The organism is Brevibacillus sp. RS1.1 (assembly GCF_013284365.1).
In the GTDB taxonomy this organism is placed as follows: domain Bacteria; phylum Bacillota; class Bacilli; order Brevibacillales; family Brevibacillaceae; genus Brevibacillus; species Brevibacillus brevis_D.
In genome coordinates, this window is sequence record NZ_JABSVA010000006.1 from 230685 (window position 1) to 288355 (window position 57671).

General features: G+C 46.0%; 52 protein-coding genes and 1 pseudogene. 35 read left to right on the forward strand and 18 right to left on the reverse strand.

Translation table 11 applies throughout. The features are described 5' to 3' along the window. The first annotated feature begins 95 nt into the window (after positions 1-95). Together HP570_RS20510 and HP570_RS20515 are read left to right on the forward strand one after the other, a co-directional pair. Positions 96-671: a GNAT family N-acetyltransferase gene (locus tag HP570_RS20510; protein ID WP_173605861.1), complete on the forward strand. Its 576-nt coding sequence runs from the start codon at positions 96-98 to the stop codon at positions 669-671. Between the two features lie 103 nt (positions 672-774). Continuing rightward, on the forward strand, positions 775-1650 hold the full coding sequence (locus HP570_RS20515) for a radical SAM/SPASM domain-containing protein (protein ID WP_142498716.1): 876 nt from the start codon (positions 775-777) through the stop codon (positions 1648-1650). Positions 1651-2179: 529 nt separating this feature from the next. Here HP570_RS20515 and HP570_RS20520 read toward each other — a convergent pair. The 4 genes from HP570_RS20520 to HP570_RS20535 all read right to left on the reverse strand — a co-directional run bounded on the left by HP570_RS20520 (position 2180) and on the right by HP570_RS20535 (position 6006). Beyond that, positions 2180-3040, reverse strand: a complete 861-nt coding sequence (locus tag HP570_RS20520) for a copper amine oxidase N-terminal domain-containing protein (protein WP_173626948.1) — start codon at positions 3038-3040, stop codon at positions 2180-2182. Between the two features lie 95 nt (positions 3041-3135). Then, positions 3136-4440, reverse strand: coding sequence for an MFS transporter (locus tag HP570_RS20525; protein WP_173626949.1), 1305 nt, complete (start codon positions 4438-4440; stop codon positions 3136-3138). A gap of 22 nt (positions 4441-4462) precedes the next feature. Next, on the reverse strand, positions 4463-5074 hold the full coding sequence (locus HP570_RS20530) for a TetR/AcrR family transcriptional regulator (protein ID WP_173626950.1): 612 nt from the start codon (positions 5072-5074) through the stop codon (positions 4463-4465). A 149-nt stretch (positions 5075-5223) separates the two neighbouring features. After that, a complete protein-coding gene (locus HP570_RS20535; RefSeq protein ID WP_173626951.1) occupies positions 5224-6006 on the reverse strand; it encodes a class I SAM-dependent methyltransferase in 783 nt (260 codons plus the stop codon). Positions 6007-6272: 266 nt separating this feature from the next. Between HP570_RS20535 and HP570_RS20540 the strand changes: the two genes are divergently transcribed. The 8 genes from HP570_RS20540 (at position 6273) to HP570_RS20575 (ending at position 16371) form a co-directional block, all read left to right on the forward strand. Then, a complete protein-coding gene (locus HP570_RS20540) occupies positions 6273-6974 on the forward strand; it encodes a response regulator transcription factor (RefSeq protein WP_012684491.1) in 702 nt (233 codons plus the stop codon). Positions 6975-6990: 16 nt separating this feature from the next. Beyond that, entirely contained in the window at positions 6991-8106 is a 1116-nt protein-coding gene (locus HP570_RS20545; RefSeq protein ID WP_173626952.1) for a sensor histidine kinase, read from the forward strand. A gap of 118 nt (positions 8107-8224) precedes the next feature. Further along, positions 8225-9163, forward strand: coding sequence for an ABC transporter ATP-binding protein (locus HP570_RS20550; protein ID WP_048031181.1), 939 nt, complete (start codon positions 8225-8227; stop codon positions 9161-9163). A 15-nt stretch (positions 9164-9178) separates the two neighbouring features. Then, a complete protein-coding gene (locus tag HP570_RS20555) occupies positions 9179-10309 on the forward strand; it encodes an ABC transporter permease (RefSeq protein WP_173626953.1) in 1131 nt (376 codons plus the stop codon). Next, positions 10306-11454 carry an ABC transporter permease gene (locus HP570_RS20560; protein ID WP_173626954.1) on the forward strand — a complete coding sequence of 383 codons (1149 nt, stop codon included), beginning with the start codon at positions 10306-10308 and terminating at the stop codon, positions 11452-11454. Before HP570_RS20555 ends, HP570_RS20560 begins: the two co-directional genes overlap by 4 nt. A gap of 70 nt (positions 11455-11524) precedes the next feature. Further along, positions 11525-14680, forward strand: coding sequence for a hybrid sensor histidine kinase/response regulator (locus HP570_RS20565; protein WP_217364742.1), 3156 nt, complete (start codon positions 11525-11527; stop codon positions 14678-14680). Positions 14681-15207: 527 nt separating this feature from the next. Then, entirely contained in the window at positions 15208-15825 is a 618-nt protein-coding gene (locus HP570_RS20570) for a TetR/AcrR family transcriptional regulator (RefSeq protein ID WP_173626956.1), read from the forward strand. 12 nt (positions 15826-15837) lie between these two features. Beyond that, on the forward strand, positions 15838-16371 hold the full coding sequence (locus HP570_RS20575) for a GNAT family N-acetyltransferase (RefSeq protein WP_173626957.1): 534 nt from the start codon (positions 15838-15840) through the stop codon (positions 16369-16371). Positions 16372-16427: 56 nt separating this feature from the next. Here the strand turns inward: HP570_RS20575 and HP570_RS20580 are convergent, their stop codons facing one another. Next, positions 16428-18173, reverse strand: coding sequence for a DUF4179 domain-containing protein (locus HP570_RS20580; RefSeq protein ID WP_173626958.1), 1746 nt, complete (start codon positions 18171-18173; stop codon positions 16428-16430). Then, positions 18170-18727 carry an RNA polymerase sigma factor gene (locus HP570_RS20585; RefSeq protein ID WP_173626959.1) on the reverse strand — a complete coding sequence of 186 codons (558 nt, stop codon included), beginning with the start codon at positions 18725-18727 and terminating at the stop codon, positions 18170-18172. The genes HP570_RS20580 and HP570_RS20585 overlap by 4 nt, the downstream gene beginning before the upstream one ends. A 322-nt stretch (positions 18728-19049) precedes the next feature. Between HP570_RS20585 and HP570_RS20590 the strand changes: the two genes are divergently transcribed. Continuing rightward, the gene (locus HP570_RS20590) at positions 19050-19805 is read left to right on the forward strand and encodes a metallophosphoesterase family protein (RefSeq protein ID WP_173626960.1); all 756 of its coding nucleotides are present in this window, start codon (positions 19050-19052) and stop codon (positions 19803-19805) included. A 72-nt stretch (positions 19806-19877) separates the two neighbouring features. Here the strand turns inward: HP570_RS20590 and HP570_RS20595 are convergent, their stop codons facing one another. Together HP570_RS20595 and HP570_RS20600 are read right to left on the reverse strand one after the other, a co-directional pair. After that, on the reverse strand, positions 19878-21494 hold the full coding sequence (locus HP570_RS20595; RefSeq protein WP_173626961.1) for a DHA2 family efflux MFS transporter permease subunit: 1617 nt from the start codon (positions 21492-21494) through the stop codon (positions 19878-19880). Beyond that, entirely contained in the window at positions 21482-21931 is a 450-nt protein-coding gene (locus HP570_RS20600; RefSeq protein ID WP_254495389.1) for a MarR family winged helix-turn-helix transcriptional regulator, read from the reverse strand. The genes HP570_RS20595 and HP570_RS20600 overlap by 13 nt, the downstream gene beginning before the upstream one ends. Positions 21932-22205: 274 nt before the next feature. On the opposite strand from HP570_RS20600, the gene HP570_RS20605 reads away from it, so the two are divergent. From HP570_RS20605 to HP570_RS20620, 4 genes are all read left to right on the forward strand, one after another. Beyond that, the gene (locus HP570_RS20605) at positions 22206-23933 is read left to right on the forward strand and encodes an amidohydrolase (protein WP_173626963.1); all 1728 of its coding nucleotides are present in this window, start codon (positions 22206-22208) and stop codon (positions 23931-23933) included. Positions 23934-24204: 271 nt separating this feature from the next. Beyond that, positions 24205-24660, forward strand: coding sequence for an SMI1/KNR4 family protein (locus HP570_RS20610; protein WP_173626964.1), 456 nt, complete (start codon positions 24205-24207; stop codon positions 24658-24660). Positions 24661-24763: 103 nt separating this feature from the next. After that, positions 24764-25474 carry an MBL fold metallo-hydrolase gene (locus HP570_RS20615; RefSeq protein WP_309139205.1) on the forward strand — a complete coding sequence of 237 codons (711 nt, stop codon included), beginning with the start codon at positions 24764-24766 and terminating at the stop codon, positions 25472-25474. Further along, the gene (locus tag HP570_RS20620; protein ID WP_173626966.1) at positions 25455-25931 is read left to right on the forward strand and encodes a GNAT family N-acetyltransferase; all 477 of its coding nucleotides are present in this window, start codon (positions 25455-25457) and stop codon (positions 25929-25931) included. Before HP570_RS20615 ends, HP570_RS20620 begins: the two co-directional genes overlap by 20 nt. A 69-nt stretch (positions 25932-26000) precedes the next feature. On the opposite strand, the gene HP570_RS20625 is transcribed toward HP570_RS20620, so the two are convergent. Together HP570_RS20625 and HP570_RS20630 are read right to left on the reverse strand one after the other, a co-directional pair. Then, positions 26001-26708: a response regulator transcription factor gene (locus HP570_RS20625; protein WP_173626967.1), complete on the reverse strand. Its 708-nt coding sequence runs from the start codon at positions 26706-26708 to the stop codon at positions 26001-26003. A gap of 34 nt (positions 26709-26742) precedes the next feature. Next, positions 26743-27906 (reverse strand): sensor histidine kinase, encoded by a 1164-nt coding sequence (locus HP570_RS20630; protein WP_173626968.1) that lies wholly within the window; start codon positions 27904-27906, stop codon positions 26743-26745. 228 nt (positions 27907-28134) lie between these two features. Here HP570_RS20630 and HP570_RS20635 point away from each other — a divergent pair, with 228 nt between their 5' ends. The 9 genes and pseudogenes from HP570_RS20635 to HP570_RS29690 all read left to right on the forward strand — a co-directional run. Continuing rightward, positions 28135-28518, forward strand: coding sequence for a MarR family winged helix-turn-helix transcriptional regulator (locus HP570_RS20635; RefSeq protein WP_087350750.1), 384 nt, complete (start codon positions 28135-28137; stop codon positions 28516-28518). Between the two features lie 38 nt (positions 28519-28556). Beyond that, the gene (locus HP570_RS20640; RefSeq protein WP_173626969.1) at positions 28557-31688 is read left to right on the forward strand and encodes an efflux RND transporter permease subunit; all 3132 of its coding nucleotides are present in this window, start codon (positions 28557-28559) and stop codon (positions 31686-31688) included. 20 nt (positions 31689-31708) lie between these two features. Next, positions 31709-32938 carry an efflux RND transporter periplasmic adaptor subunit gene (locus tag HP570_RS20645; protein ID WP_173626970.1) on the forward strand — a complete coding sequence of 410 codons (1230 nt, stop codon included), beginning with the start codon at positions 31709-31711 and terminating at the stop codon, positions 32936-32938. Between the two features lie 143 nt (positions 32939-33081). Next, positions 33082-34533 carry a polysaccharide deacetylase family protein gene (locus HP570_RS20650; protein ID WP_173626971.1) on the forward strand — a complete coding sequence of 484 codons (1452 nt, stop codon included), beginning with the start codon at positions 33082-33084 and terminating at the stop codon, positions 34531-34533. A 159-nt stretch (positions 34534-34692) separates the two neighbouring features. Beyond that, positions 34693-35700, forward strand: a complete 1008-nt coding sequence (locus tag HP570_RS20655) for an ABC transporter substrate-binding protein (protein WP_173626972.1) — start codon at positions 34693-34695, stop codon at positions 35698-35700. Between the two features lie 176 nt (positions 35701-35876). Next, entirely contained in the window at positions 35877-36644 is a 768-nt protein-coding gene (locus HP570_RS20660; protein ID WP_106652361.1) for an ABC transporter ATP-binding protein, read from the forward strand. A gap of 13 nt (positions 36645-36657) precedes the next feature. Further along, complete coding sequence (locus HP570_RS20665) at positions 36658-38535, forward strand: FtsX-like permease family protein (protein ID WP_173626973.1); 1878 nt, start codon at positions 36658-36660, stop codon at positions 38533-38535. 190 nt (positions 38536-38725) lie between these two features. Next, a complete protein-coding gene (locus HP570_RS20670) occupies positions 38726-39349 on the forward strand; it encodes a hypothetical protein (RefSeq protein ID WP_173626974.1) in 624 nt (207 codons plus the stop codon). A gap of 75 nt (positions 39350-39424) precedes the next feature. Continuing rightward, positions 39425-39640, forward strand: a pseudogene (locus HP570_RS29690) (hypothetical protein); the annotation flags it as partial. Here the strand turns inward: HP570_RS29690 and HP570_RS20680 are convergent. Further along, positions 39630-40445 (reverse strand): DUF4097 family beta strand repeat-containing protein, encoded by an 816-nt coding sequence (locus HP570_RS20680; protein WP_173626975.1) that lies wholly within the window; start codon positions 40443-40445, stop codon positions 39630-39632. The pseudogene HP570_RS29690 and the gene HP570_RS20680 sit on opposite strands and share 11 nt — an antisense overlap. 431 nt (positions 40446-40876) lie before the next feature. Between HP570_RS20680 and HP570_RS20685 the strand changes: the two genes are divergently transcribed. The 10 genes from HP570_RS20685 to HP570_RS20730 all read left to right on the forward strand — a co-directional run bounded on the left by HP570_RS20685 (position 40877) and on the right by HP570_RS20730 (position 52697). Then, positions 40877-41896 carry an ABC transporter substrate-binding protein gene (locus tag HP570_RS20685; RefSeq protein ID WP_173626976.1) on the forward strand — a complete coding sequence of 340 codons (1020 nt, stop codon included), beginning with the start codon at positions 40877-40879 and terminating at the stop codon, positions 41894-41896. A gap of 20 nt (positions 41897-41916) precedes the next feature. Continuing rightward, the gene (gene fhuB / locus HP570_RS20690; protein ID WP_256436270.1) at positions 41917-43977 is read left to right on the forward strand and encodes a Fe(3+)-hydroxamate ABC transporter permease FhuB; all 2061 of its coding nucleotides are present in this window, start codon (positions 41917-41919) and stop codon (positions 43975-43977) included. Between the two features lie 113 nt (positions 43978-44090). Continuing rightward, entirely contained in the window at positions 44091-45680 is a 1590-nt protein-coding gene (locus tag HP570_RS20695; protein WP_309139206.1) for an AraC family transcriptional regulator, read from the forward strand. A 113-nt stretch (positions 45681-45793) separates the two neighbouring features. After that, complete coding sequence (locus HP570_RS20700; protein ID WP_173626978.1) at positions 45794-46819, forward strand: ABC transporter substrate-binding protein; 1026 nt, start codon at positions 45794-45796, stop codon at positions 46817-46819. 252 nt (positions 46820-47071) lie between these two features. Beyond that, positions 47072-48130, forward strand: a complete 1059-nt coding sequence (desA, locus tag HP570_RS20705; protein WP_012684532.1) for a Delta(5) desaturase DesA — start codon at positions 47072-47074, stop codon at positions 48128-48130. Between the two features lie 63 nt (positions 48131-48193). Continuing rightward, a complete protein-coding gene (locus HP570_RS20710) occupies positions 48194-49336 on the forward strand; it encodes a sensor histidine kinase (RefSeq protein ID WP_041749242.1) in 1143 nt (380 codons plus the stop codon). Then, a complete protein-coding gene (locus tag HP570_RS20715) occupies positions 49333-49932 on the forward strand; it encodes a response regulator transcription factor (RefSeq protein ID WP_012684534.1) in 600 nt (199 codons plus the stop codon). The genes HP570_RS20710 and HP570_RS20715 overlap by 4 nt, the downstream gene beginning before the upstream one ends. An 84-nt stretch (positions 49933-50016) precedes the next feature. After that, positions 50017-50484 carry a hypothetical protein gene (locus HP570_RS20720; protein ID WP_173626979.1) on the forward strand — a complete coding sequence of 156 codons (468 nt, stop codon included), beginning with the start codon at positions 50017-50019 and terminating at the stop codon, positions 50482-50484. A gap of 206 nt (positions 50485-50690) precedes the next feature. Next, complete coding sequence (locus HP570_RS20725; RefSeq protein WP_012684536.1) at positions 50691-51260, forward strand: helix-turn-helix domain-containing protein; 570 nt, start codon at positions 50691-50693, stop codon at positions 51258-51260. Positions 51261-51443: 183 nt separating this feature from the next. After that, positions 51444-52697 carry a CynX/NimT family MFS transporter gene (locus HP570_RS20730; protein ID WP_173626980.1) on the forward strand — a complete coding sequence of 418 codons (1254 nt, stop codon included), beginning with the start codon at positions 51444-51446 and terminating at the stop codon, positions 52695-52697. 149 nt (positions 52698-52846) lie between these two features. Here HP570_RS20730 and HP570_RS20735 read toward each other — a convergent pair whose 3' ends face one another. The 7 genes from HP570_RS20735 to HP570_RS20765 form a co-directional block, all read right to left on the reverse strand. After that, on the reverse strand, positions 52847-53413 hold the full coding sequence (locus HP570_RS20735; protein WP_041749778.1) for a hypothetical protein: 567 nt from the start codon (positions 53411-53413) through the stop codon (positions 52847-52849). A gap of 195 nt (positions 53414-53608) precedes the next feature. Then, positions 53609-53902: a spore coat protein gene (locus HP570_RS20740; protein WP_012684539.1), complete on the reverse strand. Its 294-nt coding sequence runs from the start codon at positions 53900-53902 to the stop codon at positions 53609-53611. A 12-nt stretch (positions 53903-53914) separates the two neighbouring features. Beyond that, positions 53915-54109, reverse strand: a complete 195-nt coding sequence (locus tag HP570_RS20745; RefSeq protein ID WP_012684540.1) for a hypothetical protein — start codon at positions 54107-54109, stop codon at positions 53915-53917. A 30-nt stretch (positions 54110-54139) separates the two neighbouring features. After that, on the reverse strand, positions 54140-55276 hold the full coding sequence (locus HP570_RS20750; protein WP_173626981.1) for a zinc-dependent alcohol dehydrogenase: 1137 nt from the start codon (positions 55274-55276) through the stop codon (positions 54140-54142). Between the two features lie 15 nt (positions 55277-55291). Beyond that, positions 55292-55663 (reverse strand): spore coat protein, encoded by a 372-nt coding sequence (locus HP570_RS20755; RefSeq protein WP_012684542.1) that lies wholly within the window; start codon positions 55661-55663, stop codon positions 55292-55294. 13 nt (positions 55664-55676) lie between these two features. Beyond that, positions 55677-55922 carry a hypothetical protein gene (locus HP570_RS20760; RefSeq protein WP_012684543.1) on the reverse strand — a complete coding sequence of 82 codons (246 nt, stop codon included), beginning with the start codon at positions 55920-55922 and terminating at the stop codon, positions 55677-55679. Positions 55923-56143: 221 nt separating this feature from the next. Next, positions 56144-56497: a DUF805 domain-containing protein gene (locus HP570_RS20765; protein ID WP_012684544.1), complete on the reverse strand. Its 354-nt coding sequence runs from the start codon at positions 56495-56497 to the stop codon at positions 56144-56146. Between the two features lie 205 nt (positions 56498-56702). Between HP570_RS20765 and speD the strand changes: the two genes are divergently transcribed. Next, entirely contained in the window at positions 56703-57512 is an 810-nt protein-coding gene (gene speD / locus HP570_RS20770; RefSeq protein ID WP_012684545.1) for an adenosylmethionine decarboxylase, read from the forward strand. Positions 57513-57671 lie beyond the last annotated feature (159 nt).

Consider the following 57671-nt stretch of genomic DNA (forward strand, 5'->3'; position numbering starts at 1 on the left):
TCCATACCTTTTTTCTATTAGGTGGATAAGAAGGAAAACGAGCCCTGCTGGAAAAATTAAGAAGGTAGAGAATATCAAAAGATGGAGCTGAAATCATGAACGTTGACGTACTGTTTAACCAGTTTCCCATTCTAAAATCAGATCGGTTCACCTTGAAGAAAATCGAAGAGCAGCATTTGGACGAAGTATTTGAAATCTACAGCAATGACCATGTATTTACATACTGCGGGATTATCCCCAAGCATAATAAAGCGACAGTGAAAAGCATGATCGGGCATTTTGAGAGAGACTATTTGAAAAAATCCAAGATCAAATGGGGGATATTCGCCAATGATAACCCCGATCACTTGCTTGGCATTATGGAAGCTTTCGACTTTCAACAAAAGGTAAACATGGTGACGATTGGCTACTTCTTGTCCGAAGCGCATTGGGGAAAAGGGGTTGCGACAGAAGCAGTAAGCCTATTGCTCCACTTTTTGTTCATGGATGTCAACGTCAACAGAATACAGGCGGAAGTGATGCCTCAGAATGAGACCTCTAAAAAAGTATTGTTGAAGAATGGCTTCATAAAGGAAGGAACGCTTAGACAAGCAACGCTGTGGTCGGGCAAAGGGATCGTGGATCTGGAGATTTACGGAATGCTGAAAGAGGACTATGAAAAAGGAACGTGAGATTTCGTCCAAACCACCAGAATACACCGTTACCTGTAAAAGCCCTCCTATGTTACTATGATGGGTATGATCAATCATAGGCATCGGGAATGGGGAAAACATCTTGAAAAACTTTAAAAAAGTCTATATAGAAATCACCAGCGTTTGCAATCTCTCCTGTACCTTTTGTCCGCCAACGGAACGCGGTAAAAGTTTTATTAAAGTAGAAGACTTTGCGAAAAGGCTGGATGAGATCAAACCGCACACTGATTACATTTATCTGCACGTCAAAGGGGAACCGCTTCTGCATCCCAAAATTGATGAGCTGCTCGATATCAGTCATGAGAAAGGCTTCAAGGTCAATATCACCACGAATGGTACGCTCATTGCGAAAAATCGGCATAAATTGCTGGGCAAGCCTGCGCTTCGACAAATGAACTTCTCGCTTCACAGCTTTGACGGACATATCGGCTCAACCGACCGTGAAGGTTATTTGCGCGAAATTCTTTCATTTGTTCGGGAAGCGCAAGAGCATCAGGTGATTTTTTCTTTCCGTCTGTGGAATTTGACACAGGACAACGCTACGAACATTCAAAAGAGTAGAAACCGCCAGACGCTCGAAGTGATTGAGAAAGAGTTTGGGCTGGACTATCGAATTGAAGAGAAAGTAGTGGCAGGCAGTGGGGTAAAAATCGATGACCGCGTTTATTTGAACCAAGATTACGAATTCCAATGGCCGAGTCTAACAGCGCCTGAAGATGACGGAAAAGGCTTTTGCCATGGACTGCGCACACAAGCGGCGATTCTCGAAAATGGAACCGTTGTGCCGTGTTGTCTCGATGGGGAAGGGGTTATTAATCTAGGGAACATCAATCAGACCTCGTTTACTGATATTGTGGATGGCGAGCGGGCCAATAATCTGATAGAAGGATTCTCTCGCAGGGAAGCTGTCGAGGAATTATGTAGAAGATGCGGGTACCGCCAGAGGTTTGGAGCGTAGAAAAAGCAAAACGTCCGGGTCAAATGATTCGGACGTTTCGTTCATTTTTAAAACTTCACTACTAACAACGGCGGCGACGCCTGCGACGGAAGAAGAAACAAAAACGACAGCGGCGACGCCTGCGACGGAAGAAGGAACAAAACCGGCAACGACGACGACGGCGGCGACAACCACAACGGTCACGGTCTAAATCTTCGTCCACGTCTCTATCGAAATCCCTGTCTAAGTCTGGATCACAATTGTTTTCAATCCCGTGTTTTTTTTCTCGATCCTTACAACCACAAGACATATATCCACCTCCTTCGTGTTCATACCATATTTTATGAATGCCGCTTGGACATGACTGGACGAACTGTAGGGGATAAAAGCTTGTTTTCAGGCGTTGAAAAATGACGAATGCCGCCATCCTCCACAAACTCATGGGCAAAAGTAAAGGTAAACATAAAAAAAGATAGCGGATCTCATAGCCAAGAGGAGCTAATGGGAACCACTATCTTTTTTCTATGCCAAATGAAGACTTCTTGTTGTATTACTTTGCAGATGTATCGTTGGCGTCTGTATCCTGCTCGGATTCTTTAGGGGCTTGAAGGTCGTCAATGATGACGATTTTGCCTTCTTCTTGCCATTTTACTTCCGCGTTCAGCTGTTCACTGATGAAGCGAAGAGGCAGGAAGACACGCCCATTTTTCAGGACAGGTGCAGTGTCCAGAGAAATGGTTTTCCCGTCTACAGTTGCTTCTTTTTTATCGAGGTACAGCGTGATAGATTTTTCGCCACGCGTAATTTCTACGCTACGAGTCTCTGGCTTCCAGTTCACTTCCGCTTTCAATGCGGAGCTGATCGCACGCACAGGCACCAAAGCTCTTCCACCCTTTACAAACGGTGCTACATCCGCTTTTACCTGTTTTCCATCTACGAATGCTTTCACTTCTGTCGAGCCTGTATCCTCAAGGAGTTCTCCAAGCTTTTTGAAGGGTGTGTGGTCTCCTTTTTGGTACGTGCGCTGAAGAAGCTCAAGCTGTACGTCCAAAGCTCCATGCTTGTCAGTGGTTTTTTCCAGATCAGCTACCAGTTGCTCGTATTTCGCTTTTTGATCTTCCGTGATTTCAGCCGTATGCTTGAGCTCTTGGCGAAGCTCGATTAGCTGTTTTTTCAACTTTACGTCTTTGATGTTGGTTTCTGTGCTAGCTTCGGTTGAGTTCTCATCGTCGCTATCTGTATCGGTATCAGATTCTTTGACAGAAGTTTCTTTCGATTTATCTTTTGCTTCTGTCTTTACTTCGGGCTTGCCTTTCCCATTTCCTTTGCTCTCCAGGTTAGCCGCTAGAGCAGCAGGTACACTGGTTGCGAGCAGAATAGCAACCAACGAAGTAGATATTGCTTTTTTCATTTGAATCTTCCTCCTTCTAGGTGTAAGTCCCATGAACTCGACATTCAAGACGAAGGAAAATATGAATAGGTTGCATAGGTTTTGAGAAAATATTTTTATTTGTGCGAATAGTTCCCTTGCAGTGACATTCCTTCCAAATCCCGTATTTTCCTCACACGCCCGATCACGATTCCCAGTAGCGACACAAGTACGCCAGAGAGAATAAACAAAAAGCCAATTCCTCTGCCTGGCCCCGTTCCGATAATCTGTCCGACCGTTTGGCCCAGCAATTGATCTGGATCAAACAACGGATTGAATACATGGTCCGCCAAAAATCCTGCCGACCCAAATGCCAGCACGAAACCGATTTGTGAAATAGCCGTGATCATCGACCACACTCTGCCTTGCCGTTCATTCTCTACATTCGTTCGTATGAGAACCTCGAGGCTGGTGTTCACAAAGGGAAGCGTGATGAAAAAGAGGAAGCCAAAAACCATAATTATCGAAACGGAAGTAAACACACCCATCAAGGCGTAAAACAAGCCAGCAAGTGCGAGAGAGAAGGACAGCATGAATACCTTTCTCTTTCCCATACCGAAGAGTCCGATCAACAGGCTGCTGACGAGCATACCCGATGCAGATACAGAGAGGGCGATACCGAGCGTCTTGGAATCAGTTAATGTCAGCATCATAGGCCCAAAAAGCGATTGCAGCAGCCCGATGTAAAAGCACACGACAGACATTAACAGAACGAACAAGAAAACGCCTTTCTTTGAAAGGAGATAGCGGAAGGCTTCAGACATTTCGCGAAAAAAGCTTTGTCTTTCATGTTTCTGGGGAGTGGTATCGTGTTTCATAATCATCAGCACGGCGCCGACAGCTAAAAGGAAGGTCATCATATCGATAAGTAAGACGAGCTGGATATCAAAAGTACTGAGAAGAAGCCCTGCAACCAGTGGGGAAATAAGATATTGAGCAGAGCTTGCCAGTTGGATGAGCCCGCTTGCCTGTGAGTACATCTCTTCCGAAACCAGATCGGAGACGGCTGCTTTATAGGCTGGGTTTAGGATAGCGGCAGAGATCGAGCTGATGCCGACCCCCAAATAGATGTGCCATAATTCCATACGCCCGGAGAGCATGACAAGCAAGATGAACAAGATACCAGCTATGGAGCCAATATCGCCAATGATCATCATTTTCTTGCGGTCAAATCTGTCTGCCAGCACCCCGCTAAAGGGGAGTAAAAGGAAGGAGGGGAGAAAAGAGAAGAGAATGATGAACGAATAGCTCATGGTAGATTGGGTCTGCTGAAAAACAAAGACACCCAAGGCAAAAGAGGTAAGTCCACTACCGATAGCAGAAAGCAACTGCCCTGACCAAATGATCAGAAATCTGCGAAAGGCCTTATCATGAGCGTTCATTGTCTTTCCTCCTTTTCAGCCATTATAGAAACGAGAAGGACCCCGGGGCAGCTCCTAGTGAACGTTCAATAATCATCTGCATGGCCTGTAGACGTTTTGTCTGCTCCTCTTGCTCCCAATGAAAAATGCCTGATTCCAACAAAAATTGCGAGCCAGCGAGGAGAAACTGAACGGTCTCCAAAGTATTCTCGACATGAAAGACAGCTTCTTTATTTCCTTGTTCAATGACTTGTGCAAGAACAGGAGCAATTTTTAAGATAATGGCGATGTTCAGGCGCTCGTGAAGCTCTCTGTTTTCAGGGCGATGCAAGCTTTCCATCCATTCGGCTTGCTTGTCGATGTGGTGGCTTTGGCTGCGCAGCATCTGGCGCACCTTTTCCATAACGGGTAAGGTAGAGTCAGCAGCGATTTTTTTATATTCTTCGCAAAGCGTATCGACCATGGAGTGGACAAATGCTTCAAGGATTTCTTCCTTCGATTTGAAGTAGTAATAAAAGGTTCCTTTCGCTACGCCCACCTTTTGAATGATTGCATCCACGGTTGTATGGACATAGCCCTGATTTCGAAATAGCTCTCCGGCGGCTTCCAATATTTCTGCTCGCCGTGTTGTGGGGTCTTTCACGATTCTTTTCATCGGCGCCTCCTTCGGTTGTCAGTAAGTGGTTGGATAAAGATTACCATATGACTGACCGTCAGTCTATAAGTGTGTAAAAGAAAAAGAGAAGGGAAAGCCTCCTCTGTTCGGTAGTAGGAATGTAATAAGATGATGGCAAACGTCCATTATTATTTCTCGGCGATAATCGTAAAGGTTTTCGGGATTCCCTTGTCAAAAACCTCCGAGGAGAGATTCGGTAGCTCTTCCAGCATTTTTAGGCACAGCCCTTTGCTCGCAATGGCCGTAACAATTTCTCCTAATGTCCAATTGCGCAACAATACTTTGGATTCAGCGACATTTGTGCCGCTCGAGAGGAATTTGGAGAAAGCAATGTCCTTTTCCTCAAGCGAGGTATCGAAATAATCGCCTGTTACTTTATGTTTGCGGATATTCGCAGTCGTTCCGCGTGAGGAGATGAGTTTTGTAGATATCGGATGGAAATCTTGGAGGACGAGCACGCCGCCTTTTCGCAGGAGCGAGTTGACCACCTGGAATAATTCGGTTAAGTCCAAAAAGTAATGAAGAATACCGAATTCCATAAAAACGAGATCATACTCACCAGACAATACATCTGGAGGGAGCTGCAATACATCCGAAACGATGTAAGTCAGGTCAACGTCGGCAGATGCAGCCAGTTCCTTGGCGTACTGCTCATTCTCAGAAGAGAAATCGGCGATGGTCACGTCGGCACCTAGCAAGGCGAGCGCAACGGCTTTGTTTCCATTTGAGCCGAGTAAATTGATAATCTTTTTGCCGCGAATGTCGCCCATGTGTTCATATACTTTGCCGATTCGCTTTTGGGGGTCTTCTTGAATTTTGACCGCTGCCTCAGCAGGGGTTCCAAAGCGTTTCAGCCACGCCTGGTAAGCCCCGGTGTTCCAAGCCGTTTTATTTAGTTGTGATGTTTCCACAAATTCCCCTCCATAGAGTATTCCATTCAAAAAATTGGCCCCGATAGGTTGGTAAGAGGGCTTAGGTAATATATCATACTGACACATATGATTCGTGTCTATATATTTTCGGAGTGTTAATTTTTCCATGTGTGACCGGAAAGTAAGAACCATGGGGGCGAGATTCTACAATTGTGAAGCAAAGCAGGACAGTGGTAATATTGGGAAAAAAATATACGTCCGCTCTTTATGCGGTCGAGGGTCTGTTCGACGGGAGGCAAGCTGCTTTGAAAATCAAAGTGTTGATCGCAGACGACAATTCGTTTATACGGGAAGGCATGAAAATCATCCTGACGAGCTTTGCGGAGTTTGAAGTAGTCGGGAGTGTGGAGGATGGGGTCGAGGCGGTGACGTTTTGCAAACAGAACGAGGTAGACGTCGCGCTTTTGGACGTTCGGATGCCGAACATGAATGGAGTGGAAGCGACTCGTGTGCTGACTACGGAAACTACAGTCAAACCACTCATTTTGACCACGTTTGACGATGACGAATTTGTCCTCGAAGCCATTCAAGCAGGGGCACGCGGTTATTTATTGAAAAACAATGATCCCAACCGCATCCGAGATGCCATCAAGAGTGTCTATAACAACCATCATGTGCTGCAGGATGTCGTCCTAGATAAGATCAAAATGAACCTGAATACAGGGAGGAACGCGGCGGATACCGTGTCCACTTCCCCATCTCCCAAAGCGACAGCAGGCATCCCTACCGAAAGCAAAATCGACAAAAGCTTATTTACGGAACGGGAGCTCGATGTCATGAAGCAGATCGCCAAAGGGCTATCGAACAAAGAAATCGCTAAGAAGCTGTTTATTTCCGAGGGAACCGTTGCGAATTACATTACTTCCATCTTGAATAAAACGGCGCTTGAACACCGTACGCAGATCGCCATCTATTATTTGACGGGCGAAACGAACATGTCTGACTGAAAGGAGGTTACTACCGATGGAGTTATGGACAATGGCGAATAAGGCAGCAGTGCTCGGGTTTATCATCGTGACTTCTTTTCTGGTTCACCCCACTTCTGAAATGGACCCGTGGCAAATTCTTGTGTACCTGTTTTATTTGGCTGGTAATCTCACTATTCTCATTGTGAAAAAGAGGAATCATAAGCAATTATTTATGGGACTATCCATCGTGTTCGTGGTAGCAAGTACACTTGTGTTGGACCCGTTATTTGTGTTGCTCTTGCCAGTCCACATTTTGGAGATCGTATTCTTGGTGAGTAAGCAGAGGGTGGTCGTATTTGGAGGTATGCTGTTGCCTTTGTTCATCGTTTTGCCTGAATGGATGCCCTTGTATTTACTAATGGCCTTTCTTAGCTTTTTGCTGTATAGGTGTGGCAGCATGCTAACTGACAAGCTTCGTAGATTAGAGGCAGAACGGGAGAAGCTGAGGGAGGATTTGCAAAGCTTGACCCGCTCCTTGAACGAGAGCAGCGAATACTTCCGCCAGTCAACCTATACGATTCAATTGGAGGAGCGTAATCGCCTTTCTCAACAAATTCACGACGATGTGGGGCATGCGGTGGCAGGTGCGCTCATTCAGATGGAAGCGTCACGACTGCTGATGGCGACTGATCAGGACAAGGCATCCGAGCTACTTCGCAATGCGATCGCAATATCGAAGGAAGGGCTGGAGCGAATCAGAGTGACACTCAAGGATGTGAAGCCACGGCCGGAGGAGCTGGGAATCAATCGACTCCGGTTGTTTGTCGATGAGCTGTCTGCCAGAGAGACAGTGACAGCCACGCTTACTTTTAACGGGGACATTGATGTCATTACACCGATTCAATGGAAAATCATCCAGCAAAATGCGACGGAAGCGGTCACGAATGCACTCAAATATGCGAAGGCGACAGTGATTTCCCTAGAGGTACGGGTGCTGAATACATTCATTAAAGCAGTGGTTACAGACAATGGGACCGGCGCAGAAAAGGTTGTAAAAGGGCTTGGCATTCTCGGGATGGAGGAGAGAGCCGCTTCCGCTGGTGGAACAGTGATTGTAGACGGTACGCGAGGCTTTAGCGTGACCACTCTGCTACCTTATCGCAACGAATGAAAAAAATCATGGGAAACAACATGAGAAATCTCATATGCCGAGGGATGAACTTATGCACTGACATAGGGGCATCCTTTTTTATTACAATGCAGACATAACCACGAAGGGAGTGAGGTACGTGAGTCATGTATTGGAAATTCGTCAGTTAACGAAAAAATTCGGTGATTTCGTCGCCGTCGACAATATGTCTCTGAATGTGCGTGAAGGAGAAATCTTTGGTTTTTTGGGGGCCAACGGAGCGGGAAAGAGCACGACTATCAATATGATCGCTTCCCTATTGCGCGTAACAAAGGGCGAGATTACCCTTCTGGGAAAAAACATTGAGAAGCACAGCAAATTCGCAAAAATGAACATCGGCATCGTGCCACAAGATATCGCCATCTACGAGGATATGACTGCTTATGAAAATGTGAGGTTTTTTGCTGGTTTGTACGGACTGCGTGGATCACTGCTTCGCGAACGGACGGAAGAGGCGCTTGAATTCGTAGGCCTCGGTGACAAAGCTACTAGCTTTCCCAAAAACTTTTCTGGCGGGATGAAGCGTCGGTTAAACATCGCTTGTGCCATTGCCCATCGGCCGAAGCTGATCATCATGGACGAACCTACTGTCGGGATTGACCCTCATTCGCGCAATTATATCTTGAATTCGGTACGCAAGCTAAACGACATGGGCTGCACGATCATTTATACGAGCCATTACATGGAGGAAGTCGAAGAAATCTGCACGCGCATTGCCATTGTCGATCATGGAAAAGTCATCGCAGAAGGATCGAAAGAGGAGCTAAAAGCGATTATTACTGACGCAAAGGAAATTTGGATTGGGGTCAGAGCAGATGAACCATTAAACCTCGAAGGGATTAAGGCGATTCCTGGTGTGAATGCGGTGCTTCAAGAAGAGAATACGATCAAAATCGTATCGAAAACGGAGATCAACAACCTGAACCGGATCATTCAACAATTCATCAAGGATCAGGTAGAAATCCGCTCCGTTGAAGAGCAAGCGCCGAATCTGGAGACTGTGTTCTTGACCTTAACCGGTCGAAACTTGCGAGACTAGAGGAGGGGCTTTGCCATGAACATATGGAATATCGCTGTAAAAGAAATCAAGTCCAGCCTTCGCGAAAAAAGAACGTTTATGTTTATGCTAGCGCTTCCTGTCATCCTGATGCTGATATTAGGCTCCGCCCTTTCCAATGCATTCGACGATACGAGGACTGTAGGAGACATGCGCTTGCTGTATAAAAGCAACGGGACGAATGCGCAAATGTCTACGGCGTGGAACTCGTTTATCAAAGCATTGGATGATAAAGGAGTGAAGGTCGCGCAAGCAAGTTCAGGCATGGATGGGCAGGAGGAAGTTCGCGCGGATCGCTATACGGGGTACGCAGTCGTCGGTGATGCGGGGATTGAGTTTTATGGAAGTAGCAAGAATGCGATAGGAAGCAATATCCTCGCGGGGATGCTAACCGTTTTTGCAGATCGGTACTCGCTCGCATCTGCAGCTTATCAGGTAGATCCCGAATCGGGTTCGGCAATAGTCAAGGGTATCGAACATCGTGATGATTTTATTCATGAAACGACCTTGAATCCCAATAAAAAACCGGGGGCAATCGACTATTACGCGATTGCGATGACGACGATGGTTGCGCTCTACTCGATGTTCTCAGCGAGTTATTTATTCACTGGAGAGCGAACGAACAAAACATCCACACGATTAATGGCAGCACCTGTCAGCAAAGGTGTCATTTTTACTGGCAAAATTATCGGCAGTACGTTCGTCAATCTGTTTTTCGTGCTTGTCGTGTTCGTAGTCAGCAAGTTCGTGTTCCAAGCAGATTGGGGCAACCACTACGGAATGGTGATCCTTGTGCTTTTGACAGAGGTGTTGCTTGCGGTCAGCCTGGGTCTGGGGATCAGCTTTCTTTTCAAAGGCGAAGGGGTAAGGTCAATCAACAATATTTTTACGCAGGTCGCCTCCTTTGTAGGCGGTGCCTATTTTCCCGTTGATCAATCAACTGGTTTCTTCGGCCTCCTGTCCAAATTCTCTCCCCTTCACTGGGCAAATACAGGTCTGATGCAAATCATTTACACAGACAATACGAGAGGCGCATGGTTTGCGATTGCGATGAATGTGAGTATCGCTACGGCGTTCATCATCATTTCTGTTATCACGATGCGCAGACGGGAGGGTGCTTTCGTATGAATGAAATGCTATGGCTAATTCGGAAAACGCTGATGGAGACGTTTCGGAGTAAAAAAAGCTGGTTCACTTACTTGGGTTTGCCGATCGCTGGGGTCCTACTGTCTCTTACCCTGTACAGCAATGCAAGTAGCGGTACGATCCATGTAGGAATTATCAATCAGGATGGGGACCAGGTGATCACGCAGGACACGATCCAGTTTATCGAGAGATTGGAATCTGTCAAAGTCACAGTCATCGACGAACAAACGATGCGCGAACAAATCGTTTCTGGTGAGCTGGATAGCGGAATTGTTTTCGAGTCAGGGTATGCTGCTAGTGTTCGAAAAGGGTCGCCGGCACACTTGAATATGGTATCCGTAAAGGGTGAGCAGGTAACTGCCTACATGAAGGCCATGCTGCATAGTTATATCGGCAATCTTGCCGCGATTGGAAAAACGGCACAGGCGGATGAGGCAAAATTCACGAAGCTGTATACGGCCTACCAAGAGCAGAGCTACAAGCTCCATACGGTAACGCTTCAAGACACATCAAATGTGACGCGCATGACGAATCAATCGATTGGATTCCTCATTATGTTCATGATGTTTTCTGCGGTGAACATGTCAGAGATCATTTTAAAAGAAAAAGAGAATCGCACCTTTTTGCGCCTCCTTTCTTCGCCGATGTCGGCCAGATCCTATGTATTCTCGAATATTATCGTCAACATGTTTATTTTACTGCTGCAAATCATCGTGACCTTGCTCGTCATGAAAAACGTCTTCGGCATAGATGCAGGCGTCTCGTATGGTCAAATGATTCTGCCGTTGTTCGTGTTTGCGCTGGGCGCTATCGCCCTTTCTCTGATGACCGTTGCCTTTGCGAAGAGTAGAGCAGGTGCTGGAGCGATTTCCAACCTGATCATTGTACCGTCATGCCTCCTGGCCGGCTGTTTCTTTCCAATGGAAATCATGCCAGACACCGTGCGCAAAATTTCAACATTCTTGCCTCAGCATTGGTTGCTTGATGCGGTGAATAAGCTTCAACAAGGGTATAGTCTGGGGAGCTTGTATTTGAACATAGCTATTTTGCTCGCATTCGCTACGGTTTTTGCCTTGATCGCCATCTATCGGTTTGGGCGGAATAACGATAGCAGACAGTTTGTGTGAGAAAAATAGGAAGAGGTGGACTGTAATTTGACAAGGGATAATTCGAATCGTGTCGAAAGATGATCTTACTATGATAAAGCAAAGCAACTATAATCGGAGTCATTTAAAAGCACTCATAAGTAAGCATCTTGTGATTCTTCTCTTGTTTTTAGCATTTCTCCTAGGTCTTCGAACGATTTGGTTTTCGTTTCATGCATCACCAGTTCATCCGCAAGCGATTCAAGGGGTTCTTGATATGCGCGGGTGGGACTTTGAAAATTCCCCGTCCATTTCACTGGATGGGGAATGGGAGTTTTACCCTGATTCTTTCATCACGCATGAAGATTTCAAGCAATCATCGACTGACGAACGACAGTACCTTCAAGTGCCTGGCAATTGGAGCAGTGCGTTTTCCAGGGCCTCTCCGTCACCGTATGGCTATGGTACATACCGTTTGCGGATTTTGGTCGATCAACCACTAAATCAGCCATACACCTTATGGGTTCCGCAAGTGGAAGCATCTTCTACCGTAGAGGTTAACGGAGAGATATTAGCCAGAGTTGGAGTGCCTGCGACAACAGCGGAAGAGTATACGCCGCAGAAGGCATCCTTCACGGCTACGTACATTGCAGGTGATGCAAAGGTCATTGAAGTGCTTGTCCGAACGGCCAACTTTCATAATCCACTCGAAGGAGGCATCGTCAGATCGATTTACTTTGGATCGCAGGCCGCTGTTGACACCGAACGTTGGTATTCTATCGGCTTCCAGATGGCAACCTTCCTCATCTTGTTGCTTCATGGCTTGTATGCCGGCATCCTGTACGTATTGAATGCCCGCCACAAAGAGTTTCTGGTGTTTTTTCTGTTACTTTCCTGCGTAGGGGTAAAGACTGTTTCTGATTATGACAATCTGCTGTTACTTTGGCTCCCGATCGATTATACATGGTCGATCAAGGTAGAAGTGCTCGCTTACATATGGCAGCCTTTGCTGATGATATTATTGGTCAGGAGTCTATCTGATCAGGAAGAGAAAGAATACTCCAAGCCGTTTCGGGCATATCTTTCCGTGCTCAGTCTTTATTCAGCAGTCATCATACTGGGAACAGCACAATGGGTGTATATATTAGCTGGAACGCCATTTTTAGTCATTATTTATTTTGGCCCGTTGTTGCTGTTTATTTTCAAAATCAGCCGCATGCTTATGCATAACAAGAATGACGCTGTGTTTTTGCTCATTGCTGCAACGAGTATTTTGTCCAATGTCATATGGTCCGCCATCATCGAATATAAAATGATCGATATCAAGTACGTGTATTATCCGCTCGACCTGATTGCTGCACTTGTCAGTTTTTCTGCTTACTGGTTCAAGAGATTCTTTCGCAATTCAGAGGAAAAAGCAAAGCTAACAGAGCAATTGAAAGAAGCGGACAAGCTCAAGGACCAGTTTCTCGCCCATACCTCGCACGAACTGAGGACGCCGTTGCACGGGATCTTGAATATCGCCCAAACTGTCGTCAACAATGAAAAGCATGTCATAGGTGGTCGGAGCAAGCAGGATATGGAGCTCTTAATCACGATCAGCCGCAGAATGTCGCATTTACTGGATGATTTGCTAGATGTCGTACGATTGCAGGACAAGCATATCGTGTTGCAAAAGAAGCCGTTGCGTATTCAATCGGTTGTTTCCGGCATCATCAGCATGCTCACTTATATGGTAGAAGGCAAGCCTGTTCAACTGAGAATGGACATACCAGAGTCCATCCCGCCAATCTTGGCAGATGAGAAGCGGCTAGTCCAGATTCTGTTCAATCTTGTTCATAATGCATTGAAATTCACGGAAGAAGGAGCTGTCGTCGTTTCGGCTAAGAGCATGGACGGACAGGTGGCGATCTATGTATCCGATACAGGAATCGGGATGGATGAGTATACCAAGGCACGTATATTTTTGCCGTATGAGCAGGGAGCTCAAGCAACGAACGACGGCGGAGGAATTGGCCTCGGTCTTGCTATTTGTTCACAGCTAGTCGAGCTGCATGATAGTGTGCTAAGAGTCGACTCTGAACCGGGCAAAGGTTCGGTATTTCGCTTCGAGCTGCCCGCGGTTAGTACAGATGAGATGAAAGCAGCAGAGAGCCAATATGTGGAGCAGATTGATAAGAGCAATCAAGTGACGGCTATTAATCAGATGGGGCAGAGTGAAGCTCCAGATATCTTGGCTGTTCAGCAAACGGCTGCGCATGCGTTTGTAGAAAGAAAGGCGAACATATTGGCGATCGATGACGACCCGGTTAACTTAAGGGTGCTGGACCGAATGCTCTCCTCCTCGCATTATCAAATCACTACGTACGCATCGCCAAGAGACGCGCTCGATCTGCTTTTTACAGAGCAGTGGGATTTGCTTATTATCGATGTCATGATGCCCCATATGTCGGGCTATGAGCTGACGCAAAGGGTTAGGGAGCATTTCTCTGTTTCAGAGCTTCCGATCTTGCTCTTAACGGCGCGCAGCCAGTCTGAGGATGTATACACCGGGTATTTGTCTGGTGCGAATGACTATGTTTGCAAACCAGTCGATGGCATGGAGCTGAAATACCGCGTCTGGTCGTTGACGACACTCAAACAAACCGTCGATGAACGACTGCGTATGGAGGCTGCCTACTTGCAGGCGCAGATTCACCCGCACTTCTTGTTCAACACACTTAGCTCGATTATGGCGTTGAGTGACATTGATACGGAGAAGATGCGTAAACTCGGGGATGCGTTTACCTCCTTCTTGCATATCAGCTTTGACTTTTTGAATACAGGAAAACAAGTAGCACTCTCCCATGAGCTGGAGCTCGTCCAAGCGTATCTTTACATTGAAAAGGAACGATTTGGCGGGCGGTTACAGATCGTGTGGGAGGTTGAGCCTAGCATCGATTTGTTGATCCCGCCACTGACCATTCAGCCGTTGGTGGAGAATGCAATCAACCATGGTCTTCTTACCCAAATAGAGGGGGGAACTCTCCATATCCGCATCGTCCGACAAAAGAACGCCACTCTTTTTGAGGTGAAGGATGACGGTATCGGGATGGAGGAAGCGACTGTGCGGCAAATTCTTGACCTGTCGAAGAAGGAAAAAGGCGGAATTGGCGTGTCCAACACGAATCGGAGACTGACGCAAATGTATGGGAAGGGCTTGGCCATCACGAGTAAGCCGGGGGAGGGAACGACGGTGTCGTTTGTGATACCGGATCGGACGCAATAGAGTGTGTGGCTGTTTTTGCACCCTGAATCACTGTTACTGGTGAAGCAGGGTGCTTTTCGCGTTTTCTATACCGAGGAATGCTGTTCACCCGCCCTTACATTTTACGGAATTACAATAGTTACAGTCATAGTCACCAAACCGATTACCATATATGGCACATCTACTACAATGGTAACAACAAAAAGCCCCACTCGGATTATTCGGATTCAACTCATTACATTCATCCCTCAGGTGATTACTTAGGTCTCTACGACGTTCCAGAGAAGGTCCATATTGTACCAAGCGTCCAAAGGCTTTCTTGAGACCCTTCGATTTTTTTCTTTTCAAGAATGCCCCCATCCTTTCATGACAATCTAACACAGAATATGCCATGGCTTTTTCATTGATTGGACATTCGGCCCCTTCTGTTGAAAATTATGGAGAAATCATAAGGAGTTGAAAAACGACATAATTGTCGTTTATAATGATCTCACCAACAAAAACGACACTTATGTATATTTTATTCAAGGAGGCAGACCCAAACCCCTATGGCCCCAAAAGTAAGCGACGAATACAAAACCAAAAAGAAAATCGAACTGCTGCAAGCGGCAAAACGTGTGTTCATCACAAAAGGCTATACACGGGCCACCATGCAAGACGTCATGGACGAGGCTGGCGTATCACGAGGAGCCTTGTATGCCTACTTTGATAACCTGGAGCACTTATATTTAGAGCTGCTGCAATTCAAGGATCAACAGGATGCACAATTTTTCGCGCCTGTTGCTGGCGAAAAGTCTTGGCAGCAAATCACCAAATGGGTGAACAAGCAACAGGACGAGATCGAGAAAATCGATCAAACACTGTCCAAAGCCAACTTAGAGTTTTTCCTGTCACTGAAGGATCAGCAAAAGCAACAGAACTATCCATACATCACGACTCGCTATGAAAAATTGGTCGACGTGTTGACAGCTTTCTTCGCGCATGGGACAGCGACAGGTGAGTTCAAGCCACAGCTACCACCTGAGGTGATCGCTCGCTATTTCATCTCGGTTATCGATGGGCTGATGCTGGATACCGCCCATTTGGGTCCAGAGAAAACAAAGGTGCCCGAGCAGATGGAAGCATTGTTGTTTTCATTGAGAGCGATGCTGGGACCGACTCAATAAGGAGGGGTACGAATGTTATTTCAAACAGAGAGAATCTATTTGAGGAAAATGACAGGGGAAGACGTGGACGTCTACCACACGTGGAGAAATGACGTAGAAGTCATGCGGACAACGAATCCGTCTATGGACGTCTATACATGGGAAGATACGAACAGTTTTGTGAACCAGGTCATTCTGCATGCAAGCTCCTCGAAGAGCTATATGATCGTAGACAGCCAAACCAATCGACCGATCGGGATTACCTCTCTCATCCAAATCGACCTGAAAAACCGCAATGCGGAGTGCATCATCGATATTGGGGAGAAGGAGTATTGGGGAAAGGGGTATGGACGAGAAGCGCTGAAGCTGCTGCTGGATTATGCATTCCTGGAAATGAATCTGCATCGGGTATCGCTGCGTGTTTTTTCCTTTAACGAAAAAGCCATAAAGCTGTATGATAGGCTCGGATTCAAGCAAGAGGGGATTTCGCGGCAGTTTTTGTTTCGAGAAGGAAAATGGCATGATCTCGTGCACATGGGGATTTTGCAGGAGGAATATATCTCGTGAAAAAAAGAGGCTGGCGGTACGAAGGGTACCACCAGCCTTTTGCGTATGAAGAGCTCTTATTTTCCGGCGTAAATCGGTACTTCCCACTCTACATTTTTGTGTTCAACCATTCGTTTCTCGGTAGTAATGATCAATTGCTTTGGAAGGGTTGTGAGGTTTTTTAAGAAGATCGTTCCTTCAAAAATCGCCCGATCATTTTTATACTCAGTCTTATTGATTAAGTAGTCGATGTCTTCGTACTTTTTCCCTGTCTCGTCTGTAATGGTCCAGTATTGGTAGGGACCCATAGCGGCAGTATCTGGAGAGAGAGTTGCCTCGAATGCCAGATCGTAGCCTTCCAATTTTGTGGTAGTCCCATCGTCGTTCACGCGGTGATGGCCGTCATAGCCTTCAAAATCAACGACTGCGTTTGGATCCTTTTGATCTTTTTTGAAAGTAAACTGATCTCCCTGGTCTTTTGCTGTAATGACTTCTTTCTTTTCGAGGCGATTGGTGTCCAATTTCGCGTTTAAAGCAGCCGCTTCCTCTGTATAAACAGATCCGAGCTTGAAGTTGAGATTTTGGCTTTCGTCAATGGGATAGAAGTAATGGAAGTCTCTTGCTCCACTTTCGGTGGAGTGGGTATGCTCCCATTTCACATCCCTGATCACATTACTTCTTTTGTTGGCTTCATAAATAACCGCAGTCGAATCCCAAGCAGCGACCGCTGTGCCCTTGTCGTTCACCAGCTCATAGCTGTATGCGTTATTCTCGTTAGCAGCAAGGGCTCGATCAATGACCATCTCCACTCCGCTTGGCGCAAACGTAATTTGTTTGACGTTCAGCTTGAGTCCTTGTGGGGTCGTGTAGGCTTTGTTAATTTCATGTGTCTTCATTGCTGCTTTGGCTTTTTTCATATCGACAGGTACGGACAGCTTCCAGTTCCCCTTGATGTCATCTAGTTGCTTAATGTTAAACTCTACGATCAGCTCGTCTGGCACCTTGTTTACATCATCAAAATAGCTTCGCAGCTCGCGATCCAAGATCATAACACCATTATCGACAAACATGGAATGATCCCATTGTTTATTGGGGTATTGAGCATTTTTTTCCTTAGAGGGTATAAGGATGTTTCCTTGTTTGTCTTTGATGATGATAAGTGGCTCTTTGTTAGATCTACTCACCATTTCCGACATAAAGCTGTCTAATGCCTTGCCGTTCTTGTCTTTTAAAGAAGCTGCTATGCTAATACGCAGCGGGTCAGCCACCACTTCATGCACGGTAAAAGTGAGGCCTTGATCGGTCGCACTTACATCAACGGACTGCGCGAATCCATTCTTGGCTGCTTGAGCAATTCCTTTGTCCGCTAATTTTTGCAGGAAGCTATTGCTCACAGGTGCTACAGGATCAGCCTTGCCAATCGGGCTGTTCGTAAAAGCAGCATGGACATAACTGGAAAAGGTCGGGGAGACGAGCATTCCTCCCGAGACGACGATGGTTAATGCAGCGGCGGCAAGCGTCATTCTTTTCATGATCGTGATACTCCTTTGTTTCCACGCGGGTGGTTGATGTGAAGGGGTTGCAGGGTTCAATACTCTCACGGGATGAGGGGAGAGCATCTGAATAATCTTTTGATCCATATTTGGTGAGAGGGAGTTTTTCCACATCGTTTCTTCTGTTTGGTGCAGCTCATCGATCCATTGCTCCAGCTGGTGCTGGCAGTGTGTGCAATGATCGAGATGACTTTCGACATTTCGTTTGTTCACTGGCGTTAAACGATCTTCCATGTAGGCGATCAGCTGTCTTTGCGTAAGGCAATTCAAAGCGAGGTGCCCCCTTTTTTCTCCGGCTTGCTTAGCTGGTCTCGCAGCTTTTTCCTGGCATAGGAAAGGCGCATTCTCACGGTATCTACGGACAAAGATAGTTTGTTCCCGATCTCTCGGTAGCTTAAATGCTGAAGATAATGCAAATCGAGAATCGCCCTATGGTTCTTGTCTAGTGCCATCATCTGCTGTTGCAAAGCATGACGCTGTTCTTTTTCCAGATAATCTTCCTCTGGGATCGGACATTCGTCTTTGACCTCGACATCCATCTCCGTTATGGAAGGCATCCGTTTTCTTTTTCGCAGCTCGTCAATCCCGCGATTGATCGCAATTCGATACAGCCAGGCAGAAAAGGAGCAATTGGGTTTATAATCTGGCAGACTGTAGTACGCCTTGATAAAAACCTCCTGCACCATGTCTTCGGCATCATGAGAATGATGGAGCGTGCGCTGGAGAATCGAAGCGATTTTTCCCTTGTATTTATTGACGATCAGAGCATAAGCCTCTTTATTTCCTTGAAGAACCTCCGCAATGACCTCTCGATCGTCCTGCATGTTTGTTACCTCCTTGCAAAAAGGTGCTGCGCAGCTTTCCTTTTTGTGAAAAACGTCTCGACGTTTTTCGTTTGTGGTCAAACAAAACGGACAAAACCGTTTTGCTTTTCATTACTATAGACGCTGAGGAGAGGGGACCCCTCTCAAACTTTTTTCATGATTTTTCAAAATGGCATAGGAAGAGGATGCCATTCTTCGTTTGATAGAAGGGCATCCTCTTGATGTATCACGTACGCCGCCATCATTTAAATGAAGCAGGAAATCAACAGAATTTTGCAGTAATACTATAAGCATAGATGCTTCGAATTTCTTAAAGGAGTATATGACCTTGAGCCAAAACAACCATTCCATCGCGGTGATCTCTGACGTACATAGCAACGCCTATGCATTAGAAGCTGTTCTGCACGACATAGATTCCCGCGGAATTGAAACGATTGTGAATTTGGGAGATACCTTATTTGGACCGCTTGATCCGATCAAAACAGCAGAGCTCTTGATGGAGCGAACTGAAATCACCCACATCATGGGTAATTGTGACAGATATTTACTGGGAGAGCAAATGGAGTCAATTACCTTCCAATACGTGAAACCACTGCTTACAAAAGAAATGCTTAGCTGGATCGGGTCGTTTCAAAAGCAATGGACACAGGAGGATCTCTTATTTTGCCACGGGACACCTTTTGTCGATGATGTCTATTTATTAGAGAACGTCGCTCCATACGGAATAGAAGACAAAAGTGCGAATGCGCTAATGATCGAGCTGACAGGTATCCAACAAAAAGTCATTTTTTGCGGACACTCTCATGTGCCCAAATCCGTGTGGCTCCCAGATGGGAAGCTCGTAGTAAATCCGGGGAGTGTCGGATTGCCAGCGTATTTTGAAGAGACGCCATACCCGCATTCGATGGAATCGAAAACCCCGCATGCCAAGTACGTCACGGTAAAACCACAAGGTGGCTCGTGGCTTGTGGAGCATGTATTGGTTCCGTATGATTTCGAGCAGGCAGCGAGAAGAGCGGAAGAAAACGGACGCAGAGACTATGCGTATGCGATCCGAACGGGAAGAGCAGAGCTGTAGCATGTGGCTCATACAGCAAATCCATACCCCATGAAAAAAGGAAGAGGACAATCGCCCTCTTCCTTTTCCCTATTAAGCCTTTCCTGCTTCCCCCTCAGGCTTCTGTCCCATCTTCCCACTACGCAGTGGAATTTCCTTCAGGAACAGCGCGATGATGACAGCGATACCCGCTACAATCGCCCCAGTCAAAAATGTAGTCGTAATTCCATAGCTCATCGCTTCCCGGATCATATCCAGCATGTGAGTAAACAGCGGCTGCAAATCCGGTGGCAGACTAGCCAGCGTGGCTTCAATTTTCGGCTGATCCAACAAATTTTGCGGATTCGTAAACAGCGACAGCTTCTCTGCCAGGGCAGGATCGGCTGCTGCGGGATTGTTCCCTTGGCCCATGGCTCCGGACAGTTGCGTCATTTTCGCAGACATGCTGGCACTCATGACGGTTCCCATAACAGCAATTCCAATGGTCCCACCGAGGTTGCGGAAAAGCTGCGACGTTGCTGTAGCGACACCCAATTGCTGCGGTGCGACTGCATTTTGCACCGTCAAAGAGAAGACTGGCATCGCAATCCCGATCCCCAAACCGAGAATAATCATGTAGATCACGAGCAAGTAAATCGGTGTGGCTGGCGACATGAAATACATCAACACCATGCCAAAGGTCATGACGAGAAGTCCACCCAGCGCCATCTTTTTATATTTTCCCGTCTTGGTCATGATTTGTCCGGCGATTGCAGAGGTCGCGAGCATGGCAATCGACATCGGCATCGCTACATAACCAGCCATTGTCGGAGAGATACCTTTGACCCCTTGGACAAAGAATGGCACATAAATGATAGCGCCCATCATCCCTGCGTTGAGGAAGAATCCGACCAGATTAGAGACAGTAAAAATACTGTTTTTGAACAAGCCCAGCGGAAGCACGGGAGTCTTTACTTTCCTCTCAATCATAATAAACACGATCAACGCAATGATTGTGGAGGCAAACAAACCAATAATTTGCCACGAGCCCCAAGCGTGTTTGCCTGGGCCATTACCTGCCCATGAGAAGGCGAGCAGCATCGGTACGATGGTGAGTGACAGGAACAGCGAGCCGAAGTAGTCCACAGACTCTCCTTCTTGCTTCGGTACTTTTGGGAAATGAATCATGATCAACAGAAAGGCAATCACGCCAATCGGCAAGAAGATCCAGAACACCCAATGCCAGTCGAGATGGTCGACGATATAGCCGCCCATCAGAGGACCAAGCACACTGGATACACCGAAGACGGCACTCATGATTCCTCCCCATTTGGCGCGCTCGCGAGGCTCGTACAGATCACCCATGGCGGTAAAAGCAGTGGACATGATGATCCCGGCACCCGCCCCTTGAATGCCACGATACGTAATCAGTTGAAAAATATCGGTAGAAAACCCGGATAACAAGGCTCCGATACTAAACAACGCAATACCCGTCAAAATAAACGGTTTTCTTCCATATATATCGGAGAGCTTCCCAACCAGTACAGAAGCGACGGTTGAGGTCAGCAAATAAATCGTAATCGCCCACGAATAGTAATCCATGCCACCCAGCTTTGAAATAATACGTGGCATGGCAACCCCGATAATGGTCTGGTTGATCGCGGCGAAAAACATGGCCGTAATAATCGCGATCATAATCGTCACTTTCTTTTTCTCTGTCAGCTGTTGCAATCTTGATTCTCCTCTCTTTGTTGATCTATATTCTTCAGAACCTGGTGATAGATGCGGACTAAGTGTTGTTTGTCTTCATCAGATACGCCTGCGAAAAACTGTTCAATCGTGCTCCTCACCACGGCTTTGTATTGCCGCAGGATATCTTTTCCTTGATCGGTTATGTCCAGTTGCACGACGCGGCGGTCCGTACTGTCACGATTTCTCGTGGCATAGCCGCAAGCAATCAATTTATCAGCGAGACTCGTAACCGCTCCGGGGGTAATGTTCATACGTACTGCAATAGAAGATGCTTTCTGTGGACCGCTCATATCTAGGATTCGCAAAAGCATCGCTTGTGATCCTGATACGAGTGGATCCAAACGCTTGTGTGACTCAGCCGAAACCTTCCGTTGGAGTTGTATATAAAGTTCTTCAAAATTGACTTGGCTTTGCATCGTACCCTCTCCTGTTTTCATTGCTTAATTGTATATGGCGTTAAATGTTTAGCCCCTAAAACATTTATGAGTATACATCGATTCATGAAGGAGAGTCAAATTAACCTTTTACCAATTTGACCAATTCAGGTGGTCATTATGTGATCAATTTCGTCATAAATCGGGGAAAAATACTATTTTTCGACCGGACTTCATGGAATTTTCAGAGTTGCGATGCTACAATCGGTTTTGGCATTCTTTTCATCTTAGATAAATAGATAGGTGGGATTTTAACGTGTTTGGGAAAAAATTAACCAGCGCATTGCTCGCTACAGCGCTGATCTGCCCGATGTCGGCTTTTGCCGCCCAAGGGACAAAACAGCCAGCAGATGTCGTATTAACGAACGGTGCGGTCTACACAGTGGACAATAAGAACAGCTGGGCAGAGGCAGTGGCCATTCGCGGTGATGAAATTGTCTTTGTCGGCGCAGATGAATATGCGAAAGCACACATCGGCAAGAATACGAAAGTAATCGATCTGAAAGGCCAAATGGTATTGCCGGGCTTTATTGACAGTCATACGCATGCAAGCAAAACGACGGGACTCATTTACTCCATTGATTTGTTTGACGGAGGCTCTGTCGAGGAATACGTTGCGACCATCTGGAAATTCGTAAAAGAGCATCCAAACGAACCAGCATTGCAAGGACGCGGCTGGAGCAATCCGGTAGTGCCTGGTATTGGTCCGCGCAAGGAAGTATTGGATAAAATCGTACCAACGACTCCAATCGCGCTGACCTCCGATGATGGACATTCTTTGTGGGTGAACTCGGCAGCATTGAGGTTGGCTGGAATCACGAAGGGCACGACAAACCCTGAGGGCGGCATTATCGAGCGCGATCCGAAAACAGGAGAACCATCTGGAACGTTGCGGGAAAGCGCAATGAATCTGGTGCTTTCAAAAATCGGGGGATACACCGTCCAGCAATACAAGTCCGGAATTGAAGCCTACCAGGAAAAAGCCGTTGAACGCGGTGTAACGACAGTGCGCGACCCGGATATGCTGCGCTATCCGAACGTATTGGAAGCGTATGAGGAGCTCGCGAAAGAGGACAAACTGACCATCCGCTTCCGCAATGCGTTGACAGCGAACCCAGAAAAAGGACCTGAGCAGATCGCAGAATTTGTAAAAATCCGTGAGCGTAATCAAAATCAAAATCCGCTATTCCAGGTGAACGCCGTCAAAATCTTTTTGGATGGAGTCGTAGAAGGCGCCACAGCTTACTTGGAAAAGCCGTATGTCCATAAGGACACAAACGGAGAATTAATCTGGAAGCCAGAGGTTTACAATCAAACAGCAGCCGCAGTAGACAAGGCAGGTTTCCAATTGCACGTCCATTCCATCGGGGATGCTTCTACCCGCATTGCACTAGACGGTATGGAGCTCGCTGAAAAACAAAATGGTAAGCATGATGCTCGCCACTCGCTCGTTCACTTGCAACTGGTCAATGAAACAGACATCGAGCGCTTCAAGAAGCTGGGTGCAGTCGGAATCGTGCAGCCATTCTGGTTTATGCAGGAAGAGGGCTACTACGATGAAATCGAAGTGCCGTACTTGGGCCACGAACGCGCAGAAAAAGAATACCCGATGAAGAGCTTCCTGAAAAAAGGGGTGCATGTAGCTTCTTCGTCTGACTACATCGTAACGCCGGAATTCAATCCACTGCATGGCATTCAACAAGGCATTACCCGGATCGAGGAGGGTGTAACCGATCCGAGCAAAGTTGCCAACCCAGACGAGCGTGCAACGCTTGCAGAAATGATCGCCAGCTTCACGATTGATGGTGCTTACGCCAACCACGTGGATGACATCACAGGCTCGATCGAAGTCGGCAAGAAGGCAGATCTCATCGTGCTCGATAAAAACTTGTTTAAAATTCCAGCCACTCAAATCAAGGATGCGAAAGTCGTGCTGACCTTGGTTGAAGGGAAGGAAGTTTATCGTCAGAAGGAAGCAAAGTAAGAGGGGAAAAATGGCTGTCCTTGTTGAGGCTGCTGCAAAAGTGTGTTTTGGAAAATAGGAAAAAATCAGGGGATTACCTCTCCCTGAATGCGAAACGAGCCTTAGAAGCAATTCTAGAGGCTCGTTTTTCTTACAACTTGATACCCCCACAAAGAGATTTTCACCGAAAAACGGTGTCACCATGGTTTACGGGATATGGTGCAGGAGACAACCCGTGTACTGATGAAATAATTGATTGATTTAATGTAGTCAAGGAGGAGGGATAATTCAGATGTTGAAGGAGCTCATGACAACAATTAGCCATATAACAGGTGTGGAGTTTGAACAAGCCTCAAAAGAAGAGATTGCAAAATTAGAGTCACTCAATTTGCCTGAAGATTTCACGAACTATTTTTCTCAATATAATGCAACCAGAGAATTCGACTTAGGGGATTTAAGGATATGGTCAATTGCCGACGTACTGATGGAAAATTATGAATTGGTTCCTGGAAGAGATGTATCCAAACACAAGTATATTGTTTTTGCTTCTAACTCATTGGGAGATGCCTACTGCTTTGACCTAAGCAAAGTAGGGATAGAATACACGTTAGATAACACCCCCATTGTCAAGTTCGATCATGAAGAAGACTATGAAATAATGAGCAAACAGCAAGTCAGTGAGTACGCTGAAAAGATTGCTGATAACTTAGTGATGTTTTTACAGGATGAGTTGAAGGAGAAAGATTAGGGATTACGAACTTCTCTCCCAAAAATACATAACAGGAAGGGAGAGGATTATCCCCTGCTTTTAGGGAATCATTCATACCATTCAGATTCAAGCAAATGTGGAGGTGTCCGATTTGACTCAAACAGAAGGAATCAAAACGATCAAACTGGAGATGGACGCGGGAGGCAATCCATTCGTCGTCCACACCGCAGTGCTATGGGATGAGAATGAAGCCATTCTTGTGGATACAGGCATCCCCGGACAATTGGAGCTGATTCAGAATGTACTGGCGCAAGAAGCGATTCCTTTTGAAAAATTGACGAAAATCATCATTACCCATCAAGACCGGGATCATATCGGCAGCTTGCCTGAAATAGTAGCAGCAAAGGAAGGAAGCGTACAGGTGGTTGCTCACGAGGTAGCGATTCCGTATCTGGCAGGAGAAACACCCTTGATCAAAAGTGGGGTACTGGCCCCTCCGGTAAAAGTGGATCATGCCGTACAGGATGGCGATGTTCTCCCTTACTGTGGAGGTATCCAGGTGATTTATACGCCCGGTCATTCCCCCGATCACATCTCTTTGTATCATATTCCGAGCAAGACGTTGATTTCAGGAGACGCCCTCACAGCACAAGATGGGGTACTGATGCCCTTCAATCCCGAATTCACGCCTGATCAACCGACAGCTCTGCAATCGATCCGCAAACTGCTCGAGCTCGATATAGAGACAGTGATTGCCTATCACGGCGGCGTTTGTACAGGGGGTATCAAACAACGTCTAGCGGAAATCGTAGCAAAGGAGGGCATGAATTCAGATGAACATCCGCAGAGGTAAAGGACAAGAAGCAAGCGAACTGAGTGAGCTTGCCTATCGCTCCAAAGCTTATTGGGGGTACAGTGATGAATTCATGGAGGCCTGTCGCGACGACCTGACGCTATCATCTGCCTATATCGAGACGCAGGAAGTATATGTGTTAGAGGACGAGGGTAGCATCAAAGGCTTCATGAGTTTGGAAAAGGATGCAGAGCAAGAGCAGTGGCTATTAGGCTATTTGTTCATGGAACCGGAGGCGGTTGGAAAAGGTTACGGAAAGGCTCTGTGGCAGCATATGGTGGAGGTGGCACAAAAGCTGGATATCCCAGTCGTCACCATCCACAGCGACCCGTACGCAGAACCGTTTTACTTGTCGAGAGGGGCAAAGCGCGTAGGAGAAATCGCATCTACCGTTTTCCCGGGCAGAACATTGCCGTTGTTGGAAGTAGAATTCGAAAAGGAACGGAGTGTAGAATAGCTGCAGTCTATTCCGAGTAGCAGCGACGCTCAAGCATGTAAAGTGCTTGGGCTTTTTACGCTTCCTTCCTTATTTCACGATTTTATACCGGATCGCCTTGGCAACTGCCTGTGTACGATCTTCTACGCCCATTTTCTGTAAAATCCGATGGATATGCGTCTTGACGGTTCCCCCTGAGATAAGCAGGTGCTGCGCAATTTGATCGTTCCGTTTACCGTAGGATAGCTGCTCAAGTACGTCCCGCTCTCGATCAGTCAACTGATCAAACATGACAAGGGGTGGAAGCGTAGAGTCACAGTCAGCATCAGAGTCAGGCTCGTGATTCTTTTGTTGAAACTGTAGAACCTCCGCGAGAGCCTTTGCAGCAGTAGCCGTGTAGAACAGTGCCTCGCCCTGATGGGCCCTGCGAATGAGGTCTAACATATCCTGTGAATCGGAATCCTTTAGCATATAGCCGACAGCACCAGCGCGAATACCGTCTACGATGTAATCGTACGTGTCAAAAGTAGTGAGGATTAATACTTTTACCGAAGGATGGAGTCGAGTGATTTCGCGTGTTGCATCGATTCCTGACATATTCGGCATTTGTACATCCATTAAGACTACATCAGGAATGATTTCCCCTACGATCTTCACGGCTTCTTCTCCATTAGAAGCCTCCCCGCTTACCTCCATATCCTTCTGCATTTTGATGACATATCCCAATCCTTGGCGGATCATCGTTTGGTCATCGACCAGGACCACACGAATGGTCTCTTTTTTGTTTTGATTTTCCATGCTGGCATTCCTCCGTATTATCACTATTTGTTTATCAAAGCGGAAAGCTGATGTCAATTTGAAAGCCGTGGGGCTCTCGAATGGAATAGGAAAGGTCTCCGTTTAATTCCTTGGTTTGTTTTGCGATACCTGTTAAACCAGAGCCGAGCTTGATTTGATGATGATTTGTCATATTCCCATTGTCCCAAATGGCCAAGAATAGGTAGTTTTGCTTTTTTTCAATCGTGATGAAAATTTCTGTTGCATCAGAATGTCGTATGGAATTGGTAATCGCTTCTTGGAGAATCCGGTAAAGCGTAATAGTCATGTGCTGAGAAAGAGGAATGTCTGGATTGGGACTGATCAGCTGCATTTTGATGTCGGTATGCTGTTGGGCTCGTGATAAGAGTATACGCAGTGGTGTGATTCCCAGAGAGGATTTGTCTGCAGCCAATGTATGTACAGACGAGCGTATATCATCGAGGCCTTGCTTTGACACCGTAAGCATGTCTCGGACAGCCTCCTGTGCGTCACTCGGTCCTCCTTGCAGCATGTATTTCAAAGCATTCAATTGAACGATCAATGATGTGAGACTGTGTCCCAAAGCGTCGTGAACATCACGGGCGATTCGGGTCCTCTCCTCAAGGACAGCGGCACGAAGTGTATTCACAGAGGCCTCTTGAAGTTCAGAATGAGCTTCCTGGAGTTCAACATGCGCGTTTTGCAATTGTTTCAGATGCTGCTGACTCGACTCCTTTGCTTGATTTTGAACAGATAGTCCTCGTGCTCCGAGATACCATCCCATATAGGTCACGACATAGCCGATAACCTCCTCAAACATATAGTCTTTATGAAAGAACATGTAAGAAAAGGAGCATGCACCAAAAAAAATCGCATAGTACAATGCTCGGCGTTCAAGGATATGGAATCCAATAAATGCCACCAATGGCAAGGATAGACCGACCTCTTGCCCTACATAGAGAACCTTTATAAATGACACGGTACCAATAACGATAATGGCGATGTCTTTTTGAAATGGTTTCCAATTGTTTTTGGGTCTGAGAAACATCAGCAGGTAGCAGAAGATGATGATCAGCGAGATGATAAATGGAATGGTGGGCTCATGAATGTAAGCACTTGGAATGAGAAAAAATGAGATCAATACAAAAAAACAAATGAGTAGGAAACGTGAGCGGAAAGATGCAGCTGAAGCGTTCAAGAAGACAACCTCCTTTCTTGGTATACGTACCCATTATATTTTCATTTTAGCATGCGCTGTCGTCTATCTCCGGGTGTACGGTCTTCTATCTCTGGATAGATAAAATCAAATTCCACAATTTGACTACCCGATAGACTTCGGGGACGAATCGTATAAGTACAATTTGATCTATGGAGGGGAACACCCCAAACGATAGTCCGAAAAATAGAGAATGGGTAGGAGGCTTTTATGAACGAACTGTTTCAGTTAGCGAAGATTCTAAGAGATACGAGCACCGTATTTTCCACACTTTCCATGCAAGCATTGGATTCAAGTGATATCACCTGGCAACAGGTTCTCATTCTGGAGCAAATTGCGATCAGCCCGAAAACAATGGGAGAAATCAGCAAGGCGATTGATCTTTCCTATAGTACGACCTCAGGTTTAATCAGTCGGCTGGAACAGATGAACTTGGTGCGCAGATTTCGTGATAAATCGGATCGGAGAATTGTGTGGGCAGCATTGACGGAGCGTGTACCAGCGAATTGGACGGAACAAGAAGGAAATGCTTGTACACCTACATCGCTTCATTCCTTGCGCGCGCTTATTTTGGAGAAAGAAATACTGAGCTGATACGCTGAGCTCCCTACAAACGAAGAGGTGAGAAAATTTTGAATATATCAGAGCTATCCATTAAACGTCCGGTCACGATGATTATGATATCCATAGCCATCCTCATTTTTGGTTTGGTTACCTTTCCTCGCTTGGCTATTGAATTGATGCCATCGCTGAATGCTCCTGTCGCCGTAGTTGTTACCTCTGTGGAGGGGGCGGCTCCAGCTGAGGTAGAAAAGCTGGTTACCAAGCCGATCGAAAATGCACTAGGCACGGTTCCGAATTTAGACAAGGTCACATCAACCTCTGTTAATGGCTCATCCTCGGTCATCCTCCATTTCAAGTGGGGAACAGACATGGATCAAGCAACGTTGAATATGCGAGATAAAGTAGATTTGGTCCGGGGGAGCTTGCCTGAGTCAGCTGGTTCACCAAGGGTGTTGAAATTTGATCCGACAAGTCAGCCGATACTTGATCTGGCTGTAACTGGCGATCAAGATGTCAACAAACTAAAAAAAATCGCGGACGATGTAATCAAGGCCCGTTTGGAACGAATTAACGGTGTTGCTTCTGTCACGGTCACTGGTGGGCAAGAGCGAATTGTCGATATCATCGTAGACCCAGCCAAATTAGCCGCCTATGGATTGACATTGGATCAAATAAAGGCAGCACTAGAAAACAGCAATGTATCAGGATCAGCGGGTGCGATACGGGAAGGTGACGCAAAGACCAGTATTCGCGTGCAAGGAGAATTCACCAATGTGGACACCATTGCACTCACGCCGATCTCTGTTGGTGGGAGCTTCATCCGATTGAGTGATATTGCCAACGTAACAGACACCATCAAAGAAGTGACCAATCTGAGCTACATTGATGGAAAGCCAAGCCTGGGAATTTCCGTGATGAAAGGCACAGGCGGCAATACGATCAAAATTGCAAAAGACGTAAAGGCTGAGCTGGAGAAGATTAATAGCACGCTTCCAGCAAATGTAGAAACAAGTATCGTTCTCGATACCTCTACCTATATCCAGAGCTCCGTTGACAACACGGTAGTACATGCTCTTGCAGGTGGTGCCATTGGCGTACTCATGCTGTTCTTCTTCTTGGGCAGTCTGTCGTCTATGCTTATTGCGGTCATTGTCCTGCCTGTATCGATCATATCAACCTTCCTCTTGATGTATATGACAGGTCAAACAATCAACCTGATTTCCCTGGCAGGTCTCACGCTCGGATTGGGATCATTAGTGGACTTCGCGGTTGTTATGCTGGAAAACATTTTCCGTCAGCGGGAACAAGGCAAAGGCATGATGGAAGCGGCCTTGGTTGGTTCCAAAGAGGTAGGAACCGCGGTGATGGCATCCGCATTGGCACAAATTTGCGTATTCTTACCGATTGCACTGACAGAGGGGATTGTTGCTGAGCTTTTCGCACCGTTGGCATTGACGGTCGTTTTCTCACACATCGCAGCACTCGTTTTCACCTTCTTGCTGGTTCCAATGATGAGTGCTCGCCTGTTAAAAACTGTCCCGGAGCATACAAATCATGAAAACTATCGAGGCTTCAATCCACTAACCTGGTTTAACATCGGATTCCATAAGGTGGAAAAGGGCTATCAAAGGGTTCTCAAATGGGCATTGGGTCATCGGAAAACCGTGATTGGATCTGCTTTTGCTATGTTGATTGGCTCATTGATGCTAGTTCCCACTCTCGGAGCAGGGTTTTTCCCGGATATGGACCAAGGGGTAATCCAAGTAGAGATCAAGCTGCCGAAGGGTACTGTCTTGACGGAAACAGAAAAAGTAATGAAGCAAGTAGAAGAAGTGGTCAATCAAGTGCCAGAAAAGAAATTGGTCAAGTCCACGGTCGGGGGTGGCGACGGTATTTCAGAGAGCGGTGCATCCACTTCTCATAACGCAACGATCGAACTGCACGTAGGAGAGATTACGACGAGACAGCGATCGACAGAGGCAATTGCTGTGGGCCTGCAAGAGAAAGTCAAGCATATAGCAGGAGCAGATATCAAGGTGAAATCCCTTTCCGGTGGTATGGGGGGCGGAGCAGCCATCTCGATTGAAATTCGCGGAGATGATCTGGACGTCTTAACGGAACTGAGCGAGATTGTAAAAGGGGAAATAGCCAAGGTACCGGGAACGATGAACGTATCTACCAGTGTTAAGGAAATGAGTCAGGAGTTCGATGTGAAGGTCGATACAGAGAAGGCGAGCTTGTACGGGTTGACAACAAATGAAATCCTTTCTGTTGTGCGAACTTCTTTCCAAGGTCAAACGGTTACCCAGTATCGTACGGGTGAAGATGAAATTGATATCAATCTCAAGCTGCCAGAAGACTATAAGGAAGATATCAATTACTTGAAGAACCTGCGTATTTCCACGCCAACAGGCGCTCAAATCAGCCTCACTTCCGTAGCAACCATTAGCAAAGTCGAAGTACCACCATCGATTGAGCGCAAAAACATGACGCGTGAAGTGACGGTCACAAGCGATTTGATCGGGGATAACCTGCAAGCGGCCGCGACGGAGGTTACGAATATCATCAATAAGCTGAATGTTCCGGATGGCTACATCATCGAAATGGGCGGACAGAGCGAGGATATGGGAAATTCTTTTGTGAATCTGGGTCTCGCGATCATCTTGTCCGTCGTGCTGGTGTACATGGTCATGGCTGCTCAGTTTGAATCACTTTTCAGTCCATTTATCATCATGTTCTCGGTTCCTCCGAGCCTTACTGGGGTCATATTGGGGCTTCTGTTTACAGGAACACCTATTACTGTATCTGTTTTGATCGGGTACATTTTGCTGATCGGTCTGGTCGTGAACAATGCGATTGTGTTAATCGATTTGATCAATCAGTTGCGTGCAAAAGGTTGGGAGCTACATGAAGCGATTTTACATGCAGGACCTGCTCGTCTGCGTCCGATTTTGATGACAACCCTCACGACGATTATGGCCATTGCTCCGCTCTCCGTTGCTGCTGGGTCTGGTTTAGAACTGCAAGCGCCCATGGCGACTACCGTCATGTATGGCTTGATTTTCTCCACCATGATCACGCTCATACTCGTACCTGTGGTTACCGTATGGTTTGATGAGATGGGACAAAAGAGACGCAACAAGCGCAAGCAAAAGCAGGAAAAGAAAATCCGTACCACGTTAGAATCGACAAATGCATGAGAAAAGAGGAGGAACCATTCATGATCATAAATAAAAGAATCGCGATTGTGGCGCTACTTTCCCTTACCTTGATCACAGGCTGCGCAAGCCAGGAGGATGCAGCGACGACTGCTGCCCCTCCAGCAGAAACGGTTACCCCTGTACAGGTTGCAACGGTGGCACACGGCGTGGTCACATCGGAGGCTGGACTGACTGCAAAATTGGCACCAAGTGAGGAAGTCCAAATGTCACCAAAAACTAGCGGGAAAATTGCATCTCTCCCAGTAAAGCTGGGTCAGGCCGTAACAAAAGGACAATTATTGTTTACACTCGATACGAATGAGTTGTCTAACAGTGTAAGAGAGCAAGAAGCAGCTCTCCGTGTGGCAAAAGCGAACTTAACCCAAGCGGGCAGTACCTCTAACCAAAGCTTGGTGGAAGCACAAAATGATTTGACGGAAGCAGAACGAGCGCTTGCTGACGCCAAACTGAATCAACAACGTAATCAGAAGCTGCTCGCAGAGGGAGCGATTGCTACTGAGAAAATGGAAGAGGTAAATACAACGCTCACAAAAGCCCAGATTTCCTATGACAATGCAAAGCAGAAGCTGCAAGGCGCGAAACAAAAAACGGGTGTGCAAGTATCGGCAGCGAGTGTAACGGAGTCCGAGGTAAGACTGCAAAATGCTCGTGAGCAACTGGCGAATGCAAAGGTTGTCTCCCCCATCGACGGATTTGTCGCAAGCGTGAACGGAGCAGTAGGGCAGATGGCAGGCCAGCAACCTATTGTGACCGTCGTCAAAACGAATCCACTTGTGGTCAAAGCGAATTTGTCTGAAGCAGATGTGACGAAAGTAAAAGTAGGAACAGTCGTCAAAGTAAACGTGCAGTCTACAGGCAAAACGATTGATGCAAATGTAACGGCGATTAGCCCTGTCATGGATTCGCAGCTCAAAGCCTATCCGGTAGAAATCACAATTCCAAATGCTTCTCATGATTTGAAGTCCGATATGGTCGTAAATGTTACCTTCCCGCAAGGTTCAGAAGGAGCGAAGTCACTCGTTATTCCTCGTAAGGCCGTATTTGAGCGTGAAGGCAGACAATATGTGTTCAAGCTGGAAGGGGAAACAGCCAAGCAAGTGGAAGTGTCAACGGGCAACTCGACAAGCGAGTTGATTGAAGTAGTATCCGGCCTAGCGAATGGAGATAAAGTCGTGGTAAAAGGACAGACGCTGCTTGCAGATGGCGGCAAGGTGAGTATTCAGGAGTAAGTAGATAGGGAAGAAAAAGAGGCGGAGCAGATCCGTCTCTTTTTGTTATGAAATGGAAAGAAAATCTACTCTACCAAAAATGCAAACAGAGTATAATTTTAGCTAAGATCAATTGGGAGCAATGAGGGGATAAGGAGTCATACATGATTATATCTGCAAAACTGTGCAAAAGAATTGCACTGCTCATGACAGTCGTGTTCGTCTCTGGATGCTCGATGTTTGCGAGCAAAGATGAATCCACTGAGCGCCAGAAGACAGAGCAGAAACAGACTATCACTCGTTACACGGGTGAAAAAAGCAAGGCGCTGCCTTATGTATACACGGGGCGCAAGGAACTGGCCCTGACGTTTAACGGCATGGGCGACGATAAGATGATGAAAAGTCTTTTGGAGCAGCTAGATGCCCATAAGATCAAAGCCACTTTTTTTCTGCCGGGTATGCGTGTCGCCGAGGAGCCAAGCATCGCCAAGGACATTTTGGCCCGCGGTCATGAAATCCAGAACAACACATTGAATCAACTGGATATGAGCAAGCTCAGCTACGAGCAAATTTATCGGGAGATTCAGTTGAGTAATGAGGTCATCAAACGCGAGACGGGTATTTCCCCTCGCTATGTGAGAACCAAATCTGGCGATGTGACGGATGACGTCCGTTTGGCAGCCGCCCATCTCGGGATGGAAGCGGTCGTCAGCTATAACATCAACCCGAAGGACCGTGATTTGCAAAAAGACGCCAAAACCATTGGAGATTACATAACTCGCTACATGTCCAGAGGCAGCATTATCTCACTCAATACAGACATCAATCCTGAGGTGATCCCAGCCATTCCGTTGATCGCCAAGGCAGCAGCGGATATCGGCTACCAGTTTGTCCCGCTCAGTGAGATGGTGAAAAACGGCGGTGAACGCAAGCCGCTGGAACAAATACCAGGCTTTGACGCAGTAAAACTGAATCCGCAATTCGAAAATGCCGAGTACGAAATCATCTCTCAGGTCGACACAAATAAAAAACAGATCGCGCTCACCTTTGACGACTGGGGAAGCGACAAAACCGTAACGAAACTATTAGACATTTTGGCGCAGCATGATGTGAAAGCGACGTTCTTCTTGCGGGCAAAAGGGGTGGAGAACAATCCAAATTTGGCGAGAGCGATGGTGGAGAGTGGTCATGATGTGGCCAACCATTCGTATAGCCATCCGGTCATAACGACGCTGACAGCGGAAGAATTGCAGAAGGACGTGGTCAAAGCACACCAGGTCATTACCGAAGCGATCCAACAGCAGCCTGTCATGCTGTTCCGTCCACCGACTGGCGTAGTAGACGATCACACAGCTAAAGTGATTGCTGCTACGGGATACAAGGTCATTGCGTTGTACGATGTCACCACATTGGATTGGGACAATAAAAACAGCGCCCAAGATATCGTAAATGGCGTCATGAGCAAGACGAAAAATGGCAGTGTCATTTTGCTGCATATGCTCGATGACATCCACACGATTGAAGCACTCCCAATTGTACTGGAAAGCCTGAAAAGCAAAGGCTACACCTTTGTAAAGATGGACGACATGATCAAACAAAGACGCTCCGGCAACTAATCCCTTTCTCAGAAAGGGATTTTTTTTGCTTTTTTTCGCAAAGCTCGGGCGATTGACAGTAAAAATACTCTTTGTTATAGTTTTATCGATAATGATAATCAATATCGTTCATGGCATTACTTACATCTATCTTACAAACGTACATAAGGGAGGCTCATCATGCTTACGAACCAAACAGTAAAGGCTGTCCTTGCTGTCATTTTGGTGTTCTCGCTTTTTTTGACGGCATGCGGTGGAGCAAATACGGCAACACAAGCACCCGCAACGGATTCTGCTTCCAAGCCAGCTGACAAGTCAACAGCAGCCCCTACTGAGAACAAAATGCGCAGCATCGAAACACCCAAAGGGACCATTCAAATTCCTGACAAGCCACAGCGTATTGTGACGGATTACTACGCAGGCGAGTTGATTGCAGTAGGCGGAAATGTAATCGGTGCAGAGACGGAAGCTTTCAAAAGCCCGTTTACCGTTGAACCATTAAAAAATGCGCAGGACGTGGGTAGCCCGCGGATCAATGTGGAGAAAACGTTAGAGCTGGCTCCTGACCTCATCGTCGTCATGTATGATGACAATTATGAAGCCTTGTCCAAAATCGCTCCAACCGTTTATCTCCCGTACGGTACGGCGACCAACATTTATGATACCCTCAAATTGTTCGGAGAAGTGGTTGGCGACAAAGAAAAGGCAGACAAGTTCATTGCGGAGTTTGACAAAAAGGCTGCCGAGGGGCGCGAAAAGCTGAAAGGCATCGTGGATGAGAATGCAACGGTTGGTCTCTACGAGCTGACGAACAAAGGAGATTTGTGGATCTTCGGCGATCACGCAGGGCGCGGTGGTCAAACCGTGTACAATGCATTGAAGCTGAAAATGCCGCACGCAGACAAATCCAAAGAGCAAACCTTACAGCTGTCCATGGAAACCTTGCCAGAATACGCTGCGGATTACATGTTCGTGACTTTCTACAATCCAGAAAAAAATAGTGAAGCCTTGAAAACCTTACAGGAGTCCGCTGTATGGAATGCTACCCCTGCCGCGAAAAACAATCAGATTTTCTACAACGACTACGATACATTCTATCGCTATGATCCAATCGCGATCACAGCACAGATTGATATGTTCGTAGATATGCTGATCAAAAGACACGAAGAGAACAAGAGCAAAAAATAGATCACAAGAAAAGTCATCCCTCGCCGGATGACTTTTTTCGTCTCACGTAATAAACCTTACAAAATGTAAAGAAAACTGTAAGGAACATCAATAGCTCCTATTCTGGAATTTGGTTACAGTTAATAGCGACCGAAACAACGAACGCGAGCCAATAGATAGAATGGAGGAACGTAATAATGAGTACTGCTGTACTAGAAGTGAAAGACGTTCAAAAAATATATGGGACAAAAGGTGAAAGCCAGTCGCATGCCTTAAAAGGCGTATCGATGACCATAGACAAAGGTGAGTTTGTGGGAATCATGGGGCCATCCGGTTCAGGTAAGACGACTTTGCTCAACGTGATTTCCACACTGGATCGTCCAACAGAAGGCTTTATTGAGATTGCGGGAACGAACATTACACAGATGAAGCGTAATCAGCTCGCAGATTTTCGTTCACAAAAGCTCGGCTTCATTTTTCAAGATTTCAACCTGCTAGAGAATTTGTCCGTGTATGAAAACATTGCATTGCCGCTGTCTCTGCAAGGTGTCTCTTCCAAAGAGATCAGCACCAAAGTAAGTAAAGTAGCACAAACACTCGGGATCGAAGAGATTTTGCAGAAATATCCGGTTCAAATTTCCGGGGGACAAAAACAACGCGCCGCGGCAGCACGCGCACTTGTGCATGATCCTGCGATTTTGCTGGCGGACGAACCGACAGGCGCCCTCGACTCGAAGAATGCGAAAAGCTTGCTGGAAACGATGACGGATTTGAACGAGAACCACCAAGTATCAATCATGATGGTTACGCATGACGCCTTTTCTGCGAGTTATTGCAAACGGATCTTGTTCATTCAGGACGGCAAGCTGTACACCGAGATTCAACGTACGGGAGATCGTCAGCAATTTTTCAAACAAATTCTGGATGTACTGGCCGAGCTAGGTGCATCACATGATGTACGCTAGGAGGTAACGTTTCATGCTTTTCAAGCTATCCTTGTCCAGTATGCGGAAGATGATGAAGGACTACCTGGTTCTGCTCGTGGGTCTGGTCATCTCCATTTCGATTTTTTACATGTTCCAGACGCTTGCCCTCAATTCTGATTACACGAAAAACAACGCGATGATTTCTTCGATTCAGATCGTTTTCAATGTAGGGGCATTCCTGCTGGCGTTTATCACGATTTTCTATATTTTCTATGCCAACTCATTCCTACTCTCGCTGCGGCGCAAAGAGCTTGGAATGTACATGGTCTTAGGGGCGAAGAAGGGGAAAATCAGCCAAATTTTGTTCCTGGAAACATTGACGATGGGGATCATTTCCTTGGTGATCGGTAGCCTGGTTGGTATTGCACTTGCAAGCGGCATCGGCGTCCTGCTCATGAATCTGCTGGAGATTTCGACAGATGGGTACTATCCTTTTTATCTGCCAGCGGTTTGGGTGACATGGGGATTCTTCCTCATTCTGTTTATCATCACATCTACGATCAATGCTGCTCGTTTGGCTCGTGCATCTGAGCTCACACTCATCCGTGCCGAGCAACAAAATGACCAAATCAAGTCAAAAGGAATCGGAGCCATTTTGGTCGCTATCCTTGGCGTGATCCTGTTGGCTCTGGGCTATACATGCTTGCACTTGCTTATGTACCTGCAAGCACTCGGCTTTATTGTAGGGGCGATTTCATGCACCATCGGGACGTACTTGATTTTCATCTCGCTGTTGCCAGTTCTTGTACAGGCTTTGAAGAAAAATAAAAAGCTGAATGACAGCAAGCTGAACGCATTCACCTTTGCTCAGCTGCGCTTTCGGGTGAACAACCTGACCAAAATCCTTGGTACAGTAGCCATGCTGATCGGGCTTGGTGTCGGGGCGATGGCAGGGGGCTTGGCCTTCCAGCAAAACGTCAATTTGTTTACCACGGTGTTCCATGTGTATGACGTGAATCTGCATGATCCGGTTGAAGCGGATTATCAGGCACTGAAAAAAATGAACGTCCTGGAGCAAAATACGTATCGATACAAAGTCGACGACAAGGCGTATTACTACTTGAAGGAAGACTTGCTGGCAAATCCGTTGCTGCTTTCCACGAACAGCATTCAAAATTACTCTGCTGACAACAAGCCAAAACTTGTGACTGATCCGCTTCCGAAAGAGACGTATATCGTTAGTTCGTCAAAAGATGACAAAGGTAAATACGATGCTATTCCTGAGGATTGGGACAAAGCGATATTCACCAACTTTATCAACTACCAGATGATTGAGGGTAAATCTGTTCTGGTTGTGGATCAGACGAAATATGAGCAAACTGCTGGAAGTGAACACAAGGTTCTCCTTGCCCAGGTTGACGACTATTTGAAATACACACAGGAATTAAAAACAATGGATGAACGTCAAAAGCAACTGATTGGGTCTATCACAAATGTGGAAGCGAAAGACGTATACACTTCTTCCAAATACAGCACGTATGCGGGGATGTATATTTTCACAAGCGGAACGATGTTCATGGGCTTCTTCCTCGGAATTGCTTTCCTGGCGATGATGGCGAGCTGCCTGATGTTCAAAATCTTGTCCGGTGCTTCCCGTGACAAAGATCGTTACAGCATGCTGAGAAAAATCGGCGTACGTCAATCGTTGCTCGTAGGTTCGATCTATAAAGAGCTGTTCATGGTATTCATTTTCCCGGCGATCATCGGTCTGATGCACGTATTGATCGGTATGGAGATGTTCTCGTTCATCCTTTTGGATCCGTACCTGAACATCTGGATTCCAACGCTGATTTTCGTTGTGATCTATGCGATTTACTATTACATTACAGTTCAGCTTTATCGTGGAATTGTGTTGCCAAAAGAAGTGTAATTTTAAGAGAATCAATCCTCCTCATTAGAGGGGGATTTTTTCTTTTTTTACGGAAAGGGACGAAAACATGGGATAAGCTATATGACCAAAGAACTTTAATAAAAATTTTAAGTTTACCCCACTTTATATTTTAGAAGTTTTTTCTAACCTATACCTAGGAAAGAAATCATAAACGTGAAGGAGAATTGGTATGAAAATAAACCTTAAAAAAACATCCGTACGTTTGGCAGCTTTAGGATTGGCTACTGCGATTTCCCTATCTGGAGCTTTAGTAGTAAGTGCAAATGAAAACCCAACTCAAAAGACTGTAGCTCAAAACCAAGAATTGTATGCAGGAACTTACAAAAAGCTCTCAGCTTCCGAAGCTGTTGCCGACAAGGCTGTGAAAGCAGCAATCGATAACGTCTATGCACAGTTTCCAGAAACAAAATCTTATGAGATCAGTGCTTATCAAGATGTGGTTTCAAAAGGTGAGTATGATAAGTATGTTATTAGACTTGAAAAAGATTCAAAAAACTTTTTTCACTTTGCAATAGATTCGAAAACGGGGAACCTTAGCTATACCATACAATCATTGGATGCTGCTACAGTTCTATCATACCCAAATGTAAAACCCGGGGTAGATAAATTCTATGCCTCACATCCAGAAGCAAAATCCTATGTGATTTCAAGTGCCAATATTGTAGACAACTTTGTAGGCAAATTTAGCAGATATAACCTTACGTTTACTGGAAAAGATCCCAAACAATCTATCACGATTGGAATAGATGCGAAAACGGGAGAGATTATTCCTACGAAGAAGCAAGAGAATTAAGAATAGTGTTGTAGACTGAACCTGTTGAGGCTATCTAGAAAGTCGGCGTAGACTGACTTTCTAGATAGCCCCTTTATTGTTGAAAGAGGAACCGATATCAACTATTTAAGGCAGTCACATGAAGAACGTCGAATTCAGTACGAAGTGTTTATGCATCCGTACAGTCAGCGGTTTGATATTATTATCAAAGCTTCTGATGAACTGTCCGTTGATCTAATAATGGATGCTAACAATACCAGGCCTGATCATGATTATGGCAAGCCTGGTACGATGATGACACTTATTTTTTGAATAGAATTTCGCCCACTTGCGTGGAGATGTTGAGCGTTGCATTCTCGGATTGAGCCTCACCCACATATCCATGGAGTTCTTTGGAAACAACCGATGTGGTATTTGTTGCTTTTTCAAGATTAACCTGATTATCAATATTCCCCATTTCAGTTGATAAACTTACATATAGAGGTGCTAATTGATCCGGTAGAGCGAATTCGACGTTTCCAAGGTTAGTAGATATGTTACTGCTTTCCTTGCCAATGACATCCGTTACGGTGATGTTGCCAGCATTGCTGCTCACATTTAAATGTTGGACCGACAATTCTGACTCAATGAATATGTCACCAACTTCATTAACTATCTCAAGGGATTTGAAGTCTTTATAAGGAAGATGGATCGTTAAGGATGGCAATGGATCCGTATTTATCAACTTCTTTTGTTCCTGTTTAAGCATAATCTGTAATGTTCCATCTTGGATGGACGTAGTCACGTTGGTATCCATTCCTTCTGAATTGCCCTTGGATAACTCCCATTTTGCTTGATTGATTTGTTTGTCTCCTATGACTTTAACTATAGCTGCGTTACTCTGAATTTTTAGGGAATGAATGTTAGTTACATCTATTTGAGAAATATCCCCTTTTACTGCATTCGAGACATTCTTAATGTCCGATGTTTCTGAATTTGCAATTGCGTTCGGCGGTATAGAAGCGTTTTGCTGGGACGAACTTTGTGTACTAGTGACGGAGGATTCCTTCGTACATCCAGCGATTCCGATACTGGCAGCGGCCAGGAGAATCATTGCTAACTTTATGTTGTTGTTCAAACGTTTATCTTCCTTTCTTCTGCATATGCTAAACAGATCGTCATTTCAAATTACGTGATCCGTTTGTACATTAATCGTATAGTGGTCAGAAAGATTTGGTAACGGACTTTGGCTTGAATAAGAACTGGACTTAAGTCTAGAAGAGCCTCCGCCTTTAAACCTAGAGGCACATGATGAATCGAATAGCGTAATGAAACAGCGGCGAGTCTAAGACTTTTTTTCAGGTCTTAGGTCGCTGCTGTTTTATTATTATTCGGTTTAGTCTAAAACGAATTTTTCTGAGTCTGGAGATTTTTTTAAGACTTTGAACACATCTCAACGTTGACAAAGATAATGATAATCATTATCATAATCAATGGTTGATTGGAAATCATGTCCATCATCCTTTCTCATTCGATGTAACACCTAGAAAAGTAAGGGGGAATTTTTTCATGCGTCTTATAAAACTACCAGTGATGCTTGTATTTATGTCTGCGATGCTGTTACTCGCTGCTTGCGGCAATGCAGGGTCAACTGCACAATCTGGTTCTAATCAAGCTGCTACAGCTCAGCCTGACGCAGCGAAACCGGCAGAAGAGCAAGTGCGCACAGTGAAGCACATGATGGGAGAGTCGACTATCAAAGGTACTCCTAAGCGTATCGTTGCATTGGAATGGAGCTCAGCAGAGCATTTGTTGGCTCTTGGTATTCAGCCTGTAGGGATTGCAGATATTCCAAATATGAAAAAATGGGTCAAACTTCCGGTGGAGATTGCCCCGGAAGTAGTGGATGTAGGAAGTCGTACTTCCCCGAACCTGGAATCGATCATGATGTTGAAGCCAGATTTGATTATCGGTATTAAACGAAATGTAGAAGCCAATTACGACGAAATGAGTAAAATTGCTCCAACGATTGCCTTTGATACGAATCCTGCTGAAGGTCAGGGATCACAGTATGATCGAATGATCGAGATTTTCAAGCAAATTGCGGATATTACGGGTAAAAATGCAGAAGCCGAAGCTGCTTTGAAAGACCTCGACAAGACTTATGCGGAAGCAAAAGAAAAGCTAACCAAAGCTGGTGCAGATAAAGTTCCATTTGTCCTCGCGATGGGCTACAGCAGCCAAAATGCAGTAGAATTCCGTTTGTCTACGGATAACTCTACAGCAGCAAGCATCTTGATAAATATTGGTCTGACAAATAAGTATAAGCCTAAGAAATTTGAGCAAACAGGAATGACACTGGCAGATGTGGAGGCACTTCCCGCGTTGCAGGATGCGAATTTCCTCCATATCATTCAAAATGATGACAACGTGATTGAGAATCAATTGAAAAACAACCCAGTTTGGAACGGTCTTACTTTTGTGAAAGAAAATCGCGTCTATGCGCTGGGCGGAGATCTGTGGCCGTATGGTGGTACCATGTCTGCAAAAATTCTCGCGAATAAAGCTGTTGATCTGTTGGCAAAATAATGAGTTTAGCCAAAAATAAAATGTTCACACGAACTGACATCACTCCAGCCACTTCCTCACCAAGAGGGGGCTGGAGATTGTTCTTGATGTTAGGGAGTGGACTTGTCGCTCTGTTAGTGCTTACATTTGTCAGTTTGACACAGGGGATGGCAGACATTTCTCTGCGTTCTGTTATACAGGCCATTATTGCTCCGCAGGACATTTCCGATCACCATATGATACAAGGTGTCAGGCTTCCGAGAACGGTCATGGGGCTTTTGTCTGGTGCAGCATTGGCGATTGCCGGAGCTTTGATGCAGACAGTGACACGAAACCCGCTCGCTTCGGAAACGACATTGGGCGTAAATGCGGGTGCCTATTTCTTTGTGGTGTTCGGGATGGTTTTTTGGCCATCATTCTTGCATGACCACCCGCTTCCATTTGCGATGGCGGGCGGAATACTCGCAGCCGTTACCGTATACTTCATGTCTGGCGGGCGAAAAGGCACGCCTGTGCGTGTGGCATTATCCGGGATGATCGTCACCTTGGTGTACTCCTCCTTGACGAGTGCCATCATCTTGTTTAACGAAGAAACGACAAATGGCATTTTCCTCTGGGGCTCGGGCTCCCTGAAGCAAAATGACTGGTCGGGTGTAGAATTCAGTTGGCCTTGGATTGTAGCTGGGATTTTGGTCAGCTTTTTTATGGCCAGGCAGCTTGATGTACTTAGCCTTAATGAAGAAACGGCGAAGTCATTGGGGCAAAAGGTGGCAAAAACACGGCTTTTCACCATGTTTATTGCGATCTTGGTTACGTGCGTTAGTGTCAGTGTGGTCGGTCCAATCGGTTTCATCGGACTCGTGGCTCCGCATCTGGTGCGATTGTCAGGCATCACCCAGCATAGATGGCTGCTGCCACTATGTGCCATCTGGGGGGCAGCGCTGCTTGTGGCTTCTGATACGATTGCACGTATGTTCATCAATCATTATGGTGAACTTCCAGCAGGAGCCATCACGGCTGCTATTGGTGGCCCATGGTTGATCTGGCTGGCTTTGCGTGTCTCGCGCAGTATGACTGCTGGGACTGGAGGCTCGATGAGTGTCGGTGGAGCACAACGCAAAGTTTCGTATCCGTTAATTGTGTCTATGCTTACGGTGCTGCTCGTGGTTGTTTGGATGCTCAGCTTGTCTAGCGGAAACTTGTACCTGCCCTGGACGGAGATCATCGCCATTTTCATGGGACAAGGAAACGAGATGTACAGTCAATTGGTGTTGGAGCTTCGGATGCCGCGACTGTTGACAGCGATGTTGGCAGGTGTGGCACTCGCGATCAGCGGAAGTCTCATGCAGAGTGCAGTACGTAATCCACTGGCTGATCCGCAGATTGTCGGTGTCACGAGTGGTGCGGGTGTAGGGGCGATTATCGTGCTCCTCGTGCTTCCTCAATTCTCGGCTTGGATGCCCCTTGGGGCTGTTGCAGGGGGAATCATCTCCGCTGCGATTGTGTATGCAGTCTCTTGGAGAAGGGGACTCAATCCAATCATCCTGACGCTAGTTGGAATTGCGGTTTCTGCCGCAGGTGCCGCCCTTATTAATATCTTAATCGTACATTCGATGATCTTGGCAGCGCCTGCACTCACTTGGCTGGCAGGAAGTACATACGGGCGGGGATGGATGGAAGTAGGCCGCCTGTTGCCTGCGATCCTCGTTTTAGCACCGATCGCGTGGTGGTTAGGACGTCGGGTGGACCTCTTGTCATTTAACGACGAGAGTTCAACTGGATTGGGGTTAAAGGTGCGGATGACGAGGTTGTCTGTGGCAGTCATTGCCGTGTTGCTCGCTTCAGCGGCAGTTGCCAGTGTCGGGGCCGTAGGATTTATCGGCCTTCTCGCTCCACATGCAGCACGTATGCTGGTTGGCCCCCATCATCGCCGTGCAGTCGTCGTCTCAGCCATGCTTGGAGCTGTATTGTTGGCTGCTTCTGATTTGCTAGGAAGGATCGTCATGATTCCGAAAGATATTCCGGCGGGGGTCGTGGTGGCGTTGCTAGGGGCGCCCTATCTGTTCTTGCTGATGTTCCGTTCGAATCGTTCCTCGCAATAGACGTAGGCAAGTACTTGCCAAATACAAAGATCTCAACATGATGAAAGTAGAACAGGCTGATTCCGGCAATCAGCTTGTCTACTTTTTCTTGCTATTTCCGATGATAGAGGGATGTGAATCCGTTGACGATTAATCAAGATTATCCTGGGTTTTTGATGACCGCCTTTCGCAAACAGCGATTGAAAAATTTTCATCTGCGTCAGGTGGAGATAAACACCCATGTCCTTTGCTATGTGGCAGAAGGAAGAGCAGAGATGACGGTTGATGGTCAAAAGCAGGTGCTCGACGCCGGAAAGCTCTTGTTGTTGCACCCGACGACGAAAATAGAAGAATTGCGGTGCCAATCAGGACCGTTGCACATATACAGGCTGCATTACGCAGAAGCGAGACACGATCAGCACGAGATCGCTCCCGAGAGGAAAGAAGTCGAGGTTTTGGCTGTCTCTACACCCGCCTCATTTCTGACGGTATTGGAGGAGCTCTCGCAATTGACACGAAAACGGGATTACTCTTCTTTTTTGCGGAGCCAAGCGTTGCTCTACGAGCTGCTTGGTGCTGTTTATGATGAACAGAAAAAGAAAGAGGAAAAGGGCATTGGAGCGATTGAGGAAACCATCGCCTACATGCAAAAACACTACCGCGAGTCACTGGAATTGGGAAGCTTGCCGAGTCTGGCGGGGTTGACCCCCAGCTCTTATTGCCGTGCTTTCAAACGTGTGACGGGAATGACACCCGGGGAGTATTTGACTGGGCTGCGGATGGAGCATGCCAAGGAGCTGCTTGCCCATTCTGGAGGAAGCGTGAAGGATGTAGCTCGTAACGTAGGTTATACCGATGAGCTGTATTTTAGTAGACTCTTCAAAAAACGCGAAGGATTGTCGCCGCAAATTTATATGAAGCAAAGTGATCAGCGGGTAGTCGTGGTCAGCAAGCTGTTTTTGCAGGATCATTTTCTTGCGATGGGAATTCAGCCGATTGCTGCCCCCTCCTTCCCGAACTACTTTGAAACGAGGACGGGCTTTCCTTCTTATTTACAGCAAAAGCTGCGCGGGACAAAAGCATTGAATGCAGAGCAGCTGATCGATCCGAAAGAAATTTTAACGTTGTCCCCTGATGTGATTGTCAGGATGAACTTTTTCCACAATCGGGAGGCAGGAGACTGGGAGAAAATAAGGGGAACGGTCTTTTTTGACGGTTATCCGAATTGGATTGACTACCAAACCAGATTGGCGACGCTCTTCAAGAAAGAGAGTCAGGCAGAGAAAATCATCAAGCACATCGACAACGTGGAAAAACAAGCAAGAGATGCACTGTTGCCGGTTACACGCACGGGTGAATGGACGATGATTCGCGTCCTTGCGGATGAGGTGCGCCTGTATGGTGTAGAGGGGCACGCCCTCGCTGATTTGTTTTATCACAAGCTTGGATTTGCGCCTGATCCGAATGTGACCCACGCGGCCTATAAACCAAATGCACTCAACGATCTGATCGAATTAAACCCGGAGCGAATCATCGTGTTCTGGAGTGAACGGGAGCATGTGGCAGCACTGTGGAACAACCCGTTGTGGAGAGACATGCGTGCGGTGAGGGAAAACAAAGTGTACCATCCCGCCAATCACGAATGGGACCCATGGGGACCGTTTGGCAGAGAGCATACGATTCAAAGGAGCAAAGCGTATTTTCTCCAGGTCGCACAGGGGTAATCTGGTCCATGGGAATTAGACAATCACGTCCATAGAAAAGTAAGAGGAGTCTCTATATACTATCAATTGATAATTGTTATCACTAAGTAAGCAGAAGTGGGGGCATTCTCGATATGAAAAGTAAGACCAGTTTACGTACCATGCGCCACATCATGACCAGCTTCTTCGCGCTGTGCTTGCTGGTTGTCCTTGCCGGTTGTGGAGGCAATGCCAACCAAGCTCAACAAGCGCCAGCCGCATCGGGAACGACGACTGAGGCTACTCCAACATCAGCACCAGCCGATTCCAATGAAGTACGTGAAGTGAAACATGCAATGGGTACCACTCCGATCAAGGGAACACCAGAACGCGTGGTAATTTTAACAAATGAAGGTACCGAAGCCTTGCTTGCACTTGGCGTTAAGCCAATCGCTGCTGTACAGTCATGGGATGAAGATCCTTGGTATCCTCACATCAAGGATGAGATGACAGGTGTAGAAGTGTTGGGCTTCGAAGACCAGCCGAATCTCGAAGCGATTGTAAGCCTGAGCCCTGATTTGATCATCGGGAACAAAGTACGTCATGAAAAGATTTACGATCAACTGTCCAAAATCGCTCCAACCGTATTCTCAGAAGAGCTGTCCGGTAGATGGAAAAGCAACTTCATGCTTTATGCAGAAGCACTAAACAAGAAGTCGGAAGGCGAGCAAGTCCTGAAAGAATTCGATGATCGTGTAGCTGCTGCGAAAGCAAAGCTGGGTCCGAAAGCTTCTACCAAAGTATCCGTAGCGAAATTCTCCAAAAAAGGTGTACAAATCTATCAAAAAGATACCTTTAGCGGTGTGCTGCTCGATCAACTGGGACTCGCACGTCCAGCTTCCCAGGACGTAAACAACTTTGCAGAAATGATTAGTGAAGAAGGTATGTCCGCTATAGATGGGGACATCCTGTTCTACTGGGTAACGGAGCCAACGAAAGAATCTAAAGATGTTTCGAACAACGCGAAAAAATGGATGGAAAGCCCGGTTTTCAAATCTCTGAATGTGGCGAAGACCAATCAAGTTTACCAAGTAGACGAAACGGTTTGGAACAAAGCAGGCGGCATCAAGGCAGCGAATTTGCTGCTCGAAGATATCGTGAAGCGCCTCGATGTGAAGTAAGAACAATGCGGCGTCAAAGCGAGAGACCTCATCCGAAGTATGGATGGGGTCTTTTCTTGGCATAATATGGGATGGTTGCTTAGTTTATGTACCTTAAATTTTCAAGTCGCTTGTTCAACCATGACATTTGTCATGTCTCCGACTTGACGTTTATGACTACAGCGGCCAGACGCTATTTTCTACAATATAGATAGAATATAGTGTCCGGCGCACTCCACGTCTCATGCGCTTCGGTCGAGGAGGAAACGATTGATGCATCAAGCCAACATTGCCGAGTTGAAAAAGAATGTTGCCCCCTTTGAAAAATCAGACATGAAAAAGAGTATCCGACAGCTAATCAATACGTTAGTTCCGCTGATTCTGCTTTGGTACGGAGCTTATCTTAGTCTATCTGTGTCCTATTGGCTGACGCTGCCTATCGTCATTGTTGCAGCTGGCTTCGTCATCCGTACCTTCATCATTTGCCACGATTGCTGCCACCAATCCTTTTTCAAAAATCGTCGGGCGAATGACATCGTGGGGACGATTACTGGTGTGATTACCCTCGTTCCGTATGAACAGTGGAAAAATAGTCATAATATTCACCATGCAACGAGCAGCAACCTCGACAAACGAGGCGTAGGCGATCTGTGGATGTTGACTGTTAATGAATATCTCGAATCTCCTATCTGGCGTAAAATTGCTTATCGGCTGTATCGTAATCCGATCGTTATGTTTGGCTTGGGACCTATTTTTGTCTTTTTGCTCCAATATCGTTTTAATGTAAAACGTGCTCGCCGCAAAGAGCGGTTGAATACGTATCTGACGAATTTGCTGCTGGTCGGTCTTTATGCGGTCTTAATCTGGGCGGTTGGCTGGCAAGCATTTCTGCTGATTCAAGGTCCGATCTTTTTTGTCTCAGGATTGTTTGGGATTTGGCTGTTTTATGTACAGCATACGTATGAGGATTCGTATTTTGAGAACGAAGAAGAGTGGAGCTATGTGAAAGCAGCAGTAGAAGGAAGCTCCTACTACAAGCTGCCAAAGGTTTTGCAATGGCTCACAGGCAATATTGGCTTTCACCACGTCCATCATTTAAGCCCACGGGTACCGAATTACAACCTGGAAAAAGCACATAACGAGACACCACCGCTTCAGAAGGCGACAACGATTACACTGGCGGCCAGCGTGCAGTGCCTGCGTTTTCATTTATGGGATGAGAGCAACAAGCGCTTTGTGAGCTTCAAAGGCATCAAGCGATTGACTGCTGCTCGATCAGAAGCGATCATGGATGCACTTCAAGGCTCCAAACCGAGTTTGGAAGGAAAATAAGCCTGCCATAAACCATTGAATTCCGATACACTTGAGAGAGTGGCGAAGAAAAGGTGGGCAAGGATGCAAAAGCAGAAGTGGTATCACATTCTTCAAAAAAATACGGGCTTGAGCCCTTATGTGTGGGTTGTTTTCTACATCCTGCCATTCTATTTCATCTTCCGATCATCCTCGACGTACGAAGCGGTGATCGGAATCATCATGATCATTCTGTTTTTCATTTGCTATGTTTTCTCCTTTCTGTCAAAGGGCTGGCTGATTTACTTTTGGACGGGTGTGCAGATCATCATATCCATCGCCATGACCTTGATGTTCGGCTATGTGTATTTCTCGCTCTTCTTGGCGTTTTTTATCGGGAATATCGAGAACAAGATCGGCTTTGTTACGCTGTACACGGTTCATTTGATAAGTACCGCCATATCGGTCAACATCGGTTTTTTCACCAAAAACGCGCAATTGATTGGCCAGCTTCCGTTTGTTTTGGTTAGCATGGTTGCTGTCATTCTCTTGCCCGTGACCACGTACAACTGGAATAAGCGCGAGAAGCTCCAGGGAGAGCTGGAGCATGCGAACAAGCGGATTTCAGAGCTGGTCAAGCTAGAGGAACGCCAACGCATTGCCCGTGACTTGCACGATACGTTGGGGCAGAAGCTCTCCCTGATTGGGTTGAAAAGTGATTTGGCGAACAAGCTGATCAACAAAAATCCTGCTCTTGCGAGAACGGAGCTGGAGGAAATCAGGCAAACGGCGCGAATCGCTTTGAAAGAAGTACGGGAAATGGTCACACAAATGCGTGGGACGCGGCTTGAGGATGAGATGTTTCGGATCAAACAAATTTTCAAGGCAGCGGATATTGAGTTCGTGCTGGAAGGCGACACGAATCTGACCAATACTTCGCTGATGACAGAAAACGTGCTTTGCATGTGCCTGAAAGAAGCGGTCAACAATATTGTGAAGCATAGCAATGCCACTGCCTCCTCCATTGTCATCGAACCCACTCGTACAGATCTCGTTGTAAGCGTAACGGATAATGGCATTGGAATGGCGGAGGAATTGGTTTACCGGGGCAACGGTTTGCGTGGGATGAAGGAACGGCTGGAATTTGTCAACGGAAGCATGGAAATCCAGTCCTCAGTCTCTGGAACACAGCTAGTGATCCGGGTACCCAACATCTTCAAACAACCGGAACAGGAGGCGGGAAGATGATTCGCATTGTCATTGCAGAGGATCAGAGAATGCTCTTGGGAGCCCTTGCTTCCCTGCTCGATTTGGAAGAGGATATGAAGGTCGTCGGAAAAGCAAGTAATGGTGAGGATGCGGTCAAGCTCGTGCATCAGCATCAGCCCGACATTTGCATTATGGATATCGAAATGCCAGTCAAAAGTGGATTAGACGCTGCCGAGGAATTGAAAGGCAGCGGGTGCAAGGTGATGATTCTTACAACCTTTGCTCGCCCCGGTTACTTCGAACGAGCTCTGAAGGCAGGAGCAAACGGCTACTTGCTCAAGGACAGTCCGAGCGAAGAGCTGGCTAGCTCGATTCGCAGCATTATGGCTGGGCGGCGGATCTATGCGCCTGAGCTGGTCGATGAGGCATACGGGCAGGAGAATCCGCTGACGGAGCGGGAAAAGGAAGTCCTGCTTTTGGTCGCTGACGGGAAGAACACCAAGGAGATTGCCAGTCAGCTGTACATTACGACAGGGACTGTGCGGAATTACATCTCCGTCATTCTCGACAAGCTCGGTGTGAGCAATCGGATCGAGGCGATTATGCATTCAAAGGAAAAAGGCTGGTTTAAGTAGCAGACCAGCTGGAGAAGGCCCTTTCTGTTTTTGCAGGAAGGGTTTTATTATATTTCGCGGAGCCGTTGATGGAGGGGTACTCGGTTGGCACTGAATAAAATAGAAGTGAAGAAGATGACAAGTAAATACTGCGATAATGAACACGAGCGTGTCTTGATTGATGAGGTCCCACTTGATGTTATTGTTCATTCTTTTTACCCCAATCATCATTTGGACGGATTGATTCCGACTATTCTAGACTGGATAGATGAACCAAGAGAGAAGGCTTTTGTACGAAGCCGATATCTTTCGTTCAAGCAGAGAGAAATGCTTCCCATATTGATGTGTCCCGACGATTGTGACTTGTGGTGCACATTAATTATCGCTGAAGTTGTAAGGTTTGAGGGCACTATCAAGTGGGAGCGAATGGGTATCGACCAATGCACGAGGGAAGACTTGATTAAAAGTTTTGAAAATATAGGGACAAAAGTGGAGTGGCTTGAAAAAGTACCAAGTATGACGTTTCAACCAGAGGAGTATGACTCTCAAATTAGCAAGTTGATAAGGGAATAGAGCTCTTGTTGGATGCAAGCCTAGTAACAGAGGAATGCTATCAGAAGATAAGAGAAAACAGACCTGATCAAAGTATAATATAATACGCATAATGAATGTTATGATTGATGATCTGGTATATTTAGTATGATTTCATCACTATCGTATAGGAATGCTACTAGCCTATTTTTTATAGTTTTCATTGTTATGGTAAAGGGAGGCTTAACGTGAATCCAGAAACCGATGATCCTAAACAAGTTGTTTTACAGGTTGGAGGGGTATTAAAAAAAATTCGTAAAGAGAAGCATTTGAGCCTGGAAGATTTATCAGAATTATCCGGTGTGAGCAAGCTGACACTTGGAAATATTGAGCGTGGAGAAACCAACCCAACAATCGGGGTGCTGTGGAAAATTTCGAAATGCTTATCTATCCCACTCTTGGCGTTATTCTCAACCGAGAACAGTGTAAATCTGTCCAGAGCTGGGAAGGGACTCAGAATTGCTGGGGATAATAAAGATTGGGTCATTGAGCCAATCTTTCAAAACGTAAGTAATGAAATTGAAACGTGTAGAGCTTATTTACAGCCGAATAGCTCATACTATCCAGAGAAGCACCACCACAATACAACGGAAATTGCGACGGTTATGTCAGGAACCCTTTCCATCCATGTAAATAATGAGTCATACGTCTTGAATCAGTATGATTCGATTAGTTTTTGTGCAGATGGCACGCATTCCTATATAAATCAGTCCGACGAGCTTGTTGTGCTCCATATTATATTGAAATACGGGGTCTAAAAATGATCCCCTGTATGTTTATAAACTACCACGACTATGACCCTTTGTTGACCGAATGGTTGCTAAAGGGTTATTTGTTGTATTATAGTATATGTTGTTTGTTGAAAAGTATATTATAATATACTTTTTCTTCGGTTTCGTATTAACTCCTGTATCCAATCTAATAGACAAAGAGGGAAAATGATGAGCACGCAAAAGATGAAATCAAAACCAAATGTTGCCAGATCAGCAGTTTGGGTGGTTATTGTAGGAATCATATTTATTGCAGCTAATTTACGGGCTCCTTTAACCTCGGTGGGGCCTCTAGTTGGTCTTATTAAGGACGATGTTCATATTTCGAATACGCTGGCAGGTATGATTACCACGTTGCCCCTATTAGCTTTTGCACTTTTTTCTCCTATTGTTCCTAAATTAGGACGAAGGTTTGGAGTAGAAGGAATCATTCTAATTTCCATCATCCTTCTTACTTTTGGGGTTATTTTGCGTTCTTTCTCAGGAATCGGTACTTTATATATCGGTACCGCTGTTCTTGGATTGGCAATTTCCGTTTCTAATGTATTGTTGCCAAGTCTTATAAAGCGGGAGTTTCCTAGACAAATTGGTTTAATGACTGGTGTATATTCCATTTCTATGAATTTATTAGGGGCAATTGCATCTGGTATTAGTGTTCCCATTGCAGTTGGATTAGGAGTTGGATGGCGAGGGGCGTTGGGAATATGGGCCATTCTTAGTTTGGTATCCGTATTATTTTGGTTACCTCAAATGAAACGCTGCAATAGGGAAACAGCCACGATTCAAAATAAATCGGCGGATAGCAGTGTGAATATATGGCGTTCCGCACTAGCGTGGCAAGTAACCTTGTTTATGGGACTCCAATCTACGTTTTTCTATGTACTGATCACATGGCTACCTGAAATCTTAAAACAGCAAGGAATAAGTTCAGATCAAGCTGGTTGGTTCCTATCCGTTATGCAGTTAGCCTTGCTTCCTTTTACTTTTATCGTTCCGATTATCGCTGGGCGTATGTCCAGCCAACGGTTATTAGTTACGATTACGGCCATTTTGCTTTTAATGGGAACGCTTGGATTACTTTACGGAAGCGCGAATTTCATTGTTTGGTGGATTATCATGCTCGGAATTGGTGGAGGTTTTGCATTTAGTTTATCGATGATGTTTTTTGGTTTACGTACAGAGAATGCTCAACAGGCTGCAGAGCTGTCCGGTATGGCTCAATCAGTTGGATACCTGCTTGCCGCAATAGGCCCGACCCTTTTCGGATATCTGCATGATGCAACGGATAGCTGGACGGTTCCCCTTCTACTTTTGGTTTGTGCGTCAATCTTGCTCTTTGTATTTGGTCTAGGTGCAGCTAGAAATCGTTCTATTGGTTCAAAAGCAACGATTCCACCGAGTAACACTCCGCCAAAAGCGAAGTAAGCAAACCAGGCGTGCACTTTTAGCTTTCCCAGCCTATGGCCAAAAGGAAAAGGAAACAAGCTGATGTCGATTGGGTTTCGACGTCAGCTTGTAGATGAGAGGATGCTATGTTTCTATCTATTATGGATAGAGTTATCCAATTGGTCTGATTAGCCTAAACGTTTGATCAGGTTCATATTTCCAGAACTTCTGATCACAATCCATCCGTCAGGAATAGGCGAGCCTAGCATCACCCAAACCTCCTGATTAGAGGGAGCGTTGTTCAGATTTTTAAGCAGGTTCATGGTTCCGGTACTTCTGATCACAACCCATCCAGGTGGCATTGGGGAACCGAGCATGACCCAAACCTCCTCATTAGAAGAGGCGCTGTTCAGATTTTTAAGCAGGTTCATGGTTCCGGTACTTCTGATGACGACCCATCCAGGTGGCATTGGGGAACCGAGCATGACCCAAACTTCGTAACCAGCCGGAGCATTGTTCATATCCTTAATCAGGTTCATGGTTCCGGTACTTCTGATCACGACCCATCCGCTTGGAATAGGGGAGCCGAGCATGACCCAGACTTCCTGACCAAATGCGGCATTTTTGATTATTGTTTTTGCGGAGGCTGGCGCTTTCTTCTGTAAAGGTAGAGCGGCCCCATGGGCTTCTGCAGCTAAACATGGTACAGCCACAACTGAGCTTAATGTCAGGATGATCAAGGCTTTCTTAAACATGAACATCAACCTTTCTTGACAATAGTAATGTAGCTCTGAAACGCTCATCGAGTGGATGCTATGAGATAGATATCATCGCTCCTCCCTAAAAACGCCTATATATACCATTTTATAGGATGAATCTCTCTTTTACTTTAGGAGATATTGTCGAATAGTAGACAAAATATAAAAAGCACCCAAAAAGGGTGCTTCACTTCACGGAAGATGTAACGCGGTCTGGATATTTTGCTGATCCAATTCAATCTGCTCGGCAATATTCCATGGATGGTACCAGCCTCGCTCAATCATGTATAGGCTGATCTTTTCGTGCAAATCGATTGCTTCTTCCAATTGCTTGGTTAGTGTTGCCTTAATTTCTGGGGTGCCTGTTTCTGTCAGTGCCATCGCATAGTTCCGTACACCGCTCTTTGCGGAGATGAGAAGGTCCATGGCGATTACTTGATCCGTCAGGCCACCCATACCAGCTAAGCTTTGAAGAATGCCAGTCATGCGTTTGTCCCCCTATGAATTTGCTTTTGTCAGTAGAGAGCTCAGCTCCTGAAGCTGTCTGGTGGATACGAGAACATCGTCAGCCAAAAGCTGTCTCAACGTCTCATCGGAAACGAGGCCTTGCATTGTCTTGGACTTGGTCATGCAAATGGTTTTAAAAGTAGCAATTTCATGCAGTTCAAGCTGTTCGTGCAATCCGTAACTCATCGCAGAGGTCCCCTCCTTCCCATCATTTGATCAAGGCTTTAGAACGACTTTGATGCAATTGTCCGTTTTCGTATCAAACACTTCGTATCCACGCTTTGCTTCACCCAAGGGAATGACGTGCGTGATGATGTCGCCTGGATCGACTTTTCCGGTGGTAATGAGCTCATACATATAGGGCATGTAGTGGATCACAGGAGCTTGTCCGGAACGTATGTTGACATTGCGCTGCATAATGTCTCCAAGAGGGAAGGCATTATAGCGCCCGCCATAAACACCGGTAATTTGGATCGTACCGCCTTTGCGGACTGCTTGAGAAGCGATGACGATTGCCCCCATAGCGCCTCCTTGCAGCTTCAAGCCACTCGCTAGAAACTCCAGGTCGGACATTTTTCCATCCATACCAACAGCATCGATGACAACATCAGCGCCACCCTTCGTGATTTCTTTCAGGTAGTTACCGATATTTTCCTCCTGCTCAAAGTTAACGATTTCTACGTTGTTCGTACGTTTTGCATGTTGCAGGCGGTACTCGATATAATCAACCGCGATCACACGTTTTGCACCTTTCAGCCAGCAAAACTTTTGGACAAGAAGACCTACGGGTCCGCAGCCCAGAACGATCACGGTATCCCCGTCTTTGACACCTGCGTTATCTACGCTCCAATAGGCAGTTGGCATGGCATCGGCAATCAAGCACAGCTTTTCATCCTCTACTTCGCAGTTTTCAGGTAGCTTGAAATGGGTAAAGTTCGCAAATGGCACCCGCAAATACTCTGCCTGTCCCCCAGGATAACCGCCAGTTGTACCGGAATATCCGAAAAAACCACCCATATCGCCATTCTCGTTTGAATTGTCACATTGGCTTTCTAAATGGTTTTTGCAATAAAAGCATTCGCCGCAAGCGATCGTAAATGGAATAATGACGCGATCGCCCTTTTTCAGCTTGGTTACACCAGGGCCAACCTCTTCGACAATACCCATTGGTTCGTGACCGATAATATAATCCTCTTGCAAATTGGGGATCATGCCATGAATTAAATGGAGATCGGATCCGCATATGGCGGTGCTTGTCAATTTCACGATCATATCATCGGGTTTTTCAAGCTTCGGATCGGGCACCTCTTTTACTACTACGTTTTTAATGCCTTGGTATGTAACAGCTTTCATCGATAAGTTCCTCCATCAGTGGTGTTCATCTGGTGTCCGATCGAACATGCTTTTTCGCGAAGTATCTTCAGGGAAAAGGTTCATTTGCCCGATTTGGATCGTTTCCAAGGCTGAGAGGTGGTCTAGTTGATACTGTTCATGAAGCTCGTAGGGATGGAACCATTTTTTACTGAGCATCAGCTCGGCGATTTCTTGATGGAGAGCAATTCCTTGGTGGAGTTGTTTCCGCAATACGGCTCTTGCTTCCGGAGTAATGGTTTCAGTCAGAGCGATTGCTGTGTTTCGGACGCCTTCCTTGGCACGAATGAGGAAGTCCATAGCAAAAGTCATATCTGCCTTCTCCGGCATGTTTAACGCGTTTATAGGATCTTGATAATCGTTGTTCATCGGATTTTCACCTTCAGTTTATGATGGGGGTCGGGCGAGTTTGCGGGATCGGTGCCTGGAAGGGTGCATTCTTGTAAATAGCCTGAAGCTCCTCGATTGCTTGCAAGGATTGTTCTACGTCTTTTTGCATCAGCGCTCGTAAATCCTGATCGAATACGATGCCTTGCATCAGCTTGGATTTGGCGAGACAGAGTGTTTTGAAGTTGAGTACTTCATGAATATCCAGTGATTCATGGGCAGCCAGCGTCTGTTTATTCATCGTACAATCCTCCTTTTGGGCGTTTTTACAGTTCTATTCTGTCCTAAGCACATCTTGGTATTCAAAAGAAGTCTTCCGACGGGGTTTTTGTTTTCTGAATAGTCAGTACAAAAAGGGGGTGGGTGTGTCACAAGTAAACAAAGGAGGGACGAGCATGGCAAAAGAGTTCTTTGAGCTAAAAATAAAAAACCTCTCCCTTATGAGGAGAGGCGATAGAGACATTAGAATGATTGCGAAGCTTTAGGATTCGCACCGTATTGGTTGTCTCCCTGGCTGTCTTGACACATGAAAACGATCAAGATAATTGCACCGATAAAAGGAATTAACCCAAGAAGCATCCACCAACCACTTCTTCCTGTATCGTGCAATCGGCGAGCAGTTACGCTCAAACTAGGCAGTAATACTGCTAGTGAATAGATATAGCCCAAAACAGATGCAGTACCAATTAATGAGTCTACGAGAGCAATTACCAGAGATACGATGATGTTGAACAAAGTGAACATCCAATATTCTTGACGTCTAGCTCTTCCTGCAAAAGCGACGTATTGTTTCAATACGCTTGTATACCAATGCATGATAATTTCCCCCTTTCTTCTAAATTTTGACACACTTCGATATTTTATCACTAAACCCAAGGGATTAGAACCATATTCTGCTAAGTTTCCCTGATGCTATTGAATCAATTTTTAATAGGACAAAAGTAATGGGTATTTATGAACGAGATAGAGGAAAAAGTAAGACAAACCGAGTTTTGGATGCTACTACAGGGGGAAATGACGCTTGGAACAAAAAACAGAACATAACGTTACGCTGCATGGCTTCAATAATTTGACCAAGTCACTCAGCTTCAATATGTACGACATCTGCTACACGAAAACAAAAGAGGAACGGGAAGCGTATATCGAATACATAGATGAACAATACAATGCAGAGAGATTGACGAGTATCCTGAAAAACGTGTCGGATATTATCGGCGCACATGTACTGAATGTGGCCAAGCAAGATTATGTACCTCAAGGCGCGAGCGTCACTTTTCTTGTATCCGAGGGGCCTGTTGTAGAAGTCCCTACTGAATCTTATGAGGAATCCCCCGGACCTTTGCCTGAAAATGTGGTGCTGCAATTGGACAAGAGTCATATTACGGTGCATACGTATCCAGAGTACCATCCAACAGAGGGCATCAGTACATTCCGGGCCGATATCGACGTGTCGACTTGTGGCGAAATTTCCCCGCTCAAAGCGCTCAATTATTTAATTCGTTCGTTTGATACAGACCTGATGACAATTGATTACAAGGTGCGGGGTTTTACCCGGGATATACATGGATACAAGCTGTTTATCGATCACGACATCAGTTCCATCCAAAATTATATTCCCGAGGAAATTAAGGAATTGTTCCATATGATTGATGTGAATGTGTACCAAGACAATATTTTCCATACCAAATGCAAGCGCAGGGAATTTGATCTGAACAATTATTTGTTTGGATACACGAAGGATAGGCTGACACCAGAGGAGCAGGAGGATATTACGAAGCAATTGCAAATAGAGATGGATGAGATTTACTATGGGAAAAATTTTGTGAATTAAAGAGGAAGCTTTTTTCGTAGCTGTAGTGGGGGAAAGAAGCGCATTTCCAGTCTACGCTTCGGCCTCCGCCCCGCAAGGGGGATTGACTGTCCGCTCCGAAATGAATGGCGGGAGCGCTTCAAACCAGAAAACGCAAATGCGTTTTTGTATGTAATAAAA

Bases quoted from the DNA above. Each gene is read 5' to 3' on its own strand.
- HP570_RS20510 (WP_173605861.1), top strand. From the start codon at position 96: ATGAACGTTGACGTACTGTTTAACCAGTTTCCCATTCTAAAATCAGAT.
- HP570_RS20520 (WP_173626948.1), bottom strand. From the start codon at position 3,040: ATGAAAAAAGCAATATCTACTTCGTTGGTTGCTATTCTGCTCGCAACC.
- HP570_RS20525 (WP_173626949.1), bottom strand. From the start codon at position 4,440: ATGAACGCTCATGATAAGGCCTTTCGCAGATTTCTGATCATTTGGTCA.
- HP570_RS20530 (WP_173626950.1), bottom strand. From the start codon at position 5,074: ATGAAAAGAATCGTGAAAGACCCCACAACACGGCGAGCAGAAATATTG.
- HP570_RS20545 (WP_173626952.1), top strand. From the start codon at position 6,991: ATGGAGTTATGGACAATGGCGAATAAGGCAGCAGTGCTCGGGTTTATC.
- HP570_RS20555 (WP_173626953.1), top strand. From the start codon at position 9,179: ATGAACATATGGAATATCGCTGTAAAAGAAATCAAGTCCAGCCTTCGC.
- HP570_RS20560 (WP_173626954.1), top strand. From the start codon at position 10,306: ATGAATGAAATGCTATGGCTAATTCGGAAAACGCTGATGGAGACGTTT.
- HP570_RS20565 (WP_217364742.1), top strand. From the start codon at position 11,525: ATGATAAAGCAAAGCAACTATAATCGGAGTCATTTAAAAGCACTCATA.
- HP570_RS20570 (WP_173626956.1), top strand. From the start codon at position 15,208: ATGGCCCCAAAAGTAAGCGACGAATACAAAACCAAAAAGAAAATCGAA.
- HP570_RS20575 (WP_173626957.1), top strand. From the start codon at position 15,838: ATGTTATTTCAAACAGAGAGAATCTATTTGAGGAAAATGACAGGGGAA.
- HP570_RS20585 (WP_173626959.1), bottom strand. From the start codon at position 18,727: ATGCAGGACGATCGAGAGGTCATTGCGGAGGTTCTTCAAGGAAATAAA.
- HP570_RS20590 (WP_173626960.1), top strand. From the start codon at position 19,050: ATGACCTTGAGCCAAAACAACCATTCCATCGCGGTGATCTCTGACGTA.
- HP570_RS20600 (WP_254495389.1), bottom strand. From the start codon at position 21,931: ATGCAAAGCCAAGTCAATTTTGAAGAACTTTATATACAACTCCAACGG.
- HP570_RS20610 (WP_173626964.1), top strand. From the start codon at position 24,205: ATGTTGAAGGAGCTCATGACAACAATTAGCCATATAACAGGTGTGGAG.
- HP570_RS20620 (WP_173626966.1), top strand. From the start codon at position 25,455: ATGAACATCCGCAGAGGTAAAGGACAAGAAGCAAGCGAACTGAGTGAG.
- HP570_RS20625 (WP_173626967.1), bottom strand. From the start codon at position 26,708: ATGGAAAATCAAAACAAAAAAGAGACCATTCGTGTGGTCCTGGTCGAT.
- HP570_RS20635 (WP_087350750.1), top strand. From the start codon at position 28,135: ATGAACGAACTGTTTCAGTTAGCGAAGATTCTAAGAGATACGAGCACC.
- HP570_RS20645 (WP_173626970.1), top strand. From the start codon at position 31,709: ATGATCATAAATAAAAGAATCGCGATTGTGGCGCTACTTTCCCTTACC.
- HP570_RS20650 (WP_173626971.1), top strand. From the start codon at position 33,082: ATGATTATATCTGCAAAACTGTGCAAAAGAATTGCACTGCTCATGACA.
- HP570_RS20655 (WP_173626972.1), top strand. From the start codon at position 34,693: ATGCTTACGAACCAAACAGTAAAGGCTGTCCTTGCTGTCATTTTGGTG.
- HP570_RS20660 (WP_106652361.1), top strand. From the start codon at position 35,877: ATGAGTACTGCTGTACTAGAAGTGAAAGACGTTCAAAAAATATATGGG.
- HP570_RS20665 (WP_173626973.1), top strand. From the start codon at position 36,658: ATGCTTTTCAAGCTATCCTTGTCCAGTATGCGGAAGATGATGAAGGAC.
- HP570_RS20670 (WP_173626974.1), top strand. From the start codon at position 38,726: ATGAAAATAAACCTTAAAAAAACATCCGTACGTTTGGCAGCTTTAGGA.
- HP570_RS20685 (WP_173626976.1), top strand. From the start codon at position 40,877: ATGCGTCTTATAAAACTACCAGTGATGCTTGTATTTATGTCTGCGATG.
- fhuB (WP_256436270.1), top strand. From the start codon at position 41,917: ATGTTCACACGAACTGACATCACTCCAGCCACTTCCTCACCAAGAGGG.
- HP570_RS20700 (WP_173626978.1), top strand. From the start codon at position 45,794: ATGAAAAGTAAGACCAGTTTACGTACCATGCGCCACATCATGACCAGC.
- desA (WP_012684532.1), top strand. From the start codon at position 47,072: ATGCATCAAGCCAACATTGCCGAGTTGAAAAAGAATGTTGCCCCCTTT.
- HP570_RS20710 (WP_041749242.1), top strand. From the start codon at position 48,194: ATGCAAAAGCAGAAGTGGTATCACATTCTTCAAAAAAATACGGGCTTG.
- HP570_RS20715 (WP_012684534.1), top strand. From the start codon at position 49,333: ATGATTCGCATTGTCATTGCAGAGGATCAGAGAATGCTCTTGGGAGCC.
- HP570_RS20730 (WP_173626980.1), top strand. From the start codon at position 51,444: ATGAGCACGCAAAAGATGAAATCAAAACCAAATGTTGCCAGATCAGCA.
- HP570_RS20735 (WP_041749778.1), bottom strand. From the start codon at position 53,413: ATGTTTAAGAAAGCCTTGATCATCCTGACATTAAGCTCAGTTGTGGCT.
- HP570_RS20740 (WP_012684539.1), bottom strand. From the start codon at position 53,902: ATGACTGGCATTCTTCAAAGCTTAGCTGGTATGGGTGGCCTGACGGAT.
- HP570_RS20745 (WP_012684540.1), bottom strand. From the start codon at position 54,109: ATGAGTTACGGATTGCACGAACAGCTTGAACTGCATGAAATTGCTACT.
- HP570_RS20750 (WP_173626981.1), bottom strand. From the start codon at position 55,276: ATGAAAGCTGTTACATACCAAGGCATTAAAAACGTAGTAGTAAAAGAG.
- HP570_RS20755 (WP_012684542.1), bottom strand. From the start codon at position 55,663: ATGAACAACGATTATCAAGATCCTATAAACGCGTTAAACATGCCGGAG.
- HP570_RS20760 (WP_012684543.1), bottom strand. From the start codon at position 55,922: ATGAATAAACAGACGCTGGCTGCCCATGAATCACTGGATATTCATGAA.
- HP570_RS20765 (WP_012684544.1), bottom strand. From the start codon at position 56,497: ATGCATTGGTATACAAGCGTATTGAAACAATACGTCGCTTTTGCAGGA.